The sequence below is a fragment of the Oceanospirillum beijerinckii DSM 7166 genome, assembly GCF_000422425.1.
GTDB classification, from domain to species: domain Bacteria; phylum Pseudomonadota; class Gammaproteobacteria; order Pseudomonadales; family Halomonadaceae; genus Oceanospirillum; species Oceanospirillum beijerinckii.
Window position 1 is genome coordinate 1 of record NZ_AULT01000012.1, and the last position, 57671, is coordinate 57671.

Here is a 57671-nt window from a genome sequence, read left to right on the forward strand (position 1 = left end):
CATAGAGGTAATAAGCCAAGTTTTCATGATAGACACCCGTTGCTTCCATCACGATTAGAATCTCTGATGCCTCTGACTTTGTTTGCCCTTTTAACCAAGCTATCAGAGCTTTGTAATCTGTCGATACATTCTTGAAAACTTTGGTTTTAAACTTGCTTTTGTCGACATCACGCAGCCAGCAGCAGTCAAGTTTAGCTTTACTAATATCAATACCTATATAATGCATCTCTCATTTACCTTGTATATGCAGCATCACTGAAAACAGGTGCTTGGATACCATTCAATGTATGAGAACAATGAGAGTCTGGGCGTTTATCTACATTACAGCGTCAAACACTAAGGTCGGAACCAACATCACCGGACTCTACAGGTCATCAAGGTAGCTAACCCTGATTTCCGGAGAGATACAAGGTTGGATAAGCGGAGCGCCATCCGACGCTTGTATCCTGATACATGATGATTGTCGGAAGGCGCCTACGGCTTTTCCGACCTACTTATAATCAAAGATAACGAAATCTATCGATGAAAAAGCCTAAAAATTTCGGCTAGTTATCAGGGAATAACAAATTTCAGACACAAAAAAACCCGCAGGGCTAACCATACGGGTTTCTTTAAACGCTCTAAGAACAGAGCCGTTTAGCAGATCAAAGCTGAATCTCTAAAAGATTACTCGCCCTGATTACCACGGTTCTCTCTTCTTGGACGTGACTGGCCGTCATTGTTACGAGGACGACGATCACCACCGCGCTCGCCACGTGGGCGGTCACCGCGCGGACGATCTCCACGTGGAGCACCGCGAGGGCGATCACCACGGGGAGCACCGCGAGGGCGATCACCACGGGGACGGCGTGGACGCTCTTCCGGCTCTGGGCCAGTATCCACGGAGATATTCATCTCAGACTGACGTACGCGAGTCTTCTGCAGATGCTTCATTACTTCATCAGGCATACCTTCCGGCAGCTCAACAGTACTGAACTGATCATACAGACGAATATTACCGATATAGCGGCTTTCGATACCCGCTTCATTAGCAATAGCACCGACTACGTCACCCGGCTGCAGACCTTCATTGCGGCCTACCTCAATACGGTAACGTACGAAGTTCACACCTTCTGGACGCTCGCGACGCGGACGACGCTCACCACCACGCTCACCACCACGTTCACCGCCGCGCTCACCACGACGATCATCGCGTTCACGACGTTCACGCTGAGGGCGTACTTCTTCTGGTGGCAGAATCAGAGGACGCTTAACCTGTGCTTTCCAGGCCAGTGTCGCTGCGATATCTTCCAGAGAGATCTCATTCTCTTCTGCCAACTCTTTAACCAGGTTGCGGAAGAAGTCCATGTCAGCACCGACATTGCCTACCATCTCAACCACACCGGTCTTGAACTGCTTAACGCGCTGGTCAGCTACCATTTCACGGGTAGGCAGATCCATACGGGTAATCTGCTGACGGGTTGCACGCTCAATTGCTCGCAACATACCACGCTCACGCGGGGTTACGAACAGAATCGCATCACCAATACGACCAGCACGACCCGTACGGCCAATGCGGTGTACGTAAGCTTCTGTGTCGTAAGGAATATCGTAGTTGATTACGTGAGTGATACGCTCAACATCCAGGCCTCGTGCCGCAACGTCAGTCGCAATTACGATATCCAGTTTACGTTGTTTCAGCTGATTAACCGCACGCTCACGCAGTGCCTGGTTCATATCACCGTTCAATGCAGATGCACTGTAACCACGGGCTTCCAACTTCTCAGCCAGCTCAACGGTTGCCGTTTTGGTACGAACGAAAATAATCGCCGCATCAAAATCTTCCGTTTCCATAATACGGGTTAGCGCGTCCATCTTATGAACACCGCTTACCTGCCAGTAACGCTGGTTGATGGTGTCAACAGTAGAGGTCTTAGCTGCAATACGGATCTCTTGCGCACCGTCCAGGTGACGACGGGCCACCTTACGGATCTCTTCCGGCATCGTCGCAGAGAAGAGTGCAACCTGACGCGGCTGTGGCACTTGCTCCAGGATCCAATCGACGTCATCGATGAAACCCATCTTCAGCATTTCATCTGCTTCATCCAGAACCACCGCCTGCATAGTGCGGGTGTCCAGAGAGTTACGACGCAGGTGATCCATGACACGACCTGGCGTACCCACGATAACCTGCGGGCCACGCTTCAACTGTTTCAGCTGCAGCGTCATGCTGTGACCGCCATAAATCGGCAGTACGTGGAAGCCTTTCATATCACGGGCATAACGCTGGAACGCTTCAGCAACCTGAATCGCCAGCTCACGTGTCGGTGTCAGAACCAGCACCTGAGGGCTGTTCTTCTTCATATCAATACGGGCCAACAACGGTAAAGCAAACGATGCAGTTTTACCGGTACCCGTTTGAGCCTGACCTAGCAGACTCTTACCTTCCAACAGCACAGGAATACTGGCCGCCTGAATTGGGGAAGGAGTTTCATAACCAATTTCTTTTACACTGGAAACCAGTGCTTCGGGAAGACCCAACTCGTCAAAGCTGGGTACAACAGTCTCTTCTGATGACATTCAAGGATTACCTGAGTCGTAATACAAAAAACGGAACCCCTGGCATCTCATCCAAGCATACTGTCGCGGTATCAAAAACGCTCAATATCAAAATCTCGGGTTCCACTCGGCTTAGTTAAAAGCAAGCTTGTGACTAGCTTTAACATCACATATAGGCAGGTGATGCGCTGTGCGCAATCGGGCTGATCATCGACGTGATCAGAATGGAGAAAACAGCAGTCTCACCTTAAGGGGCACGCATTGTGCCTGTAAACACCAGCAAAATCCAATTTTGTTTCGACTTTCTGCTGAAATCCGCCTAAATTTGCCCAAATTTCGCTTTAAGCTTAGTTGAAGCCGACATTTCTCGTGCTCTTTTATATCGTTTTGTCACAGTTTGGCCGCCCTCTTTCTAACATCAGCCTAATAAAATAGGTTTGAAAAAGGAGCTAAAGAAAGAGATAAGTGTGCAAGGTTAAGAGTAAGGGAGTAATGGTAGAGACAAGGGAATGATCAGTTGCAGAGAAATAAGCTATTGGATAGCGGTCAATTGATAAATCAGCTAATAGGATAAAAGGTAAAGGTTATCGCTGTGTACACCGACGCTTTTCAACAACTGGATCAACAGCTCACCGAACTACGCCACTTCTGGCAGTTCCAACCTTTCCACCACAGCGAAATGCCCTGGCAGGACTGCTTTCCCATGGGCAATTACAGCACCTCCAAAGCTTCCCTTTCTTTGGCGCAAGCACTGCAGGAATTAGATCAAAACCAGTTAGAAGAGTTACAGCAGGATGTGCATAACTTAGCACGCTGGCTCACCCCCTGGATTCCACAGGCCGAAGCTCTGATTTCACTCACTGAACAAGGGGTTAACTCTGTTGATAACTTAACCACAAGGCAAATAGAAACTGAGCAGGATCAGTTAGTTCAGAAACAGCAGCCTGTGTTTAACTTATCCACAACAACAAGACAAAATTCTTTCTCCGCTCAAGATGAATTACCAGCAGAATCAGCACAACTCAAACGTTTTGCACAGGGTATCCCCGGTCGAAAATGGCAACAGATGCGCTATTTTGTCCGTCATCTACAGCCTTGGTTAGCTCAAGAGCAGAAACAGTCACAACAAGTAACAACCTCAGATCAATCAGTTAATAATTGCAGCGACAGTGACTGTAAGTGTGAACCAGAAAACACTCGCCATATTCTGGAATGGTGTGCCGGTAAAGGTCATCTGGGACGACTGATCGCCTACCAACAACAAGAAAATCCAGAAGAGACAGCTTCACAAGATCACTATCAAATCACCAGTCTGGAGTGGCAACAGAAGCTCTGTCGGCAAGGTGAGCAGGAAGCTCATAAGTGGCAACTACAGCAAAGCTTTGTTCATGGTGATGCTTTTGATCAACAAGCTGGCGAGTTAATTCAGACCAATACCCACGCTGTTGCGCTGCATGCCTGTGGCGATCTCCACTGCCAGCTCATTCATCATGCCAGTCAAAGACAAGCCAGAAGCCTGTTGATCGCCCCTTGCTGCTATCATCTGATCCGCGCAGACAGCTATAAGCCGCTGTCCCAACAAGCACGACAGTCCCAGATCCAACTCAGCAAGCAGGATTTGAAAATTCCCCTGCAGGAAACCGTGACCGGCGGTCAGCGTATCGGTAATCTGCGTGATACCGAACTGCTGTGGCGAATGGCCTTTGATCAACTGCAAAAACAGCAGCTTAACAGCAACGACTATATGCCACTGCCCACCATTCCCAAGCACCTGCTAACTGGCGAGTTTAAAGACTTTATTGACTGGGCGATCAGCAATCGGAAGTTAGATCAGTGTATAAGTGTGGATATGGATGTAGATGTGAAAGCAGGTGTGGATAAACTCAATCTGGATAGTTATCTGGAGAAGGGCCAACAGCGAGTACAGCAAATCCGTCGTATGGAACTGGTTCAACACCTGTTCCGTCGTCCACTGGAACTCTGGCTGGTACTGGATCGTATGCTGAGACTGCAAGAAGCGGGGTTTCACGTGGAACTTACTGAGTTCTGTCAGAAAAATCTCACGCCCAGGAATTTGTTGATCAAAGCTTATCGCAGCGATTAACTGAATCTGGCTCTTTGTGCATAACATACAGACAGAACCCGACGTTCACGTTCAATAACAGCCAAACCAGCCCAAACCCCGTATTATCGCTTTGAACAACAAAAACAACAAAGTGAGTCAAATATGCAGCCTTTTGCCGAATTTTCACCCAAAAACCCTAACTATCAGCAGGAAGTCGAGCGAGTACTGACTGCAGCTCCCTTTATCCAGTTCCTAGGCCTGCAAGCCGACAAGATCGAACCGGGTTTGTGCTACACCAAACTAAAAGTCCGGGAAGACCTGCAACAGCAGGACGGCTTTGTTCATGCCGGTGTACAAGCCACCATCTGTGACCACACCGCAGGCACTGCCGGAGCCACCCTGATCGCCGAAGGCAAAAAGGTGCTTACTGCCGAATTTAAGATCAACCTGCTCAGACCCGGCGCAGGCAAATATCTGGTGTGTAAATCAGCGGTACTTAAACCCGGTAATACCCTGATTATCGCTGAGTCTATGCTGTTTGCTTTACCAGAAGAGGATAGTGCAGAAGAAAAGTGGAACCTGATTGCTAAAGCGACTGTGACACTGGCTGTGGTTTAAATAGCCATAATTTAACTACCCACCCAGAGATACAGGCAGCATCCCCGATAGCACTTATACTGCTAGCATCACCCTAAGTTTTTTATGGTTTGGAGATGCCTGTATCGAAACGGCTTCGTCTGCCTTACATACTGCTAATCACTTGGCTTAGCCTCTTTACTGCAAGCTCACAGGCTGCTGATAAGTCAGTGGTACTTACTCTGGTAGCTGATCCCTATTGCCCCTATAACTGTGCTTACGACGCCATACAGCCTGGTTATGTAATTGACCTGGCGCGGATGATTTTTGAGCCTGAGGGCTATCAGGTGCAGTATCAGATACTGCCGTGGTCACGGGCAGTCAATGAGGTCAGAGAAGGGAATTTCACAGCAGCCATTGGTGTCAGCCAACAAAATGGCAGGGGACTGATTTTACCGAAGCAATCTATCGGTATCGTAAACGATATCTTTATGGTTCACCGCTCTAGTCACTGGCAGTATCAAGGGGTTCACTCTCTGAAGCAGATCCATTTAGGTTCTGTAGCCAGTTACGACTATGGTGATGAGCTCAATCGTTATCTGAAAGATCCGGCCAATCAACACAGGGGTCAGTCTCTGGTGGGTGATCAGGCGGTTGAGCGTAATCTTAGGATGCTGGCCCGTAAGCGTATTGATGCCTATATCGAAGATGCCAATGTCGGTTTTTATATGGCGGCAACCCTAGGGCTTGCAGGGCAGTTTAAGTCGGCAGGCTCAAAAGGAAAGTCTATGCCCATCTATCTGGGCTTTTCACCAAAACTTGGTCTATCACCGAAGCTCGCTCAGTTGTTTGATCGTCGCTTGCAGCAGCTGAGAGAAGAGGGCAAGTTGAAGCTATTACTGCGTCGCTATCATCTGGATGATTGGATTGAATAGCTCTATTTATTAAATGGAGCTAGTTGAGACTTTTTATTTGCTCAACCAAACGCCTTGCTAGCAGTAGCCATCACATTAGTGACTGAAGCTCTGCTCTGCTGTAACGACAATAATCGGAGCTCTAAAATGCATAAGTTTATCGGTCGCTGGCGTATTACTTGGATGGAGGTCTGGGATCAGGACTACATCGATTGCGAACAACCAGGCTATTTTGAGTTTACCGCTAATAACCAAGGTGAATTTGCTTTTGGCTATGTCGAGGGGCAATTGGATGTTCGCTATTCCAGTAGACAAAAAAGATTAGATTTCACGTGGGCTGGTTGTGATGAAATGGATGAATGTAGTGGCCGAGGTTTTTTTAAATTTTCAGATGACAACACAGGTGAAGGACAGATTTATTTTCACCTAGGGGAGGAGTCTGCGGTAAAAATTGAACGACTTTCCTAAGAGCTATCGATCAAGAATAAGCTCCGACATAGAGCCTTCTCTCCAGCTAAAGAGAAGGCTTTTATCTATATTTTTATACAGTACTGGTTTTACTTACCAATACAGAAAGAACCAAAGATCTTACCCAGCAGATCATCGGCACTTATCTGGCCGGTAATCTCGCCCAGGGCCTGTTGCGCCATACGCAGGTCTTCCGCCAGTAGCTCACCAGCCCCCATCGTCGTTAGCTGATAGTGACCGTTATTCAGGAATTCTTCCGCTTGGTTTAGCGCATCGATATGACGGCGGCGGGCACTGAAACCGCCTTCGGTGGTGCCGGTGTAACCCATCACCTCTTTCAGGTGCTGTTTTAAGTTATCCACACCATCACCGGATTTAGCGCAAAGACGAATCACCGGAGTGTTTGTGGATAAGTCAATTCCGGCGTTTTCGCCGCTCTGATCAATCTTATTGCGGATCACGCTGATACGGGTGCCTTTGGGTAACTGATCAACAAAGTCCGGCCAGATATCGTGAGGCTCGTTAGATTCCGTGCTGGTGCTATCGACCATCAGTAGAATCTTGTCCGCCTTGTTGATCTCATCCCAGGCACGTTGAACACCGATCTGTTCCACCTGATCCGGGGTTTCGCGCAGGCCTGCGGTATCAACAATATGCAGCGGCATACCGTCAATATGGATATGCTCACGCAGTACATCACGGGTGGTACCGGCGATATCGGTCACAATGGCACTATCACGCCCAGATAGAGCATTAAGCAGGCTGGATTTACCCGCATTAGGCCGACCGGCAATTACTACAGTCATGCCTTCCTGCATCAGAGCACCTTGGCTGGCGCTGTCACGTACCAGGCTCAGTTCGCGCTGAATCGCTTCCAGATCGCCCATCACCTTACCGTCGGCCAGGAAGTCGATCTCTTCCTCAGGGAAGTCGATAGCGGCTTCTACGTAGATTCTGAGGTGGGTTAACTTATCCACAAGGCCATGAACCTTACTGGAGAATTCGCCCTGTAGGGAACGGATGGCATTACGGGCCGCTTGCTCGGAGACACTGTCGATCAGATCGGCGATGGCCTCCGCCTGCGCCAGATCCATCTTGTCATTCAGAAAGGCACGCTCGGAAAACTCACCGGGACGGGCCAGACGCACACCGCACTCCAAAACCCGTTTCAGTAGCAGGTCAATGATGACGGGGCCACCGTGGCCCTGCAGCTCCAGTACATCTTCACCGGTAAAGGAGTTCGGACCGGGAAAGTAAAGCGCGATACCTTCATCCAGTACCGCACCACAAGCCTGGCTACCCTGATCGTAAAACGGGCCGTAGTGAGCGTAGCGGGGCTGAGGTACCAGACCTAACAATTCCTGTGCCACAGCAGCGGCCTGAGGCCCAGAGACACGAACAATCCCCACACCACCTCGACCGGGCGGGGTGGCTTGTGCGGCTATGGTATCCAGATCGGCAGTGGCCATGGCATCGTCCTCTCACAAATATCTAAAACAAACAGGGTGTGGATAAGTTATCAGGCAAGTGGCTGAGTCTGCTCACTTGCAAAACGCTTGTCTTCTATAAAAACGCAAAAAGCCCCCGAAGGGGCTTTCTGTTAACAGTCAGTGAAGTCAGGCTTTTTTGCCTGAATTTCCACCGCCGTTTTCGATCTGCTTGGTGATCACGTACTGCTGTGCAATGGACAGAATGTTGTTCACTACCCAGTACAGTACCAGACCCGCCGGGAACCACAGGAAGAACACAGTGAATACCACTGGCAGTGCCTTCATCAGTTTCGCCTGCATTGGATCTGGAGGCGTTGGGTTCAGCAGCTGCTGGATAAACATGGAAGCACCCATGATGATCGGCAGTACAAAGTAAGGATCTTTCACCGACAGATCGGTGATCCACAGCATAAATGGCGCGTGGCGCAGTTCCACACTTTCCATCAGCATCCAGTACAGGGCGATAAACACCGGCATCTGTACCAGAATCGGCAGACAGCCACCGATTGGATTGATCTTCTCTTTCTTGTACATCTCCATCATCGCCTGAGACATCTTCTGGCGATCATCGCCATGTTTCTCTTTCAGGCGCTGTAGCTCAGGACCGATACGGCGCATATTCGCCATGGAGCGGTACGCAGAAGCCGACAGGTGGAAGAAGGCCGCTTTAACCATCACTGTCAGGATAATGATCGACCAACCCCAGTTACCCAGGAAGCCATGCAGCACATTCAGCATCCAGAACAGTGGTTGTGCGATAAACCACAGCCAACCGAAGTCGACTGTCAGCTCCAGGTTAGGTGCTGCTGCTTCCATGCGTTCCTGGATCTTAGGACCCACAAACAGGTTAGCGCTGATCTCAGCCTGAGTTCCCGGTTGAACCAGAGTCTCAGGGCTGGTGAAGCCAACAATGTTCTGATTACGGGAGTTAGTACGGGTGCTGTAGATCTGCTTTTCGTTCTGGTTTGGAATCCAGGCACTGACAAAGTAGTGCTGAATCATCGCAGCCCAACCACCGACAGTCTCACGACGGAAGTTCTTCTCTTGAATATCATCAAAAGTGATCTTCTCGTAAGGTTCTTCAGTACTGGATACTGCAGTGCCCAGATAAGACTGCATACCCATACCTTCGCCTTGAGAAGGATCAGGCGTGTTATCACGCTTCAGCTGAGCAAAGAAGTAACCCTGCCAAACATCAGCACTGGCGTTATTAATCAGGTAACTGACTTTAACGTTGTAGCTGTCACGAGTGAAGGTGAAACGCTTGGTGATGCCAACGCCGTTGTCCTGGGTGTACACCAGATCCACATTCAGCTCGCTGCTGCCGTCTGCCAGTTGGTACAGGTTCTTCTCAACACGGTACAAAGGACGACCGTCTTTAGAAGCATCAGGACCATTGGCACCGGCCAGACCACTCTGCGCCACGTAAGTACGGTTTTTGTTCTGCTCTAACAGGACAAAAGGGACTTCTGGAGTATCCACGCGGAACGTGTGCTGTAGTAACGCAGCGTAAACGATATCACCGCCTTTCGGATCAATACGCAGATCCAGTACGTCGGTTTTTACTTCGATCAGGCTTTTGCTGACTACCGTGTTATCGGTTGGATCAACTTTGGCGCTGTTGCTTTGAGGAATATCATCACTGCTGGTGCCTGCTGTTGGTGCAGAGGAAGGCAACACATTCTGCGCGACAGGCGCAGCTTGCGTTTGTGGACCGTAGTCCTGATTCCACTGAACCACCATCAGATAGGAGACCAGTGCCAGTGAGACGATCAAAAATAAACGTTTCACGTCCATGGGTATGCTCTTACCGGATTCGTGTTAAAAAAGAACGGCTATTTTGAGCGTAGGCAGGTCTTGTGGCAACCCGTACCTTGGCTAAATAACCGATAAATACCCTTTTTTATCGCTTATATATTCAGTCCATATTCCTGTAGCCAGCAAAATGAACATAAAGAATGCATTAGGAGAAGAAAAAGGTATCGCGTTAGACTTCTTATTTAGACTGAGATGACCGCGGTTTAGACTGTTTTTGGTCTGCTTTTTTGCGACTTAACTTCTCTAAACGCTTCCAGGCCAGAGCCAATTGTTCAGCGTATTCTTCAGAGCTGAGCTCGCTTAAGCCTTTTTGAGTCAACAGCACTACATCCATATCAGGCAATTTATGTTGATTCAGTCTGAAAGATTCACGGGTAAGACGGCGGATACGATTCCGATCCACAGCTCGACGAAGATTTTTTTTCGCCAGGATCTGACCCAATCGAGGGTGATGCAGAGAATTAGGGCGGGCAAGAAGCAGAAAACGACGGCCGAAGACCTTGGTCTGGACGTCATCAAAAACGGAGCGGTAATCCCCAGCGGTCAGTAACCTAACCTGCCGGGGAAAGCCATAACTGGTCATTCAGCGAATGTTAACCAGAAATTAGGCACTCAGACGAACACGACCACGAGCACGGCGACGCTGAATTACTTTGCGACCGTTCTTAGTAGCCATACGTGCACGGAAGCCGTGAGTACGCTTGCGTTTCAGAACGCTTGGTTGAAAAGTTCTTTTCATGACTGTTTTCCCACACTTTCACTTACAGAATTGGCGCAGAAAGTGCGCCTAGTCTTCGATCAGGGCGGGAATTCTAGTGAATTACGCGCCAGACTTCAAACCCTTCTTACAAAAAAACCTCCTGTGAATAAGTTTTTTGTATTTTTTGTCGCTCATAAGCAGGCTGTGGATGAAACACATTCACGTTTGTCTGGATTTGCGGTTGTCAGATTTATGCAGACGGTATGTCGTTTATCATCGAGGGCTGTGGGTAAATCCAGCCATCAGAGCTTACCCGGAATTGAATCATAAGAGTGGCCAGTTATACACAGGCCAGATCCCTGATTTGAATTGGAATCAGGCTGTAAACATATTGTTTAGCACAGTGACGACAGATATTAAACAAGCGTTAAACATTCCAAATATTGCTGTTTTCCAACCCGATTCACTGATTCAGTGTGGGTTTGCATAAGCAGATCGTTTGAACAGAGATCAGACCTTTCGCACCCTGTCACTTTTTCTTAATCAGAAAGAGAGCAACCAAAGTTATCACCACCGCCGTGATCAAAATCCACATAGTCCCTCCAATGAGTTATCCAAACAGAAGAATAAAAATAATAGGATATATATAAATAGAAAAGAGATAATTGATGTTATGTTATTTAGTGACGACTATTTCAGTGGATAACTGACTCTACCCCTTGGTATTACTGAGCTTTAGTACTGTATAAGTGCAGCGCTTTTTTGCGGGTATACTGTATTTCACCTGGTAGGCAGCTGTGGATAAAAAAGGTACTTGTCCACATGCCAATTTATCCCTTAATTTACTCCCCGTGCTCTTCAGGGGAAGGAGATGGTGTTATCCACAGGCAAATAATCATCTTTCTTGCTAAGAAAACCACTGTGGATGTGGATAACCCCGCCACTAATCGATAAAATACGTCTTTGATTTTTTTCGGGGATACGCCGTGTCACTAACACTTTGGCAAAAATGCTTGGGTTTTTTGCAGGATGAGCTGCCTTCGCAGCAATTCAATACCTGGATCCGGCCATTACAGGCTGAGGTGGAAGGACAGAGCCTGAAGCTACTGGCTCCAAACCGTTTTGTGCTGCAGTGGGTGTCCGATAAATATGTTGCACGTATCTCTGAACTGTTAACCGAGCTAAGCAATGGACAACCGCCACAGTTGATTCTGGAGATCGGTAGCAAAAGAACCGTATCCAACCCTCAGGTGATGTCTCGTCCTGCTCAAATGCCCCCAAATGTCATTGTGCGTACAACACCGCCCCGACCAGACTTTATTTCTGAACCTGCTGCAGAAGAGCATGGATTTGGGGGGGAGCCATCACGCAGCCATTCGGCTCAAGCAATGCAGCAACCAATGACAGGTTTTGCAGAATCGGATAGTTCTCAGCCTGCTATTATTGAAGCACCTGCGGTGATTACCTCATCCAAACACAGCGGTAAGCCTGAGCGTATGGTGCAGGTGGATGGGGCGCTGAAACATCAGAGTTCACTGAATCCCAACTTTACCTTTGAAACCTTTGTTGAGGGTAAATCGAACCAATTAGCCCGTGCTGCCTCGCGCCAGGTATCGGAAAACCCCGGTGGTGCTTATAACCCTCTGTTCCTTTATGGTGGTGTGGGTCTGGGTAAAACTCACCTGATGCATGCGGTGGGTAACTTCCTGGTCCAGCAGAACCCAAACGCTAAGGTGATGTATCTGCACTCCGAGCGTTTTGTTGCCGATATGGTGAAAGCGCTGCAACTGAATGCCATCAATGACTTTAAACGTCTGTATCGCAGTGTGGATGCACTGCTGATCGATGATATTCAGTTTTTTGCCGGTAAAGAGCGTTCTCAGGAAGAGTTCTTCCATACCTTTAATGCTTTATTAGAGGGTGGGCAGCAGATGATCCTGACCAGTGACCGTTATCCAAAAGAGATCAGCGGGATGGAAGAGCGCCTGAAATCACGCTTTGGCTGGGGCCTGACGGTGGCCATTGATCCACCGGAGCTGGAAACCCGTGTGGCGATTTTGAAGAAGAAAGCAGATCAGGCCCGTGTGGCACTGCCTGATGATGCAGCATTCTTTATTGCCCAGAAGATCCGTTCCAATGTGCGGGAACTGGAAGGGGCGCTGAAAAAAGTGATTGCGGATTCTCATTTCCGTGGTCAACCAATTACTACTGATTTTATTCGTGAGTCCCTGCGTGATCTGTTTGCGGTGCAGGACAAACAAGTGGGCATAGATAATATCCAGCGCACCGTTGCTGAGTATTACAGCATCAAGGTGCCGGATCTGTTATCCAAGCGCCGCAGCCGTTCTGTTGCCCGGCCACGTCAGGTAGCCATGGCGTTAGCGAAGGAATTAACCAACCATAGCTTGCCGGAAATTGGCGATGCTTTTGGTGGCCGGGATCACACGACAGTCTTACATGCCTGCCGTAAGGTAAAAGAGCTGCAGGAAGAGAATGCGGAAATCCGTGAAGATTATAAAAATCTGCTGCGCGCATTAACCAGCTGATTAATTAAAATATACTTTTATATCAAAGGGTTATATTTATTTCTGAGGCAATTAAAGCCTGAAGCCCGATATAAACGCTTTAATGGAAACAACTACCAATGAAATTTTCTATCTCTCGGGAAGCCTTGCTGCGTCCTTTGCAATTGCTAAACGGTGTGGTTGAACGTCGTCAAACTCTGCCGGTTCTGTCGAATGTTTTGGTAGTGGCGGATCAACAGGGACTGTCATTAACCGGTACCGATCTGGAAGTGGAGATCGTTAGCCAGTTGTCGCTGGAGCCCGCTCAGGTTGAACAGCAGGGTTCCATTACGGTTCCGGCGAAAAAGCTGTTTGATATCTGTAAGTCATTGCCGGATCAAAGTCAGATTGATTTCACTATACAGGATCATAAAGTCAGTATCCGTGCTGGCCGCAGTCGTTTCTCACTGGCGACTCTGCCTGCCGCTGAATTCCCGAAAGTGGAAGAGAGCCAACAGGATCTGAGCTTTGAGTTGACCCAAGGTCAGTTTAAACGTTTGATTGAGCGTACCGCCTTTGCCATGGCGCAACAGGATGTACGCTACTACCTGAACGGTATGCTGCTGGAACTCAGTCCCGGTATGTTGCGTAGCGTTGCAACGGATGGCCACCGCCTGGCAACTTGTGCCCTGGCATTGGATCATGGTGCGAACAGTAATATCCGTGCTATCGTGCCGCACAAGGGTATTCAGGGTCTGGCACGTCTGTTTGATGACAGTGACACACCCGTTCAAGTGGTGCTGGGCAGCAATCATATCCGTATCAAAACCGGTGATTATATTTTCACCTCCAAACTGGTGGATGGTAAGTTCCCGGATTACGAGCGTGTGATTCCACGCAACGGTAATAAGATTATTGTGGCGGATCGTCAGGAGTTACGTGAAGTCCTCCACCGTGCATCAATTTTGTCGAATGAAAAATACCGTGGTGTACGTTTGATTCTGAGTGATGGCAATCTGCAGGTAACCGCCAATAACCCAGAGCAGGAAGAAGCGGAAGAAAATATCGCGGTGAACTACAGCGGCGATTCTTTGGAAGTGGGCTTCAACGTCACTTATCTGTTAGATGTGTTGGATGTACTGAATAATGAACTGATTCAGGTAACCGCATCCGATGCCAACAGCAGTGCTCTGGTGCAGGAGCACAGTACAGAAGGGGAGGATGATTCCCTGTACGTCGTTATGCCGATGCGTCTCTGATTACTGTTTGAGCATTAATATATAGAACACCCGGTTTAACCTTTGCATGCCGACTAGTTACTCAATAGTCATCGCTGCATGTCAAAGGTTGGCCGGGTGTTTTGCGTTTTAGTCCCGGGGAAACAATTTAACCGTTATGACCATTCGCCGCCTCGACGTAAGTCGTTTCCGTAATCTGACTGGAGTCAGCCTTGAACCTGGGCCTGGAGTGAATCTATTAATTGGTGATAACGGTGCGGGTAAAACTTCCTTACTCGAAGCGATCTCTGTACTGTCTTCAGGGCGCTCCTTTCGGGCCAGTCGTACCCCAACCATTATTCAGTTTGAGCAAAATGCTTATACCCTGTTTGCGGAAGTCTTTAATCCACTGGCTCAGTTCCAACCCATTGTACCCATAGGGATCTCTCGCAATCGGGATAGCGAGCAGCAGATTCGTATCTCAGGTCAGCAGGCCCGGTCGGCGGCACAGTTAGCTGAGTTATTACCTGTACAGGTGATCAACTCCGACTCTTTTCAGCTGTTGGAAGGCTCCCCCAAGGTACGCCGCCAGTTTATGGATTGGGGCGTGTTTCACGTGGAACATCGATTCTTCCCTGCGTGGCAGGCAGCGCAAAAGGCCTTGAAACAACGCAATAAGTTGCTGAAATATGGTAAAATATCTGCTTGTCAACAGCTGGATATCTGGGATCAGGCCCTCGCACGTTACGCAGAGGAGATCGATTACTATCGTGCTGATTATGTCTCCCAGCTGATACCTGAGTTTGAGTATATGCTGGCAGAGTTGAAATTCACCCTGCCAATATCACTCAGTTACTATCGGGGTTGGGATCGGCAGACCGATTGCCTGAGGCTGTTACAGGATAGTCGGGTCAAAGATTTGGCTCAGGGATTTACCCAATCGGGGCCCCACAGGGCGGACCTGAGAATCAGAGTGAATAAACTGATGGCGGTGGATGTATTGTCCCGCGGTCAGCAGAAACTTGTGGTATGCGCGCTGTTACTGGCTCAGGGCAGACTGCTGCAGAGGTTAACTGGCAAGCAGTGTGTTTACCTGGTAGATGATCTACCGGCTGAGTTAGACAGTGAGCACCGCCAGTCTTTATGCCGGGTGCTGGAACAGATGCAGTGCCAGGTTTTTATTACCAGTGTGGAGCCAGATGCCTTGGCCAGCAATTGGTCGGCAGAAACGGAGCTTACGATGTTTCACGTGAAACATGGTGATATCCAGCAACAATAATTAAGCCCACGGGTTGTGATGACAGGAACAGGATATGAGTGAACAATCATACGATTCATCCAGTATTAAGGTGTTAAAAGGTCTGGATGCGGTTCGTAAGCGTCCGGGGATGTATATCGGTGACACGGATGACGGTACGGGCCTGCACCATATGGTGTTTGAGCTGGTGGATAACTCCATTGACGAAGCCTTGGCCGGTTACTGTTCCGATATCAAAGTGATCATCCATCCTGATGAATCTATCACGGTATCCGATGATGGTCGTGGTATCCCGGTTGATATGCACGAAGAGGAAGGCGTATCGGCAGCAGAGGTGATCATGACCGTACTGCACGCCGGTGGTAAATTTGACGATAATACCTATAAGGTATCGGGTGGCCTGCATGGGGTAGGGGTATCGGTCGTAAACGCCCTGTCTGAAAAGCTTACTCTGACCGTATGGCGTTCTGGTAAGGTGCACGAGCAGGTTTATATTCATGGTGTGCCTCAAGAGCCGCTGAGGGTGATCGGTGAGACAACCAAAACAGGTACTGAAACCCGTTTCCACCCATCTGCCGAGACCTTTTCTAATATCGAATTCCACTACGATATTCTGGCCAAGCGTCTGCGTGAACTGTCCTTTCTGAACTCTGGCGTCAGCATTATCTTGATTGATGAGCGCACCGGTAAGAGCGATAACTTCAAATATGAAGGCGGTCTGAGCGCTTTTGTGGAGTACCTGAATCAGAATAAAACGGCACTGAACAGCGTGTTCCATTTCTCATCCGAACGTGAAGACGGTGTGGGCGTTGAAGTGGCGCTGCAGTGGAATGACTCCTATCAGGAAAATATCTACTGTTTTACCAATAATATTCCTCAGCGTGATGGCGGTACTCACTTGGCCGGTTTTCGTGCGGCTCTGACTCGTACGCTAAACAGCTATATGGAACAAGATCCTAAAATCAAAAAGGATAAGGTGAACACCTCCGGTGATGATGCCCGTGAAGGTTTGACCGCGATTGTTTCCGTAAAAGTACCAGACCCTAAGTTCTCCTCCCAGACCAAAGATAAACTGGTTTCTTCTGAAGTGAAGACTGCCGTTGAGCAGGAGATGGGCCGTCTGCTGTCCGACTACCTGCAGGAAAACCCAAACGAAGCCAAGTCCATCGTTAACAAAATGCTGGAAGCGGCTCGTGCCCGTGAAGCGGCGCGTAAAGCCCGAGAGATGACACGCCGTAAAGGTGCACTGGATATTGCCGGTCTGCCGGGCAAACTGGCGGATTGTCAGGAGAAAGATCCAGCGCTGTCTGAACTGTACCTGGTGGAGGGTGACTCGGCGGGTGGTTCCGCCAAGCAAGGTCGGGATCGTAAAACTCAGGCGATCCTGCCGCTGAAAGGTAAGATCCTGAACGTAGAAAAAGCCCGCTTTGACAAGATGCTGTCTTCTGCAGAAGTGGGCACCCTGATCACAGCAATGGGTTGTGGTATCGGGCGTGAGGAGTTTAACCCGGATAAACTGCGCTACCACTCCATCATCATCATGACCGATGCGGACGTGGATGGTTCACACATCCGTACCCTGCTGCTGACCTTCTTCTTCCGTCAGATGCCAGAGCTGATCGAGCGTGGTCATATCTTCATCGCTCAGCCACCACTGTATAAAATCAAGCGTGGTAAGCAAGAGCAGTACATCAAAGATGAGCTGGCGCTGGAGAAATACCTGACACAAACAGCACTGGATAATGCGGCATTGTATGTCAATGAAGGTGCTCCGGGAATCTCTGGTGAAAGCCTGCAGAAACTGGTGTCAGACTTCCAGGATGTGATACGCCGTATCACCCGACTGTATCGCGCTTATCCTCAACCCGTGATGGATCTGATTCTGGATTTGCCAGTTCTGGATGAAGCGGCTTTGAATGATCAGGCCCAGGTACAGGCTTGGATTGATACCGCGAGGAACACACTGGAAGATAGTGGCGGCCGTCACCCATCCATGACCTTTGAGTGGAACGTGTTCCATGACCAGGAGCGCAGTGTTTATCTGCCAGAGGTGATCATTACTGCGCACGGAGTACCAACGGAATACCGTTTTGGTTTGGACTTCTTTAAGTCACAGGACTACAGCAAAATCAGTACGCTGACTAAAGAGCTGGATGGCCTGTTGCAGGAGGGGGCTTATGTACAGCGCGGTGAGCGTAAGAAAGAAGTAACACGTTTTGCTGATGCACTAGAATGGTTACTGGGTGAAGCCCGCCGTGGTTTTAGCCTTCAGCGCTATAAAGGTCTGGGTGAGATGAACCCTGAGCAGCTGTGGGAAACCACCATGGATCCTGAAACCCGTCGTATGTTACGCGTGACGATTGAGGATGCGGTAGCGGCTGATCAGATCTTTACCACCCTGATGGGTGATGAAGTAGGGCCACGCCGTGACTTTATCGAGACCAATGCGCTGACGGTAGAAAATCTGGATGTGTAGTTGCCACTGCATTGGTGACTAAAAAAGCGCTAAACAGCTCAAGCGAGCCATAAAAAAGCAGCCCATCGAGGCTGCTTTTTTGTTTCTACTCTTTGAATGCGGCTTCTTTCTGAGAGCTGGTTTGAGCCTATAAATTCTACATCGAGCAGGATCCAAGAGGGAGGAAAAGAGACTAATACCGATCCAGATAAGTTGTTGTAGGTCGGAAAAGCCGCAAGGCGCCTTCCGACAATTATCGGGTATCGGAGTCAGTGTCGGATGGCGCTTCGCTTATCCAACCTACTCGATATCAAGAAACTTATCGAGAGTGGTATAAGTTTTGGGCAAGGTTAGCCTTGTTTATCCTGCTCTAGTAACCAATCGACAAACTCGGCCAGCTCAGAAACGATCATCGCATTTTCCAGCCCTTCATTGGCTGCCAGGGTTTTCTCACCCTTACCGGTTCGGACCAGTACGGCTTTACAACCCCGGGCTTCACCAGCCTGTAGATCACGCAAGCTATCACCGACCATATAAGCGCCGGACAGGTCTTCTAACTGGAGTTCCTGTTTGATCTGATCAATGAGTCCAGGTAGTGGCTTACGGCAGTCACAACCGGCATCAGGACGGTGAGGGCAGTGTTTGATGGTGGCAAAGCGACCGCCTTCAGCTTCAACCAGTTGCACCATTTTATTGTGCATATCATCCAGATCTTGCTGGCTGAAATAGCCGCGACCTAAGCCGGATTGGTTGGTTGCGACCGCGATCTGATAACCCGCTTTATACAGGCGGGCAATGGCGGTGATGCTGTTGGTGATAGGAATCCACTCATCGGCGTTTTTTACAAAGGCATCGGAGTCCAGGTTGATAACGCCATCACGATCTAAAATGACCAGTTTATTCATTGGGCTGCTAAGGAGTTGTTGGGGGTGATAAGTATTGGGTTCAGGTATAAAAAAAGAGCCGTAAAAATACGGCTCTTTTATGCATACAGCAAGTACTAATTGTAGCCTTGCTGAGACTTTATGGTGACAGTCTGTAATCGAGGATTACTGCTGCAGTTGGGCGATATCCGCCACTTCCATAAAGAGGTTGCTCAGCGAGGCTAGCAGAGACAGACGGTTGTTTTTAACCGCTTCATCATCGGCCATTACCATGACGTGATCGAAGAAGTTATCCACCGCTTCACGCAGGCTTGCCAGGCTGTTCAGTGCTGCTTGGTAGCCTGCTGCTGCAAACAGAGGTGCCAGTTCAGCTTGCTTCGCCGCAACCTGTTCTGCCAGTACCTTCTCAGCCTCTTCAGACAGCAGTGCGCTATCAACCTGAGCATCACCCTGGTAGTTCTGCTTCGCCAGGATATTGCTGACACGTTTGTTCGCTGCGGCCAGTGCTTCTGCTTCAGCCAGCTTGCTGAAGTTGGCTACTGCCTGAACACGGCGATCAAAGTCATAAGCGTTGCTAACCGGACGGGCACGTACCGACAGGAAAACTTCTGCTGCGATACCTTCCGCCTGGTACCAGGCACGGAAACGATCCAGCATATAGTTCAGGACATCATCAGCCAGGCCTTCCGCTTTAGGCAGATCACCGTGCTGTGCGATGCTCAGTTCGATCAGATCTTTCAGGTCCACATCCAGCTGTTTGTGTACCAGAATGCTCAGGATACCGATGGTGGCACGACGCAGGGCAAACGGGTCTTTATCACCAGTGGGACGTTGGCCAATACCGAAGATACCCACCAGGGTATCCAGACGATCAGCAATCGCCAGCGCCATACCGGTTTGAGTTTGCGGCAGTTCATCACCGGCGAAACGAGGCATATACTGCTCGTTCAGAGACTGAGCTACTTCGCTGTCTTCGCCATCATTCTGGGCGTAGTGTGCTCCCATAATGCCTTGCAGATCGGTGAACTCCAGTACCATTTCGGAGACCAGATCACATTTGGACAGATCCGCTGCGCGAGCCGCTTTAGTTTTATCGCCACCAATCTGGTCGGCAATAAACTGAGCGATCTGACTGACACGTTGTGATTTGTCGTAGATGCTGCCCAGCTGTTTCTGGAAGGTGACGGTTTTCAGTGCTTCGATACGATCCGCCAAAGGCTTCTTCTTATCGGTTTCAAAAAAGAATGCCGCATCGGCCAGACGTGGACGAATCACTTTTTCATTACCGTAAATCACCTGGCTTGGGTCTTTACTGATAATGTTGCAGATGGTGATAAAGTTCGGCTTCAGGTTGCCGTCTTTGTCCACCAGGTGGAAATACTTCTGGTGCTCTTTCATGGACGAGATCAGACACGCAGACGGTACTTCCAGGAAGCGCTCCTCAAAGGAACCGGTCAGAGCCACAGGCCACTCAACCAGACCGTTTACTTCGTCCAGCAGGTCTTCGTCGATCTCTGCGATAGCACCCAGTTTCTCTGCTTCTGCTTCAACCTGGGCACGAATGGTTTCGCGACGCTGTTCCATATCCACCAGTACGTAGGCACTTTCCAGCGCAGAGACGTAATCGGCACTGGAGGCCAGTTCGATCGCTTCGTTGTGGTGGAAACGGTGACCCATAGTGGTACGGCCGGACTTCAGTCCCAGCACTTCTGCTTCAACCACTTCGTTGCCAAACAGCATCACCAGCCACTGTACCGGGCGGGAGAATTCGATACGGCTCGCACCCCAACGCATACGCTTAGGCACAGGCAGCTGACTGATGGACTTGTTTACCAGTTCCGGCAGCAGCTCAGCGGTTTGAGTACCCTTCTGTACACTGTTAAATACCAGCCAGGTACCCTTAGGGGTTTCCATCTTTTCCAGCTCATCGAAGGCGATACCACAAGAGCGGGCAAAACCTTCAGCGGCTTTGGTTGGCTTACCGTCGGCATCCAGTGCCGCTTGCAATGCCGGACCTCGGCGTTGTACTTCACGATCCGGTTGAGCAACGGCCAGGTCTTTTACCTGTACTGCCAAACGACGAGGAGAGGCCAGGGCTTTGACTTCGCCAAAAGGTACATCCGCTTTTTCCAGACCGGCGCGAATACCTTCAGCAAAGGCATCAGACAGGCGCTTCAGTGCGGTGGGTGGCAGCTCTTCGGTACCCAGTTCAACTAAAAAATCACGTACTTCAGACATCTTATGCCTCTTCCTCTTTGAACTGAGCCATGACTTCTTCCCGGATGGAGTCTTCTGCCAGCGGGAAGCCCAGAGCCATACGGGCGTTAAAGTAAGCGTGTGCCACATCTCGGGCCATGGTACGAACGCGCAGAATATAGCGCTGACGTTCGGTCACCGAGATAGCATGGCGGGCATCCAGCAGGTTAAAGGTGTGGGATGCTTTCAGTACCTGCTCATAGGCAGGCAGTGGCAGTGGGGTTTCCAGAGCCAGTAACTTCTGACACTCCGACTCGTGATGGTCGAAGTTTTTGAACAGCATAGGGACGTCAGCGTGTTCAAAGTTATAGGTCGATTGCTCCACCTCGTTCTGGTGGAATACATCACGGTAGGTGACCGGTTTACCATCAGGACCAATAGTCCAAACCAGATCGTACACACTGTCTACACCCTGGATGTACATGGCGATACGCTCCAGGCCGTAAGTGATCTCACCAGTTACTGGGTAGCATTCAATACCACCGGCTTGCTGGAAGTAGGTGAACTGAGTCACTTCCATACCGTTCAGCCATACTTCCCAACCCAAACCCCAGGCACCCAGCGTTGGGGATTCCCAGTTGTCTTCTACAAAGCGGACGTCATGCTCCAGAGTATCGATACCCATGGCGTGCAGAGAGCCCAGGTACAGCTCCTGCAGGTTCGACGGGGAAGGCTTCATTACGACCTGGAACTGGTAGTAGTGTTGCAGGCGGTTCGGGTTTTCACCGTAACGACCGTCGGTCGGTCGACGGGAAGGCTGCACATAAGCGGCATTCCAGGTCTCAGGGCCAATGGAACGCAGGAAGGTGGCGGTGTGGAAAGTACCTGCGCCCACTTCCATATCCAGTGGCTGCAGGACTACACAGCCCTGATCCGCCCAGTATTGTTGAAGGGCCAGAATCAGGCCCTGAAAAGTTTTTACATCGGGTGTCGATTGGTTCATCTCAGTTAGCCACCATCATGAGCTAATGAATTCGTATAGCAGCCAAAAAAAGTTGTTCTGATCCAGTCAACGAATGATTGAAACGCTGACTGAAACAGACCGAAAGACTTTTGTTTCGCTGTGGATAAACGAACAAGTATACCCGCTGGATAGGGCAGTATGTAGGGGGCTAAAGCGGGAAATTTGTCTTTTTTGTCAGGAAATTAACTAAAGTGGAAGATATCTGGCAGGGAAGACGCTATCTGGAAATTAAATTGATAAATGCCGGGTTGCCGAAAGGGGGAATAAGATCGTGAAACAGGATCTGCTCCCCTGGCTACTGTTTTGCCCCATGGACTCAGGCTCAGAACATTAAAAAGGGTTATCCGGGCAAGTTAGGTTTTGAATACCCTCGCGTTCTATTTCAGTCGCTTTCTGTTTTGGATAAAAGAAGATGATAGCTCTGGTAGAGCTGTTGCCACAGTGTGAGTAATTGTCCGGATAGCTGTTCCTGTCTGATGAGCTTTAGAATAGAACGTTGCAGGCGTTGGATATTGTTTTGTTGCCACTGGGTTTGTTTTGGGTCATCCAGTTGGCAACGATCAAAATCGATTACCCATACCTGACCGGTAGTACCGATCAGAATATTATTGGCATTAAGATCACTATGATTCAGGCCAAAGCGGTGGAAGCATGCCAGAGTGTGCCCCACGTTTTGCCAAACTACAGTCAGGTCGGCATCCTTATCATGCTTCCCAGGAGATAGATAGTTGGCAAACGGCTGGCTATTGGGCAAGCGTTCGGTAATCAGATCTGCTTGATAAAACAGGCCCTGTTGCTGAATATGAGCGGCAATTGGACGAGGCACAGGTAACCCTTGCTCAAACAGGGTACAGGTCAGTTTAAACTCCTGCCATGGACGGGAGTTTTCAAGGCCCGTAAAAAGATAGCGATCCTTAATTAATCGAGCGATTAGTCCGCCGCGACGATAATGGCGCAACACCAGCTCAGGGACTGTAGCGACAGTTGTGCAAAAATCGCCCCTGGGTTGAATAAAAATGGCTTGGCCCCGGCCGCCGGAGGGCTCACTAATCTGCCCTTTATCCTGCCACCAGGTTTGTTCAAACCAGTGTTCATTGATTTGTGGGATCTGCTGCGCATCATATAGAATATGGTGCCTATTTTTGGAATAAAGCTGAATTTCCATGACACTGCCTCTGACTGCCCCACCAAAACATATCTGTCTGTTACGGTTATCCGCTTTGGGTGACGTCAGTAATGTGGTTCCTGTTGTGCTGGCTATACAAAAAGCCTGGCCTGAGACACGCATTACCTGGATTACCGGTAAGGCAGAGCATAGTCTACTGAAGGGGCTGTCTGGGGTCGAGTTTGTCGTGTATGACAAAAAAACAGGCCTTAAAGGCATGCGGGAATTATGGCAATCCTTAAAAGACACTGAGTTTGATCTGTTGCTGCATATGCAAGCCGCTTTGCGGGCTTCGCTGCTGTCGATAGGGATTAAAGCCAAAATCAAATTAGGCTTTGATCGTGATCGGGCAAAGGATTGGCAATGGCTGTTTACCAGCCATAAGATCACTGCGCGAAAAAACAGTCATGTCGTGGAAGGTTTTTACGATTTTCTGCACGCTTTAGGGATTGCGCCCGAAAGCCCGCAGCAGTTGCAGTGGCTGCTTCCGGTATCCGAGCAAGCGCGGCAGGAAGCGACAGAGAAATGTGACTTTGAGCGTTATGTACTGATCTCTCCCTGTTCCAGTCAGCGGGCACGAAACTTTCGTAACTGGACCGTTGAGGGGTATGTCGCTGTGGTGCGTCACCTGTATCAGCACTATGGCATTAAGGCGGTCATTACGGGTGGCAATCGTGATATTGAGCATCAGTACGCTCGGGATATTGCTGAACAGGCAGGTACACCTGTACTGAATTTGGTGGCTAATACCTCATTACAGGGACTGATCGTGTTGATTGAGCGGGCTCAGTTGGTCATCGCACCAGACTCAGGCCCTGTGCATTTTGCTAATGCCGTGAATACACCGGTGATTGGCCTCTTTGCCACATCCAATGTGCATCGAACCGGTCCCTATTTATGGCAGGACTGGGTAGTAAACAAATATCCTCAGGCAACGGCTCAGTTTATGAACAAAACAGTAGCTGAGCTGAGTTGGGGGCAACGGGTGCGCCATCCCCATGCGATGGATGTGATCAAAACTGAAGAGGTATTGGCTCAGATTGATCGACTGTTACAACACAGTGCCTTTACCGATACAGGACGAAAAGTTACTGTGTCCTGATCACGCTTTTAACAGTTTTAATGAGATATTCATGAAGTTGAATCGAGGTTTATATAGCACCTTACTGACATTGTTCTCGCCCTACTTTTTATGGAAAGTCAGTAAGGAAACGACTGAACAGAACTCTTTCTCCGAGCGCCTGGGTTATACCCCTAATCTGCCGATTAAGCCGGTGATTTGGCTGCATGCTGCTTCTGTTGGGGAGGTGATTGCGGCAACGCCTCTGATTCGTAAGTTACAGAAAGAGTATGAAAGTCATCTGATATTAGTGACAACCATGACTGCGACTGGTGCGCGCCAGGCTCGTAAGGTGTTACAGGGTAATGGTGCTCATTTGCTGTTACCTCTGGATCTACCCTGGGTCGCTTCTCGTTTTCTGGACAGAATCAAGCCGGAAGTGGTGATTTTTATGGAAACCGAGTTGTGGCCTAACCTGATCCATGGTTGTCACCAGCGTGAAATTCCTTTTGTGATTGCCAATGGTCGTTTGTCAGATAAGTCGCTACGCAGTTATCGCAAGTTAAGCAAGGTAACACAGGAAGTGTTGAAAGACGTATCTGTCATTGCCGCCAAATCGGATAAGGATGCCCATGGCTTTGTTGAGTTGGGTGCACCGGCGGATAAGGTGGTGGTTACCGGCAGTATTAAGTTTGATGTGGTCCCTGAGGTGGGTTTGCAGAGTAAAGCTGATTTCTTCCGGGAGGAGAGCTTTGCCTCACGCCCTGTTTGGGTTGCAGGCAGCACCCATCCCGGTGAAGACGAACGTTTACTGGCCGCTCATAAAGAGGTACTGGAACAACTGCCTGATGCGGTTTTAATTCTGGTTCCCCGTCACCCTCAACGTTTTGATGCTGTTGCACAATTGTTGGACGACCAGGGCTGGGAGTATGTGCGTCGCACCAGTAACGATGAGTTTGGTGAAGAGCACAGTGTTTACCTGGCAGATACCATGGGTGAACTGATGCTGATGTATGCTACTTCTGATGTGGCCTTTGTTGCAGGTAGTATTAAGCCGGTAGGCGGTCATAACCTACTGGAGCCAGCATGCTTGAAAAAGCCTGTATTATCAGGTGGTTATCTGTTTAATTTTAATGATGTCGCGGAGATGTTCGATCAGAACAACGCCTTGTCCCGATGCACAGAGGTAAATGAAATTTCTACCAAAGTCATCGAGCTGTTACAAGACCCCGAATATCGTAAAGAGATGGGGCAGAAAGCGTACCAGGTGGTTGAAAAGAATCGTGGTGCACTGGAACGTCAGTTCCGCTTGATTGAGAAAAGCTTACAGGAATCCAAGCAGGCGAAAGATGAGCAAACTGTCGGCGAGCACTAAATTTAAAAACTGGGCCATCGTACGCCTGTTAACGTTTTGCAGTCGTCAACCACTGCCGAGATTACATCGCTGGGGGCGTTGGTTAGGGTGGGCGATCTACAAAAGTAATGGCCGCAATGTGGCAGTGACACGCACTAATATCGGCCTGTGTTACCCTCATTTATCAGCCGAACAGCAAGAGCAGCAAGTTAAAGCGAGTATCTGCCAGACCGCAACGATGGCACTGGAGCTGGGTTGGAGTTGGATGATTCCTTTTGAAGACCTGATTGCATCCACCCGTGAAGTACATGGTCAGGAGTACCTGGAAAGCGCTAAGTCGGAAGGCAAGGGCGTGATTATCCTGGGACCGCATCTGGGTAACTGGGAAGTGTTTGGTCTTTTTTTAAGCCATCACTACGAGATGACCGCCATGTATGCTGTACCTAAGCTGGAAGTGATGGATCAGATTATCACTAATGGTCGTAGCCGTTCCGGTATGCTCATGGTGCCTGCGAACATGAAAGGTGTTGCTAAGCTACTGAAGCAGCTACAGAAAGGTGAATTGGTTGGTAATTTGCCAGACCAGGAACCAGATGAGCTATCCGGTGGTGTTTTTGCTCCCTTTATGGGAATCGATGCTTTTTCACCTAAGCTGGTGACACGTTTGATCAGTAAAACCGGCGCCAGAGTTGTTGCTGGCTTTGCCCGCCGGTTACCCGATGGACAGGGTTTTGATATTCACTTTATTCCAGCCGATGAGGCTGTTTATGACAGTGATGATATAACGGCGGTAGCCGGTGTGAACCGCATGGTTGAGGCTTTGGTTGAAATTGCTCCAGAGCAGTACCAGTGGGAGTATAAGCGCTTTAAGCGTCGTCCTGAGGGGCAGCCGAAGATCTATAAGAAAGGGGGCGGATAGCCAGCTGATCTCTTGCCAGCATGGGGGGCATAGTGTCTTAAAAAGCAGAAAGCCAAAATAAATGGGGAAGGATCAGCTTGCCCGTTTCTTCTGTATTTTGCTTACTATTCATGAACTCCGCCGGAGGACTGGCCATGATGTAACATATAGCAGCAGTTACGGCCGTTATTTTTTGCCCGGTACAAGGCGTCATCTGCCACCTGAATCACATCATCCAGAGTCAGGTCTGAGTTTAACTGGGACTGGGCAATACCTGCCGAAATAGTAATCGCCGATAGCTTTTCATTGGTGCGTCGGTTGATCCAACATACATTACTGATGGCACAACGAATTTTTTCTGCGATTTGATAGGCACTCTGCAGATCCGTGTCTGGAAGAACGACAATAAATTCTTCACCACCAAAACGCACTGCTAAATCGGTGCCTCGAATATGTTTGGTGATAACGGATCCGGTGTTACTTAGAACCCGGTCACCAAAGGGGTGGCCATAGGTATCGTTAATCGATTTAAACTTATCCAGATCAAAAACGATAATCGAGTACAGGCTCTCTTCCAGTGGAACACCGGATGCGTTGGCGTATTCTTCCAGTTTTGTGCGTAGGCCTGCCCGGTTCAGTAATCCTGTCAGATCGTCAAACATAGCAGCCTTAGCGACCTGGTGTAGTTGTCGCTGAAGTTGCTCTGACTCCTGCTCCGCTTTTTGTAAGCGTTGGGACAGCTTTTCCTGAGAGTTCCGCATGGAATCGGTGGACTTTTTCAACAGCCCCACCAGCATCTGAATATTAGTCTCCTGCTGAGAGTCATCCAGTTTCATTGAAGCGGCATTCAGCGTTTTAATATAAGAGACGTTATCTAAGTGGGATTTTTCTACAACCGAATACACTTCTGTGAGCAGAGTCTGCAGAGCGGGGTAGATGGTTTCGTTGTTATAATCAGGCTGCTGAATAAACTCACTGAAAATCTGCTGGGTAAAGGTTTCGTTCAGTTTGCCATGCTTTTTCAGATGGCTATTGATCGCTGAACTGAGCTTTGCTGAGTGTTTCTGCAGATGAGCAAAAGCGACCGAATAATTGGTCGGATTAGGAGACAGGTTATTCTCTGTCAGAAAGTGTTCAATTTTTCTATAAATCGCGTGTGTTTGCTCAGACATACCAATCAGTTCGGATTATTCAGCTTCGTTATTATAGTGGCTGTGGGTTTACAGGGGCGTCCATCCCTGTTAGTTGTCTCGGCCAGCGACTGCAGTGGAAAATAACTTACGTATTACTTTGGCATTATAGAGGAGCTGACCCAAGTCGCCACCCGGTGCGTATTATGAGAAGGGTAAGAAAGTTAGCCAAGTACTATTTTGGCTAAGGGGCTACTTTTATATTGCTGTAAATAATCCATAGCTTAACTGATTGAAAATAAAGGTCGCTGTGGCTTTACGCGACGCTTTATAACTTTGTGTCAGGCTGAATACTTTTAATAAAAAAGAGGCAAAAGATTTGCCCCTTTCTTGCCCTTGCTTACATTTAAACGGTGGTTCAGGGTATTAGCGCCGCCAGAACATAGGCGTAAACAATACCAGTAGGGTAAAGATCTCCAAACGACCCAGCAGCATGGCGATAATCAAAATCCACTTGGCGACATCGGGGATATTACCGTAGTGAGAAGCCACCTCTCCCAAGCCAGGTCCCAGGTTATTCAGTGCCGAGCCTACGGCTGACCAAGCGGTAACCTGGTCCAGGCCGGTCGCCAGCAGGCCAATCAACATGACAACAAACAGCATCAGATAGACTGAGAAGAACCCCCAGACAGCCTCAATAACCCGATCCGGTACACTGCGACCGCCCAGCTTGACCGGAATAATAGCGCTAGGGTGGACCAGACGTTTAATCTCACGAATACCCTGTTTCAGAATTAACAGGATACGCACCACCTTCATACCACCACCGGTGGAACCGGCACAGCCACCGACAAAGGCGGCCAGGAACAGAGTGAAGGGCAGTACGCTGGGCCATTGGGAAAAGTCAGCGACCCCAAAGCCTGTCGTAGTGGCGACCGAAACGACTTCAAACAGGCCGTGACGCAGTGACTGATCAGCAGAGTAGGTTTCAGTTGCCCACAAGACAATAAAGGTCGTCAGGACGGTGATGCCCAGCAGGAAAAAGAAAAAGCGGAACTCAGGATCAAACAGATAATGTTTCAGTGAGCGTTCACGCCAGGCGATAAAGTGCAGGGAGTAGTTCACCGCTGAGATCAGCATAAAGACGATACAGATGCCTTCAATCACTGCGCTATCAAAGTAGCCCATACTGGCATCGTGGGTGGAGAAGCCACCAATAGCTACCGTCGCAAAGCTATGGCTGATGGCATCAAACAGCGTCATACCCGCCAGCCAGTATGCACCGGCACAGGCTACGGTCAGACTCAGATAGATATACCAAAGCGCCTTGGCGGTCTCGGTAATCCGTGGGGTGAGCTTATTGTCTTTGACCGGTCCCGGTGTTTCGGCACGATAGAGCTGCATACCACCAATGCCGAGCATTGGCAGAATGGCTACTGCCAATACGATGATACCCATCCCCCCCAGCCACTGGAGTAACTGACGGTAGAAGAGTACGGACTCCGGCAGGAAATCGAGCCCGGTAATCACAGTAGCCCCTGTAGTACTCAGGCCGGATACCGACTCAAATACCGCATCGGTGAAGCTCAGTCCTGGGTGTTCGGCCAGGTACAGGGGCACAGCTCCGAAGAGGCCCAGTACGGTCCAGAAGAGTACCACCACCAGGAAACCATCCCGGGTTCTCAACTCCTTGCGCACGTTACGCACGGGAAGCCAGGCAAAAAAGCCGGTGAAAAAGGTAATGGCCATACCGCTGACAAAAGCGTTATGGGCGCCATCCTTGTAGAGCGCTGAAATGAGCATCGAGGGCATCATGGTGATACTGAACAGCATCAGCAGAATCCCCAGAATCCTCATCGTCGTGACTATATTCATATCGGTTTGATTCTGAATTCAGGGTTAGAAGAAGGTCAGACCCACCTGGAACAGGCGCTCCACTTCACGAATCTTGCGTTTGTCCACCAGGAACATAATAACGTGGTCATCTTGCTGCACCACGACATCATCGTGGGCGATGATCACCTCGCCATTACGTACGATGGCACCAATGGTGGTACCGTCAGGCAGATCAATCTCTTCAATGGCTTTCCCTACCACTTTTGAGCTGCGTTCATCACCGTGGGCGATAGCCTCAATGGCTTCCGCCGCACCGCGACGCAGGGAGTGTACGTTAACAATATCACCGCGACGTACGTGGGTGAGCAGGCTGCCGATGGTAGCCATCTGTGGGGAAACCGCGATATCGATTTCGCCACCCTGCACCAGATCCACATAAGCGGCGTTATTGATCAGGGTAAGCACTTTGTTAGCCCCCAGACGTTTGGCCAGCATGGAGGACATGATGTTGACTTCATCATCGTTGGTCAGGGCACAGAAGATATCCACTTCGTCGATATTTTCTTCTACCAACAGATCTTTATTGGTGGCGCTGCCGTGTAGCACTATGGTGCGGTCCAGCTTTTCGGACAGGTTCTGGCAGCGGGGCAGGCCGTATTCGATAATCTTGACCTGGTACTCATGTTCGAGCGCTTCTGCCAAACGCTCACCGATATTACCGCCACCGGCGATCATAATGCGTTTGTATTGGTGATCGACCTTACGCAGTTCACTCATCACCGCCTTAATATTGTGGCGGGCAGCGATAAAGAACACCTCATCATCGGCTTCAATCACCGTATCCCCTTGTGGAATGATGGGGCGATTGCGACGGTAAATAGCGGCAACTCGGGTGTCGACATTGGGCATATGCTGGCGCAGATAGCCCAGTTCCTGACCCACTAAAGGACCGCCGTAATAAGCCCGAACCGCCACCAGCTGAGCAGCACCTCCGGCAAAATCCATCACCTGGAGTGCGCCTGGGTATTGAATCAGGCGTTTAACGTGATTGGTGACGACCTGTTCCGGACTGATAATCACATCAATAGGAATCGCTTCGGCACCAAACAGACCTTTACGGCCTGAGTAAGCGTTGGAACGTACACGGGCGATCTTAGTCGGGGTGCGGAACATGGTGAAGGCGATCTGACAGGCGATCATATTGACTTCATCACTGTTGGTGACGGCGATCAGCATATCGCAGTCCTCGCCACCAGCCTGGCGCAGTACATTGGGGTAGGAGCCTTTTCCCTGCACCGTTCGGATATCAAAACGGTTTTGGAGCTCCCTTAACCGAGCACCATTGGTGTCAACGACGGTGATGTCGTTCTCTTCAATGGCCAGATTCTCGGCCAGGGTGCCGCCTACCTGGCCTGCACCCAGAATAATAATTTTCATCGCTTACTCTCAGTCCGCTGTTTAATGGCGTTACTCAGGTTTTTGCTTTGTTATTCAAGCTATTGCGCGGTATTAGATGGGCTTATTCTTTACGCCGGTTTTTCCAATACGGCGTAAAAGAAGCCATCGTGGCCCTGGGGCTGTGGCAATAACTGCTGGCCAAAACCGGTATCCAGCCCATAAGGGGCATTCACCGGGCCAATCAAACGTGCGTCCGATTGTGTCAGGAAGGTTTCAATATTCCTTGCATTTTCCATGGCTAAAACCGAGCAGGTAGCATAAACCAAGATTCCACCGGGTTTAAGCGTTTTCCATAGCAGTTGCAGCATAGATTGCTGTAGCTCAGCCAAAGCCGGAATATCGGTTTTACGGCGTAGCCATTTGATATCGGGGTGACGACGGATGACTCCTGTGGCCGAGCAGGGCGCATCCAGCAGAATACGATCAAACTGCTGACCATCCCACCAGTTGTCCAGTTGGGTGATATCGGAGCAGTGCAGCTCGGCACTTAACTGCAGGCGCTGGAAGTTTTCTTCCACCCGTTTCAGGCGATTGGCTTCACTGTCGACGGCAACCACGGACAGGCTGGGCTCACGCTCCAGCATATGGGCGGTCTTTCCGCCCGGTGCAGCACAGGCATCCAGTACCCGTTGGCCCGGTTGCAGCTGTAGCAGATCGGCGGCTAACTGAGCCGCTTCGTCCTGCACGCTGATCATGCCCTGGTCAAAACCCGGCAGACGAGTGACGTCGGTGGCTTTTTCCAGACGAATACCATCAGGGGCAAAGTCGCAGGCGACGGCTGCGATCTCTGCCTCAGCCAGTTTTGTCAGATAGTCATCACGACGGCTTTGACTGTGATTCACCCGTAGGATCATCGGCGGATGTTGGTTATTGGCCTCAACGGCGGCTTGCCACTGCTCCGGCCAATCCTGCTGCAGCTGTTGCAGTAACCAGTTAGGGTGAGCCAGGCAAGCGGCTTCAGAGCGTTGCAGTTGTGCGATCAGCGCCTCTTCTTCCCGCTGGAAGCGACGCAAACAACCGTTGATCAGCCCCTTAGCCCAATCTTTTTTCAGCAGCTTAGCGCCCGCCACGGTTTCATTGATTGCTGCATGGGTAGGAATACGGGTATAGATCAGCTGGTACAGTCCCAGTAACAGCAGCAGATCAACATCTCTGTCTTTGGCTTTAAAAGGTTTGCTGACCAGTTGATTACGAATACCTTCCAAACGGGTCAGCCAGCGTAGGGTGCCAAAACACAGCTCCTGCAGTAAACCACGATCTTTTTCTGCCACCTGTTCCTGTTGAAAGGGCAGGGCTCCGGACAGGGATTCCTGCTGCTTGACCACAGGTAGCAGGGCTTTTACTGCGGCGACTCGCACATTGGGACGTGCCATATCTGCTGTATACTCCTATTGACCCAGCTGGGTTTCACCAGGCACAAACAGCTGCTTGCCTGAGTTCAGAATATCGGTGATGGATAGGGCTTTTTTGCCCGGCAGTTGAAGAGTGGATATACGCAGTGCGCCCTCACCACAGGCGATCAAAAGGCCGGTTTTATCGGCGCTGATCACAGTACCTGGTGCCAGGTTGTGCTCAGTGGCTTCTGCTTTGGCATGCCAGATACGCAGCGTCGCGTCATCCAGCAGCGTCCAGGCGACAGGCCAGGGGTTAAAGGCACGCACGGTACGATCCAGCTCAATGGCGGGTTTGGACCAATCCAGTTCGCCTTCCGCTTTGCTCAGTTTTTCGGCGTAGTTGGCCATGCTATCGTCCTGCACCTCTGCCGTCAGTGTACCTGCGGCCAGACCGTCCACCGCTTCTTTCAAGGCATCGCCGCCCTGCTGGGCCAGCTTATCGTGCAGACTTTGCGCAGTATCATCCGCTTCAATGGGCAGATAGGTTTTCAGCAGCATAGGACCGGTATCCAGGCCTGCTTCCATCTGCATAATGGTAACGCCGGTTTCCTGATCACCCAGGTGAATAGCCCTTTGAATCGGTGCCGCACCACGCCAACGTGGCAGCAGAGAGCCGTGCACATTGATACAGCCCAGGCGTGGGGTGTCCAGCACTATCTGAGGCAGAATCAGGCCGTAAGCCACTACCACCATCAGATCGGCATTTAGTGCCGCCAGCTCTTTCTGCGCGTCTTCATCACGCAGGGTCAGCGGCTGATAGACAGGGATATCCTGTTCCAGCGCCAGGGATTTCACCGGACTCGGGGTCAGTTTGCGGCCACGGCCCGCTGGGCGATCCGGTTGAGTATAAACGGCAATCACTTCATGGGAGGTATCGAGCAGGGCTTGCAGGGAGTGGACGGCAAAATCCGGCGTACCGGCAAAGATAATACGCAGAGGCTGGGCAGACATAAGGGCTCCAAAACGAGTTCAGGCCAGCACGGGCTGGCCTGAAAAATAACTTATAACGAACAATCAGGCCTGACGGGCCTGTTCACGCTGACGTTTTTCCATCAGCTTGCGCACGCGATTACGCTTCATGGTCGACAGATAATCCACAAACAGCTTGCCATCCAGGTGATCACATTCGTGCTGAATACAGTGGGCCAGCAGACCATCGGCTTCCAGTTCATACGGGTTGCCGTCACGATCCAGTGCTGTCAGTTGTACACGCAGGTGGCGTTTCACATCGGCGTAGTATTCCGGCACAGACAGGCAGCCTTCCTGCATCATCTCGGAGTCATCATCCAGCGGTGTGTATTCCGGATTGATCATCACGTACGGTTGATCATTATTTTCGGACACATCCATCACAATAATACGTTGATGAATATTCACCTGAGTGGCGGCCAGACCAATTCCTTTGGCGTGATACATGGTTTCAAGCATGTTCTCAACGATGTTACGGATTTCGTCGTTCACCTCTTCTACGGGTTTGGCAACCGTGCGTAGACGAGCATCAGGAAATTCAAGGATTTGATACAGTGCCATGCTAAGCCTTTCAAGTGATATAAACTGAGGATTGAACCCAGAATACTGTGTTCTGATCAATTTGACTGATATTGTAGGGGGCTGGTTCCCCTTGGGCAATCCTAATCGCCCCTATCATCAGCCTTTCAGCCCGACTACTTACAGGGGAGTTTGTCGTTATGGGTCTTTTCCGGCGTGGTGTGATCGTTAAATGCCTCTCGTGGCGGTCATTGTGGCGGTCATTTTTTACTACTCTTTGCATCACTGTAACTGCCCAGGCTTCAGAGCCTATTCAACAGGCTGAAGCTGGTGCTGTAATTAAACTTTCACCCAGTATACGTATTAAAAACTATCGACAGGCGGTGCCTGGTTTGCCTATGCAGAGAATAGCCTCTTTTATTGAGCGCCATCAGGTTTTTACCGAGGAGCAACTGGAAAACAGTGGCTATATTTTAAGCTTGGAAGATAACCGCATTGTGGCAGGTCTGAATGACCGGGTGTATGTGCGTGGTGCAGGTTATTCCGCTGTGGGTAGCCGCTATCTGCTCTATCGGCAGGAAAAGGCTTATCAGTCCAGGCTATTTCATCCGAATCAGCCTAATCGGATGCTGGGTTATGAGATGCGCTATATCGGTACTCTGGAGCTGGAAAGCCAGGATAACGATATAGCGACTATGCGGGTGGTCAAGAGTAAGGAAGAGGTGAGAGCAAAGGATATTGTTACCTTGCAAGATCTGGGGGTAACCCCGGCTATTTTCTACCCTAATGCACCGAGTCGACGGGTTCAGGGTGAGATTATCTCCATGCTGGAGGGGATTGGTTTTGGTGGTTTGTATTCTGTCGTCGCGATCAACCTGGGAGAGGATCACCTGCTCTCGCCGGGTAATGTGCTGACGATCTCAACTCAGCGTGAACAAGCCAAAGATGCCCGCAATAGTGAGCAAGTCGCACTGCCACTGGAAGAAACTGGATATCTGATGGTTTTCAGAACGTTTCCACAAGTGAGTTATGCCCTGGTTATGGAAGCAAGTAAGCCGATTAAAGTAGGGGATTTATTGACCGTGCCGGATTTATAGTCGTTCTATATTGATAATATTACGTAATTACTTTTATTCGAATCGATACGAAACTCACCTTATTTAACTGAAGTAAGTTTCAGATAGGTCGATACCAAGGGATAAAATAAATGCAAATGGAGCAATAAACACCAAGGAGTTGAGGTTATGTCTGACAGGGATATGCATCATGCGCTGGCTTTTCTGGCGTTATCGCAATTAAAGGGCTTTGGTCCGGCACGCTTAAATCTTTTGCTGCAACAGTGTGAACCGGACGGTGATGATTTCTATGCCGACTGCTTGCGCTATCTACCGCAGATCCCTGGCTTAAATGCTCAACAGGTGCAGTTGTGCTGTCAGCGTATCCATAACCCTTTTCATGGGGAGTGGAAAGAAAGAGATCAACTGCTACATTGGTTGGCTTATGATCAACATCAGGTTTTAACTCTAGGGCATGCAGATTATCCTGAGTTACTACAGCAGATCGCTGATCCTCCCTTGATGCTTTATCTGGCCGGTAATGCTGAGTTATTACATCAGCCTCAACTCGCGATTGTGGGTAGCCGCAAGCCTACTATCGAGGGTTTTAATGATGCCCGTCGTTTTGCCGGGGCTTTATCGGAACTGGGCTGGTGTATTACCAGTGGTCTGGCCGAAGGCATTGATGCCGCCGCTCATCAGGGCTGTTTACAGGCCAATGGTAAAACGTTGGCGGTATTGGGTACGGGTATCGATAGAGTTTATCCTCGCAGTAATCAGCCGTTGTATGAACAGATCTACCATCGGGGATTGCTGATCAGTGAGTTTCCTCTGGGGACAGCACCCAGAGGCCACAACTTCCCTAAACGTAATCGTATTGTGGCCGGATTAAGCGTCGGCGTTTTGGTGGTGGAAGCAGCCCTAAAAAGCGGTTCTCTGATCAGTGCCCGCCTGGCCTGTGAATCGGGACGAGAGGTGTTTGCCATACCGGGCTCTATCCATCAGGCGCAATATAAAGGCTGTCATCAGTTGATCAAACAGGGAGCCAAACTGACGGAAACGATTCAGGATATTCACGAAGAGCTGGCACACTGGTTACAGCTGCCGGAGAGTTATTCATCATCTTCGTTTGGATTGACTACCGATAGCAGCCATTTCTCCTCTAACGGTCTTCTATCTGCTAAGGACTCTTTACCCGCTGTAGGCGCTTTTTCCACAGCTAAGAACCAACAAGCAGTGGCCTCAAACCAAAGCCTGGAACTATTTACTGGGCATTCACACTCTGCTGATCCGTCGTCGAGCAATATGGCTTCGACCCCTGACGCTTATAATCCTAATCTCACTGCAGTGGCTATAAAGCAGAAAGCTCCGTCAGTGCCTAAATTTGATAACCCTCAGCAGGAACAGCTCTGGCAGGCGATAGCACAGGGGGCAGGTAATTTGGATGCTTTAGTAATGGCGACAGGGTTTAATACCGGTGAGATCTCACAAAACTTACTGATGCTTGAGCTATCGGGTCGCGTGGTGCAAGAAGCCGGTATCTATCGAGTGAATCTATCGGTTTGATTATTCTATGATTGGTAATCATAGTTCCATCATTGATTGGCCTTGCTTAAAACACAGTACGCAATCAAACCGTTTAGCTATCAGAGTGATGCTGGGGAACCTTTTTAGTTCCACCTTATCTTACCCAAGCCCAACACACGGTTTGAGCCTGGACGTTCTATAAGATTGGCAGTGCTTGCATCTTAATGACGGCTTAGCTAGTGTGCCGGGGCGAAACTACTCTACCAGTATGCATGGGAACGTATGCTGATTAGTCGGGTCAGGATGGTGTGAAGCTGTACAAGTTTTAAGTGAGTCATCAAGATGTCTGCAAGTTCCAATACTGTTATTTCTACTAACGTAAACGAGGCCGTTGAGGTATTACAGCAAGGGGGCGTGATTGCATACCCCACGGAAGCGGTTTGGGGTGTGGGTTGTGATCCAACCAATACCGCAGCGTTAGAGAAGTTGATGGCTCTGAAGGCCCGGGACCCTAATAAAGGTGTGATTCTAATTGCGGCCAGTGTGGCGCAGGTGCAGCCGCTGATGGAAGCGATTACTCCAGAACAGCAGGCGATGCTGGATGAAACCTGGCCGGGACCCAACACCTGGTTAGTGCCTCCTTCAGAACAGGTACATCCCTTGGTAAAAGGCCAGCACCCGTTGGTAGCCGTGCGAGTGACCGATCACCCCTTGGTTAAACAACTGTGTCAGGCATTTGGCGGTGCGATAGTATCCACTTCGGCCAATCCTGCAGGTGAACCACCTGCGATGTCAGAGCAGGATATTGTGAGTTATTTCCCCGCTCAATTGGATTTTGTGTTGTCCGGTGAACTGGGCGGTGCCAAGCAGCCCAGCCGTATTCGTAACTTGTTGACCGGTGAAACCCTAAGATAAATATTACCGTCCTATTTCTTATCGTCAGTCCCTTGCTCCATTTAACCCATCTTGCGTAATCCAGCCCGATAATCTGCCCTGTTAAAATAACGGGGCATTGTCAGCATCCGGCAGACCCCCTAGTATTGCCTCAATTATTTATTACAGGGGATCTCCTTTATGAGTGCTGTCGATTTTGACGCGGTAAAAAGCTATCTGATGGATCTGCAGGATCGCATCTGTGCCGGTTTGGCGGAAGAAGACGGTCAGGTGGGTTTTATGGAAGACAACTGGCAGCGCGAGCAAGGTGGCGGTGGTCGCACCCGTCTGATCACCAAAGGCGGTGTGTTTGAAAAAGGTGGTGTGAATTTCTCCCATGTATTTGGTGGTCAGCTGCCGCCGAGCGCCTCTGCTGTGCGTCCTGAATTAGCCGGTCGTAGCTTCCAGGCTGCGGGCGTTTCTCTGGTGATGCATCCGGAAAACCCTTATGTACCCACCTCTCATATGAATGTACGCATCTTTGTCGCTGAAAAAGAAGGCGAAGAGCCGGTATGGTGGTTTGGTGGTGGTTACGATCTGACCCCTTACTATGGTTTTGAAGAAGATTGTGTCCATTGGCATAAAACTGCAAAGGCGGCGTGCGATCCTTTTGGTGCCGAGGTTTATGGCAAGTATAAGAAATGGTGTGATGACTATTTCTTCCTGAAGCACAGAGATGAAGCCCGTGGTGTCGGTGGTCTGTTCTTTGATGATCTGAATGAAGGCAGCTTCGAGCAGTGTTTTGAATTTACCCGTGCCATCGGTGATAGCTATCTGGATGCTTATCGTCCGATTGTGGCTCGTCGTAAAGAGACGGAGTTTGGCGAGCGTGAGCGTAAGTTCCAATGCTACCGCCGTGGTCGCTATGTGGAATTTAACCTGGTATTTGACCGGGGCACGCTGTTTGGCCTGCAGTCCGGTGGTCGTACGGAATCCATTCTGATGTCTCTGCCGCCAGAGGTGCACTGGGATTACGGTTATGAGCCGGAAGCGGGTAGCGCAGAAGCCGAGTTGTACGAAAAATTCCTGCCACACCGCGAGTGGATTTAATCGGGTTACTTTAAGAGAACGCTTTAATAAACAACGGGAGCAAATGCTGACATGGCTCGACTACAAATCGCCTATATTATGGACCCGCTGTGTGGCTGGTGTTATGCCGCAGCGCCGATTATCGATCAGCTACGTGCCGAGCACGGCGATCAGTTGCAGTGGCAGGTGTATCTGGGCGGCTTAATGCCGGAATCCCGTATTCTGGGGCCGCGTTTTCGTGATCATATCCTGACCGCATGCCATCGTATTGAGACGCTGACCGGTCAGCCGTTTGGTGCGGGTTTTACCGCTCTTATCCAAGACCCGGATAGCGCGTTGGACTCCCGTCCTGCCAGTATTGCCATTCGTGAGCTGATTCTGCAGGGCGATATGGAAAAGACCCTGGACTATATCAAGCGTTTGCAGAGCCACCATTATCGTGACGGTTTAACCCTGACCGAGCCGGATATTCTATTGGGTGCGGCAGAAGGTCTGCTGGGTGATACCGAGAATCTGAAGTTCCTGCTGGAAACACCGGCCACCTGGGATAAAGAAACCGAAGCCCTGTTCCTGCAGGGACGTAATATGCTGACGGCAGCGGAAGGACAAGGTTTCCCAACACTGGCGATCAAGTACCGTGGTCGTTATCAGAAACTGGGTCATGAGATGTATTACGATCACCCGGATCAGCTGGTTACCGAACTGGCCGCTGTGGTTGCTGAAGTGGCTGCTCAGCCTGAGCCTAAAGAAGGGCCTGAGTTGAAAGAGCCGGTAGAAGCGAAAGCACAGCCCGCGCAATAATCGCCAGCAGTCAGAGTAAACAGATAATAATTAAGCTGCCCGGCAAGCGTAAATAACAGAACCAGATAACAGGATAAAAACAGGACACCCTATGACTGACCGTTACGCTGTCTTTGGCAATCCTATTGCCCACAGTAAATCACCTCAGATCCATACGGCATTTGCTCAGCAGACCGAGCAGGATCTAAGTTACGAAGCGCTATTGGCTCCGGTGGATGCTTTTTCCGAAAGCTTTAATGAATTTCTGCAACGGCAGGGCAAAGGAGCCAATATTACCGTACCTTTTAAGCAGGATGCCTATGAACGTGCGGAGTCGTTAACCCCTCGTGCGCAGCGTGCCGGTGCGGTCAATACCCTTTGGCAGGATGAACAGGGTGTGGTTCATGGTGATACCACAGATGGCGTCGGTTTAGTGCGTGACCTGACGCAAAATCAGCAGTTGGATCTCAAGGGTAAACGTATCCTGATTCTGGGTGCTGGTGGCGCGGTACGGGGTGTCATTGAACCGATTCTGGCGGAGCAACCGGCACAGTTAGTGATCGCCAATCGTACCGTGAGCAAAGCGGAACAGCTGGCCGAACTATTTGCAGACTTTGGCGCGATTTCCAGCTGTGGTTTTGCCGATCTGGCAGGTCAGCAGTTTGATGTGGTAGTGAATGGCACTGCAGCCAGTCTGGCAGGTGATTTACCACCGCTGCCTGATGATCTGCTGGCAGAAGGTGCGGCTTGCTACGATATGATGTACAGCAAAGAGATCACCGTCTTTAACCAGTGGGCACTGGATCATGGTGCGGTCAAAGCCATTGATGGTTTAGGTATGTTGGTGGAACAGGCGGCAGAATCTTTTAATATCTGGCGTGGTGTGCAACCAAAAACCGATCAGGTGATGGCTCAGCTGCGTGAGGCATTGAATCAGAGCTGATTGCTTGCTGATATTGGTTCTAATACCACTCCTGATAAATTTATTGATACCAGAGTAAGTAGGTTGATAAGCGAAGCGCCATCCGATATTGGCTCTGGAAGACTGTCGGAAGGCGCCTGGCGGCTTTTCCAACCTACAACAACTTATCGGGTTTGGTATGAGTATAAAATATCGCTGATTAAGACAAACAAAAACGCCGAAGAGGGATATAAAGCCCTCTTCGGCGTTTTTGTGGCTATCAGGTTTGAGTGTAGTTTTGCCATCTACTGGCTGCGTTTATACAGTCCTACCATACAAACCAGTAGACCGAGCATCGATAAGATCATACCCGAGTTCACCAGCAGCGGATGGCGCTCAGAGAAGGCAACAAAGATGGTTTTGCCTTCAATACATTCACCTGTGCGGTAATCAAAGCCCAGACTTTGTGTCATACAGGCCTGAGCTGCACTGATTTCAGACCAATAGGCGGACATCATTGCCAGAGAAGGAATGATCATTAAAGCCAGGCCCGCCAATACCCAGGGATTACGAATAGAAAAATTCAACACGACTAATCTCTATCCTCCTACCCTTAGGCTTTACAGTTTGGTTTGCGGCCTTCGGCCTGAGCCTGTTGATACATAGGCATCGCTTTCGAAAAGCGTTTTTGCAGATCTTTGATCCGGCGTTCGTTGGATGGGTGTGTCGACATGAACTCTGGTGGCGCTTTGCCACCACTGGCTTTGGCCATATTCTGCCACAGAGACACGGATTCCTGTGGATCAAAACCGGCTTTAGCCATCAGATCCAGTCCCATAATATCGGCTTCACTTTCCTGTATACGGCCAAAAGGCATTACTACGCCATACTGAGCCCCAATGCCTAGCAGACCGAAGATCTGTTGCTTGTGTTCAATATCGCCACTGACCTGATAAGCCGCAGCCAGGGCCGCTTGGGTAAGAGAGGAGGTCGAGATACGTTCATTGCCGTGTTCTGCCAGTACGTGGGCCAGTTCGTGACCAATCACTGCCGCCAGTTGGTGTTGGTTTTCGGCTACGTTCAGCAGGCCAGTATAAACCCCCACCTTACCACCGGGCAGTGCAAAGGCATTGACCTGTTCCGAGTCGAAGACTACGACTTCCCAGGCATCAATACCGTATTTTTCCGGGACCTGAGCAATCACCTTATCGGCTACACAGGTAACATAACTGTTTGTTACTTTATTCTTACTGATTGGCGTGTCATCTTTCATCTGTGTAAAAGATGCGACACCCATCTGATTGATCTCATCACTGGGGAACAGTTTCAGCTGGCTCCGTCCCGTGGGAGAAGTGCTACAACCCGCAATCACTACAGCCGTCAGGCCAATCAGCAAAGTTGCTTTGATCCGTTTTTTCTGTGCTGCTGCCAACATAAGCAAAACCTGTGTTAACTGATATAAAGTGTCCAATACAGTTATTATCGCCAATCGGAGTATAAAGTTCAGCCTCTTCAGGGAGATTTGCAGGTTAAGACGGATGATATCTGGCAATTTGTACAAAAAAGCACCGCCGTGAGCGGTGCCGAAAGTAAGGTGAATAGCCTTACAGGTAGGAATGATCCTGAGAATGTCTGGCTGGATAACCCTGGTCGTTTATTGCAGACGCTGACGCAGCTTATTTTTCTGTTCATCGGTCAGCACCTGTATCACTTCCTGCAATGCGGGCAATTTGTCTTTAAAGCCCTGCTGCATATTGTTGATGTTTTGATCAACCAAAGTACTCAGTTCATCGGTGTTAGCGCCATCTAATAGAGCAAGCATAAATTGTGCCCTGTTCTCTTCCATATGCTCACGATGACCGGACTTATCGCCACGGTATTTTTCCATAATGTCGCGGATTTTATTGCGTTGGCTGCGGCTCAGATCCAGACCTTTAAACAACTCCCTGTCCATCATCATACCGCCAGGGTGACCATGACCCTGCTGCATATGAGCAGGTTTATTCTTCCAGCCACCGTGTTCGCCGTCACAGGCCAGGGCCCATGCTGAGCCCGTCATCAGGATTGCTGTAATACCACTGGCTAACAATTTTTTCTTCAGGCTCATGATATTTACTCCCGTTGTTCGTTTGATGAGACCAGTATAGGAATTGGCCTGCAAAGTGTGTGTCAGCGGGGTGTAAAGGGAGTGTAAAGCAGCCTCCAGCCTAATTAATAATCTTCAGTGATATGTTGGTCTTTCAGTTTGACGTAGTTACCAGCGGTATAGGTAAAGAAGCTCAGCTCTTTTTCAGTTAGCTTACGTTTCTGTTCCACTGGACGACCGACATACAAATAACCTGCTTCCAGGGTTTTACCCGGTGGCACCAGGCTACCGGCACCGATAATGATATCGTCTTCAACGACAGCACCGTCCATGACCATAGTGCCCATACCCACTAAAACACGGCTGCCAATGGTACAGCCATGCAGCATCGCCTGATGGCCGATGGTGACATCATCACCAATCGTCAGTGGGAAGCCGTCCGGGTTAAAAGGCCCCGCATGAGTGATATGCAGCACAGAGCCATCCTGTACGCTGGTACGGGCACCGATACGAATACGGTGCATATCGCCACGAATCACCGTGAGCGGCCATACAGAGCAATCATCACCCATAACCACATCACCCAGCACGACGGCAGAAGGGTCGACAAACACCCGCTCACCCAGTTGTGGTTCCATACCCTGAAAACTACGGATGGCGTTTTTATTACCAGACAACGGTTGTTTCGATGATGATTGTTCTGACATAGCTTCCTCGGTGACTTCTCTGCTGTAACGGCTAACTTGATCTTATACCTTAACGTTAATGTCAGGATTATAGCGGGCAAAAACTGGAATTTCTGCGCAACAGCCCCATATTAAAAAGCAATTGGAATAAAAACTTACGTTAAAGACAGCAAAAGGGCCGTTCAATGAGTAACCCATTACTGGAAAGTCATACCCTGCCACCTTTCAGCCAGATTAAACCAGAGATGATCGAACCCGCTCTGGATCAGCTTCTGGCCGAAAACCGCGCCAGCATTGAGCAGCTCCAGCAGCAGGATCAACCGACCTGGGATTCTCTGGTGCAGGCATTAAGCGAGCAGGAAGATCGCCTGTCTCAGATGTGGTCACCTGTGAGTCATATGAACTCAGTAGTCAACAGCGACGCGCTGCGTGAAGCCTATAATGCGTGTCTGCCTAAGTTGTCTCAATACGGTACTGAGATCGGTCAGAACGAAGCTCTGTGCAACAGCTACAAGGCACTGAAAGATAGCCCGGCCTTTGCGGAACTGAATACGGCACAGCAGAAAGCGATCACTAATACGCTACGTGATTTCCACCTGTCTGGTATTGATCTGCCCGCAGAGAAAAAAGCCCGTTACGGTGAGTTAAAACAGCGTCTGTCTGAGATCTGTAATAAGTTTGCAGAAAACGTGATGGACGCCACTCAGGGCTGGCACAAACATATTACAGATGAAGCTGAGCTGGCGGGCCTGCCAGATAGTGCTAAAGGCCTGCTGAAACAGTTAGCGGCGCAGAAAGAGCTGGATGGTTGGGTGATTACTCTGGACTTCCCATCCTTCCACCCGGTGATGACCTACGCTGAAAAACGTGAGCTGCGTGAAGAGATCTATACCGCGTTTGTTACTCGTGCTTCTGATCAGGGTCCTAATGCCGGTGAGTGGGACAACACCCCGGTCATGGATGAGATTTTGGCACTGCGTTATGAGCTGGCCCAACTGTTGGGTTTTAGTAGTTATGCGCAATATTCTATCGAAACCAAAATGGCTTCCAGCACGGATGAGGTACTGGGCTTTTTAAATGATCTGGCGGATCGTTCTGTTGCTCAGGCCAGAGAAGAGTTTGCCGAGCTGCAAGCCTATGCCAAAAAAGAGTTTGGTGCGGAAGATCTGAAAGCCTGGGATGTGGGTTACTACAGCGAAAAACTGCGTCAGCAGCGTTACGCTATCTCTCAGGAAGAGCTGCGCCCTTACTTCCCGGCCCCTAAAGTGATTGCCGGTATGTTTGAGGTGGTCAATCGCCTGTACGGCATCACCTTTGAAGAGGTAACTGATCAGGTTGATCGCTGGCATCCTGATGCGAAATATTTCCTGGTCAAGCGTGACGGTGAACAGATCGCCGGTTTCTATCTGGATCTGTACGCCCGTGAAAATAAACGTGGCGGAGCCTGGATGGATGATTGCCGCGTGCGTCGTCGTAAGGCCGATGGCGAACTGCAACTGCCTGTCGCTTATCTGGTATGTAACTTCTCTGCACCAGTGGGTGATCAACCGGCACTGCTGACCCACGATGAAGTGACTACACTGTTCCACGAGTTTGGCCATGGTCTGCACCATATGATGACTAAGGTGGAAGTAGCAGATGTGTCCGGTATCAATGGTGTTGCCTGGGATGCGGTTGAGCTGCCAAGCCAGTTTATGGAGAACTTCTGTTACGAGAAGGAAGGCCTGGATCTGATCGCCTCTCATGTGGATTCTGGCGAAGGCCTGCCACAGGAGATGCTGGAAAAACTGCAAGCAGCGAAAAACTTCCAATCCGCCATGATGATGGTGCGTCAGCTGGAGTTTGCGCTGTTTGATTTCCGTCTGCACCACGAATACACCCCGGATTGGGATTCCAGTGTGCAGGGTATCCTGAACGAAGTCCGTGCTCAGGTTGCAGTACTGCCACCTGTTGAGTTTAACCGCTTCCAGCATAGCTTCAGTCATATTTTTGCCGGTGGTTATGCGGCGGGTTACTACAGCTACAAGTGGGCCGAAGTGCTGTCCGCAGATGCCTTCTCCCGTTTTGAGGAAGAGGGGATCTTCAACGCTGATACGGGTCGTGCCTTCCTGGAGAATATTCTGGAGATGGGTGGTTCCAAGGAGCCCGCTGAGCTGTTTAAAGCGTTCCGTGGCCGTGAACCTCAGGTGGACGCACTGCTGCGCCATAGTGGCATTAAAGGTTAATGAAAGGAAAGGTTATACCAAACAAGATAAGTTGTTGTAGGTTGGAAAAGCCGCAAGGCGCCTTCCGACAATCATCAGATACCGGAGTCAATGTCGGATGGCGCTTCGCTTATCCAACCGACTCAGATATCAAGAAACTTATCGTGAATGGTATTAGTGAAAGGCTGGTGCGTTAGCATACTTAGTTAACACCTACTTGCCTTACGACCTATCCCTAACTGACAGTATCCGGTTTTTACCGGATACTGTCGTTTTAATGCTTGTCTAATTTATGGACAAGCCAAAGAAGACAGATAAGCAGGCTTCAAGCCTGACCGAGATAACCATGACTGTGATTAAGCGCTTTATCGCCGGAGCGGTATGCCCCCGCTGTGGTGAGATGGACAAACTGAAAGCCTGGACGGAAGACGAAACTCAATACCGTGAATGTGTCGCCTGTGACTTTACCGATGAGATGTCACTGGTGATTGAACCAGAAGTGGATGAATTGGCCACACGGGTGAATCAGACTCAACCTGATCCAAGAGACGAGATTCAGGTGGTTAAGCTGATGGATCCAAAGGCTTAATCCTTGAGAGTGGATTGATTAGCGCTGCTAGACACTTGATGACTAATGGCGCTTGTAAATCTCTTTTCGATGACCAGCCTTTAAGACAAGAATAGTCATAACATTATCTTGTAGTTCGCAGATCACACGAAAATCTCCAATGCGATAACGCCATAGCTCGGATAGATTTCCCTTTAGCGCTTTTCCTGTTTTTCTTGGGTTATCGCCCTCTGCGGCTCGTGATTTTAGATAAGAGATAATACGCTTAGCATCCTCTTTGCCCATTTTTTTGAGCTGTTTTTTTTGCGGTATCGGATATTTCAATCGTCCAGGCCAAGCTCATGTTCAACATCCTTGAGTGAATGAGTCTTTTCTTCACCTCTACGAATCCGTTGTAGAGTTTCTTCAGCCAGATAAATTTCTTCTAACTCATCAAAGTGGTCTTCGATTAGTTTTCTTAAATAGAATGATTTAGAGCGCCCGGTGATCTCAGCTAAATGAGTCAGTCTATTCTCAATATCGTTATTCAGGCGGATGCTAGTTGGCATGTTGTGGACCTTTGCGGTACTTTTGTATTCACTGTATGCAGTGTATTACAGCGAGCGATGCTAACCAAGTTCGAAAGTAATTGGCATGTGATCACTGCTATCTATCCAGTGGTCATATTGTCCTACAGCCAAGGAGCTAACTTTCTCTTCAAGACGACGTGATAGAAACACGTAATCAATGTGATAGGGTTTCTCTGCTTTTCTTTGCAGAAATAAGGTTGGCCGGGTTTCCTGGCTCTGTTGTTCTTGGAACCAGTCATGGTACAGGCTGTTAATTCCAAGTGAGGCTAATTGGTTTACGACATCCGAGTGATTCCACCAGCGATCCCATTCATCCCACCTTGAGTTACTATTGAAATCACCAGCAATTATCACTGGCTCCCGTGCCATTTTTGGCCAGTGTTCCTGCAAGAACTTCCAGAACTGACCAATATAACGAAAGTTGGGTGAGTTGGCCTGCCGTGTCCAAACGGCGACTAGATTAAAGCTGTCGTTGATGCGGACAGGAAGGAAGAGTTCCAGGGTACCTGATGGCCAGGAAAGGTATTGGATTTCAATATCTTCTTGGGCGAAAATTGCTATCCCTTTATTTTTGGTTGGTCCTTTCCAAATATAGTTTGCAGCCCACTGTTGGTAGGCTGAGTGTTTTGTTCGTTCAGGATCTTCACATTCTTGAATGATATAAATATCAGCGTTTAGCTCGTTAAGTTTATCGAGTTTCTTCCTGAGTGCGCCATTACAGTTCCATGTAACTATCTTCATATATCATCTATCATCCGTTTATAGGCTTACCAACCGGCTTGCTTCACTCGATTCAGCAGAATCAATTTATAGTGTTCCGGGTCTTTAAAACCGTGATCATGCTCTTCCTCTTCGGCCAGGTGTTTGGCTATCAGACGGGAGATCCAGTAACGCAGGGCGCAGGCTCGCAGATAACTCGGCAGGGCATGACGTTCATCAGCGGTCAGTGGGCGTACGGACTCATAAGCTTCCAGTAGCGCTTGCTGCAGTTCCATATCTGGCTCGTGGCCGTCTTGGCAGCTCCAATCATTCAGTACCACAGACAGGTCATACAGCAGGTGCCCGTTACAACCGTTGTAGAAGTCGATTACACCGCTTAGTTTATCGCCCTGATAGAAGGTGTTATCGCGAAACAGGTCGCCATGCAGAATGCCTTCTGGCAGATTCGGGCACTCTTCCAACAGATCGGCAAAGTGGCTGATCTCCCGCTGCATTAGTTGCTGATCCATTTCGTCCAGCAGAGGTAACAGATCTGGAGCGACACGCTTCATCCAATCAATGGTGCGCAGATTGGGTTTATGCAGATCAAAGTTCTGGGCCGTAACATGCATCTGCGCCAGCCAGTTACCGATCGCTTTAGCCTGTTCAATATTGGGTTGTTCAGGATGAGTACCGATCAGGCAGGGAAACAGCAGGGCGGGTTTATCAGATAGAGTATGTAGATATTCGCCCTGATTATTCGCTATCGGTGCGGCAACGGTACAGAAGCCTTTATCTCGCAATTGTGTCAGCAGAGCAACAAAGTAACCGAGATCACTGTGATCACCCTGTTCAAACAGCGTCAGGATATAGTTTTCACTATCGGCACCGTTTTGCCCTGTATAGCTAATGCGATAGGTGGTGTTTTCGGTACCACCCATCAAACCCTGCAGCTGGTAGTCTGTTCCCAGATTGTAGCCTTGCAAAAAAGAATTTAATTCAGTTTCAGAAACCTTGGTATAAACGGCCATAAATCACCTGAGGAACGGACAAAAAATATAACAACTGTTGAACTGGCAGAATATATGACTTATAGCTTCCGAGGAAGTGGTTGGTTCGACAAATCTGCCTATACAGTAAGGTTATCTAAGTGTGGTGTGTTAGTGATAAGGGTTCCTCTGTTACCAACGCAGTAGCACCCATTCAGGAATTAGAAAGGATTTTCGTTTGCTGTCGTGACGAACATAGTTACCATCGCCGTTCACATCGACCAGATAGTATTCCGGGCCCACCTTGGGTTTGACTTTAATGGCGTACAGGATGCCATTTACCCGATACTCGTACAGCGTCCGGTCACCGCCATCGCGAATGGTGATTTCCGGTTCCGGCTGCTGTCCCTCTGCATGAGCTTGTACTGTCGGCAGTGCCAATAACAGGCTGAAAAAAACTGCGCGTAACATGGTTTAAATCCTTGTCAGACCTTTGGTCTGAATGCCGTGTGTGTTTTATCATGAAGCCAAAAGAAGATAACAGCAGACAGATCAAGCATTAACGGCTGTTATTTCCTCTCTATTATAACCGAATTGAGTTGATATCCTGCTATGAATGACACTGCCCAAGCTCCCTTGGTTCTGGTCGATGGTTCTTCTTACCTCTACCGTGCTTTTCATGCCCTGCCACCACTGGTGACCTCCAAGGGGCAACCCAGTGGTGCGATTAAGGGTGTACTGAATATGCTGAAAAGCTTGCTGAAACAGTATCCTGAAGCACCGGTTGTGGTGGTGTTTGATGCCAAGGGTAAAACTTTCCGTGATGATATGTTTCCTGAGTACAAGGCTCAGCGTCCACCGATGCCAGATGACCTGCGTGCTCAAATCGAGCCTTTGCATCAGGCGATCCGGGCAATGGGACTGCCATTGCTATGCGTAGAAGGTGTGGAAGCCGATGATGTGATTGGTACTCTGGCACAACAGGGTGAAGCGGCGGGGCGCTCGGTGGTGGTGTCCACCGGTGATAAAGATATGGCCCAGCTGGTGACAGAGAAAGTCACGTTGGTGAATACCATGACCGATACCGTGATGGATATCCCTGGTGTTAAGGATAAGTTTGGTATCGGCCCTGAGTTGATTATCGACTTCCTGGCCCTGATGGGGGATAAGGTGGATAACATACCGGGTGTTCCAGGTGTGGGTGAAAAGACGGCACTGGCACTGTTGCAGGGTATCGGTGGTCTGGATGCTATCTATGCGGATCTGGATCAGATCGCACCGCTGGGTTTCCGGGGCTCTAAAACCCTGGATAAGAAGATGGCCGAGCACAAAGAGATGGCTTACCTCTCCTATGAGCTGGCCACCATCAAGTGTGATGTTGAGCTGGATGTAACCATCGACGATCTGGTGCTGGCGCCTCAGGATACCGATACGCTGAAAGCGATGTATGCCGAGCTGGAGTTTAAAACCTGGCTGAATGCCCTGAATCGTGCGGAAAGCCAGTCCGATAAGGTGGCCGAGGACAGCGCCACGGCCGCAGAGGTTGAACAGATTGCGGAAGAGGCTTCAGAGGAACCTGTGATTGCCGGTGAGTATGATACGGTACTGACCGAAGCTGAATTTAATGCCTGGCTGGAGCAGCTTAAAGCCGCTGATCAGTTTGCCTTTGATACCGAAACCACCAGTCTGGACTATATGCAGGCGGAGATTGTGGGGGTGTCCTTTGCCGTTGAAGCCGGTAAAGCGGCCTATGTACCGGTCGCCCACGATTATATGGGCGCGCCGGAGCAGCTGGATCGGGATTGGGTGCTGGCACAACTGAAACCGCTATTGGAAGATCCGGCAAAAGGCAAGATCGGTCAGCATCTGAAATACGATATCAATGTACTGGCTAACTACGGTATCGAACTGCAAGGCGTGGCCAGCGATACCATGCTGGCATCTTATGTGCTGAACTCGACAGCCACCCGTCACGATATGGACAGCCTGTCCAGTAAGTATCTGGGCCATACTACGATCAGTTTTGAACAGATTGCGGGTAAGGGTGCTAAGCAGTTGACCTTTAACCAGATCGAAATGGAACAAGCATCGCCTTATGCTGCAGAAGATGCGGATATCACCCTGCGTCTGCATCAAAAGCTATTGCCTATGGTGGCAAAAGAGGGACGCTTACCTGAGTTGTTGAGCGATATTGAACTGCCTTTAGTGCCGGTGCTGTCCCGTATTGAGCGCAATGGTGCCAAGGTGGATGTGAACAAGCTGGGCGCACAAAGTCAGCAGATGAGCGAACGTCTGGTGGAGCTGGAACGTGATGCCTTTGAGCTGGCCGGTAAAGAGTTTAACCTGAGTTCTACTAAACAGCTGGGTGAGATTCTGTACGACCAGATGCAGCTGCCGGTACTGAAGAAAACCCCTAAGGGCAAACCGTCGACTGCGGAAGCTGTGTTGCAGGAGTTGGCGTTGGATTACCCGTTGCCTAAGCTGATTATGGAGCACCGCAGTTTAAGCAAGCTGAAGTCCACCTATACCGATAAACTGCCGCAGATGATCAATCCGAAAACCGGGCGTATTCATACCTCTTATCATCAGGCGGTAACAGCGACAGGTCGTTTGTCGTCCAGTGATCCTAACCTGCAGAATATTCCGATTCGTACCGAAGAGGGCCGTCGTATCCGTCAGGCCTTTGTGGCAGAAGAGGGCTTCAGCATCGTTGCGGCGGATTATTCCCAGATTGAGCTGCGCATTATGGCGCACCTATCTGGCGATAAAGGCTTATTGGAGGCTTTCCAGAATGATCAGGATGTACACAGAGCAACTGCTGCAGAAGTTTTTGGTTGCTCGCCAGAAGATGTCACATCTGATCAGCGTCGTAGCGCCAAGGCGATTAACTTTGGTTTGATCTACGGTATGTCCGCCTTTGGTCTGGCCAAGCAGCTGCATATTGAGAATAAACAGGCCCAGATCTACATCGAGCGTTATTTTGAGCGCTACCCTGGAGTGGCCCGTTATATGGACTCCATTCGGGAAAGTGCAAAAGAACAGGGTTATGTGGAAACCCTGTTTGGCCGCCGTCTTTATCTGCCGGAAATTAATGCCCGTAACGGCGCTATGCGCAAGGCTGCTGAGCGTACCGCCATTAATGCTCCGATGCAGGGGGCTGCAGCGGATATTATCAAGCGCGCCATGATTGCTGTGGATCAATGGCTGCAGGCTGGTGAAGATGAAGCCTGCAAAAATGTCCGTATGATTATGCAGGTACACGATGAACTGGTGTTTGAAGTGCCGACCGGGCAGGTTGAAGCCTTTAAAGCGGCACTGAAGCCTTATATGGAGCATGCTGCTGAGCTGGATGTACCGTTACTGGTAGAAGCGGATTCTGGTGAAAACTGGGACCAAGCGCACTAAGTTTTCCGTACTAAGTTTTCCGTACTAAGTTTTCCGTACAAAGTCTTCCGCACTAAGTCTTCAAAGGTGACTGAAATCATCGGTGATTAAACTTGTTGATTGAGGTTTTTCTTTCTAGCCTCATTGATAGGGTTCAGGCCTGTAATGCTATCGTGTTACGGGCTTTTTTGTGCCCGATAAAGCCGGATTAAGACTAGGGGCATTCATTTATAGCGGCAGAGTGTGTTAAAACATTCACAGTAATAATAATCATAAGAATAGAAAGCGTACCTGCGGATTGAAAAATATCAGACGCTATTTATCGCGCAGGGACGCTAAGGCTCCGATATGTTAAACAGACTGTCTTTACGTAAAAAACTGTTAGTCATTCCCGCACTGGGATTTCTACTGACAGGACTGGTCATTATCCTGATGTTAAGTCTGCTGAATCGTCAGCATCAGTTCACCGGGCAAGTGGTTAAATATGACCTGGGCAATATTCAGCATTACACCTCATTGTTATCCGATCTTTCCCGCAATCATGTGGCGATCCATGATCTTCTGGCGCGTAAACAGCAGCTCTCAGCCGTTGATCTGCAAGAGCTGGGTAGAGCCCGTATAGCGGTCGTACAGCAGATCTACTCCAGCCTCAGCGATCAATTTGATCAAAACAGAGCGTACAGTGATTTAACCATTGATGAACCGCTGGAACAGTTAAAAGGCAGTCTGAGTCGCTATATTAATGCACTGGAGCAGGCTTTCCTGCCCGATTTACTGCGACAAAGTGATACGCAACGACTGCAGGAGGCCAATCAGCATTTGGCGGTCAGTCATAAACACTTTATTGGCTTATTGGAACAGATGGGGCGTCTGATCCAGGATGAGAGTGACCAACAGCTGAAAGGACTGGAGGAGCATATCCGCCTGGTGACACTATCTGTTGCTATCCTGTTGATTTTTCTGATTGCTTACAGCTTTCGCCAGTCCAGTGATCTGTCTAAACAGTTGCATGACATGATCGATGTGATGAACCAGCTGGCGCGGGGTGAGCTTAAACTGCGCAGAAAGCGTGAGGACTATGGCAGCCATGAGCTGGAGCAGATGTCGGAAGCGATTGATAGCTTTCACGCCAGTCTGCGCTCATTGGAACGTACGCAAAATAAGGTAGAAGAGAAGAATCAGCAGTTGAATCAGGAAGTGCGTCATAAAGAAGCGGCTGAAGCTGAGCTGACCCATGCACTGGATGCTCTGCAGATCGCCAATGATGAGCTGGAACATAGGGTCGCAGAGCGAACAGAAGAGTTAGCGCAGCGTAACAGTGAGCTGGTGCAGGAAGTGGAGCAGAGAAAGCATGCACAGCAGCAACTGCAGCTGTTTAAGATGGCGGTACACAATACCAGTGAGGCGGTGATCATTACCGATGCTCAGGCCAAAATTCTGGAAGTAAACCCAGCGTATTGCCAGATCACCGGTTTTCAACGAGAGGAAGTGCTGGGTAAAAATCCTAATATTACCCGTTCGAATCGCCATGATGCTCGTTTCTATCAAACCATGTGGCGCAGTCTGTCCAGCAAAGGGCACTGGAGTGGTGAGATATGGGACCGGCGAAAAAGTGGCGAAGTGTTCCCCAAATGGTTAACCATTAATGCTGTCTACGGTTCTCAGGATGAGCATACCTATTATATTGGTGTGTTTATGGATATCAGTGATATGAAGCAGACGGAGCGACAGCTGGAGCAGTTGGCTTACTATGATGTGCTCACGCAGTTACCTAATCGCATTCTGTTCCAGGATCGTCTGGAGCAGGAAGTGAAAACCTGTGCCAGTGAAAACAGTCGTTTTGGTGTGCTTTATATCGATCTGGATCGCTTCAAATACGTTAATGATACCTTGGGACATGCGATTGGTGATCAGCTACTGGTTGAAGTGGCCCAGCGGATTAAACTGTGTTTGCGGGAACCCGATACGGTGGCCCGTATCAGTGGTGATGAATTTACCGCGATTATTCGTAGTGTGCATGAACCTCAGGATCTGGAAGTCGTTGCCGGTAAGATTATCCATGCCATTGAACAGCCCGTAGTGATTGATGAGCGTGAAATCTATGTGGGCTGTAGTATCGGCATCAGCCTATACCCGGAACATGGTGCCACTAGTGAAACCCTGAAAAAGCATGCGGATATAGCGATGTACCGGGCTAAGGAGTCCGGACGAGGGCGCTATCAGCTGTTTGATTATCAGATGAGTGCCGTCAATGTGGATCGTATGGCATTGACCGGCCAGTTAAAGCAGGCCATTGCCCAGCGGGAATTTATTCTGCACTTCCAACCTATTGTTGATATTCCAACGCGCACAATTGCTGCAGTGGAAGCCTTAATACGCTGGCAGCCTGAGCCGGATCGCATTGTTTATCCCGGTGATTTTATAGAACATGCAGAAGAAACCGGCTTAATCCATGAGATCGGTGATTGGGTGCTGGAGTCGGCTTGCCAGCAGGGAGCAGAATGGAATCGTCAGTTGGAACATCCGGTGGCGATTGCTGTGAATCTGTCTGCGGTTCAGTTTGAAAACCCTGATCTGGCTCAGCATATTGATCGGGTGTTACAACACAGCGGTTTAAAGCCAGAGTTGCTGCATGTGGAGATTACTGAAACGACGGTAATGAAACACCCTGAACTAACCGAGCGGCTTTTGCATGAGATCTCTGCCCTGGGGGTGGGTATCTCCATTGATGATTTTGGTGCTGGCTATTCTTCTCTGAGTTATCTGATGCGTTTTACTGCCAATAAACTCAAGATTGATCGTGCTTTTACCCAGCAACTGACCGAGCGCCGTAGCGATCAGATTATCCCCACGGCAATTATCAATTTGGGTCATAGTTTAAATCTGCAGACCGTTGCGGAAGGCGTCGAAACGGCGTTTCAGCTGAAAATGTTAGAAGACAAGGGGTGTCACTATGCCCAGGGCTATCTGTTCAGTAAACCGGTTGCCGTACCGCAGGCATTTGAGATGCTTCAGCAGCATACTTTAATTGAACAGACCGCTGCCATTGAATGAGGCCAGGGTAGACAGTCTTCGATATTTAAGGCGAGGGAATGGAATTTTTTCCCCACAATAAGAGTCATAACGACAGAGCAGAGTATACTCTGCCGGTCACTATCAGAGGATCATCTGATAGAACCTGTGACGAATCAGTTTCACGGGAAGGTGTGCAATCGTGGGTAACAGAAGCAGGTAATACGATGCTAAAGAAAATGATGTGTTTGCTATTTGTAGGTTTATTCAGTGTGCAGGCACAGGCTGTGGATGGTGCCGCAGTGAAAGAAAAAGCGGAAGCGCTACTGGATGAATCGGCTGAAGTGGTGTCGGAGGCTGCCAGTGAAGTCGGTGCTTCGGTATCGGAAGCCGCAGGGCAGTTGGGAGAGAAAGCCTCTGAAGCCATGGGTGGTGTCGGTGATGATCTGAAACAACTGGGCAGCAAATTATGGTCTGCGGGTAAGGATGCGGCAGAAGTGGCGAAAGATGAGCTACAAAATGCGAAAGAGTATCTGGAAAAGAAAGCTGAAGAACGCGAGCAGCAGAGTGAAGAGCAGCAGAAGCAGCAAGAGAAAGCCAGTAGCAACACAGTGGCTATCTAAGCTGACACTCAATATTTAATACCGTTTGCAGGGCATAAGTGAGTTACCACTTATGCCCTTTTATAACATTCCCGATAAGTTTCTTGATATCAGAGTAGGTTGGATAAGCGAAGCGCCATCCGACATTTGCTTCGATCTGGTTATTGCCGGAAGGTGCCTTGCGGCTTGTTCGACCTGCAACAACTTATCTTGTTTGGTGTTAGCGTTGAGCTTTATCTTTTTGCCAAGGTGCGCAAGGGGCTACCTTTTAGCCTCCAGCCTCCAGCCCTTATTCTTCCAGATAGGTATAACCGGCCAGGCCCGCTTCCAGCTCTTGAATAAAGGCCGCTTGCTCCTCTTCGCTCAGATCACTGGCGGCCAACTGTTTCTGGTAGCCTTGCAGCAGTTTATCCTGATCATAGTTCACGTATTCCAGTACCTTGGCAACCGTGTCACCCTTGATGATCTGATTGATCTGCACCTGGCCGGATTCATCCAGTGTGATATCGACAGAGTCAGTATCGCCAAACAGGTTATGCAGGTCGCCCAGAATCTCCTGATAGGCTCCGACCAGGAAAACACCCAGCAGACGCTGTTCACCTTCCGGCCAGGCTGGCAGCGGCAGGGTTGTTTCCAGGCCCTGTCCATCAACATAGCGGTCAATACGGCCATCGGAGTCACAGGTGATATCCTGAATCACGCCGCGGCGCAGCGGTGGCTGATGCAGTTGGGACAGCGGCAGAATCGGGAAGATCTGTTCAATACCCCATACATCCGGGATCGACTGGAACAGGGAGAAGTTGGCAAACAGCTTATCGGCCAGCTTCTCGTTCAGCTCATCCAGAATCTCCCGGTGCGCCCGGTTACGGGTGTTCAGTTGGTTACGCAGTTGGGCACAGGTTGATGTATACAGACGCTCTGCCAGGGAGCGCTGACTCAGATTCAGAATACCCAGGGTATACATATCCTGCGCTTCCGACATGCACTGCACCACATCGTGATAACTTTCCACCAATGAGCGCTCATCTGCGCCTTGTTTAACCAGCTGATGGACGCGCCACAGCTCCTGAATAACGGACGCTTCATCATCATCGATCTGATCCGGTGCTGACGTATCCGGGGATTCGATATCGATAATATCGGTAATCAGTACCGCATGGTGGGCGGTGATGGCCCGGCCAGACTCTGTAATCAGATGCGGATGGGGCAGATCATGGTTCAGACAGACTTCATTCAGCGCTTGCACAACGTTCTTGGCGTACTCTTCCATACTGTAGTTAATGGAACAGATGCTGCGTGAGCGGGTGCCTTCGTAATCCACTCCCAGTCCACCACCCACATCTACAAAGCGCACATTCGCACCCAGTTGACACAGTTCATGATAGAAACGACCACACTCTTTCAGGCCGCGCTGAATGTCACGGATATTGGCGATCTGAGAGCCCAGGTGGAAATGCAGCAGCTGTAGGCTATCCAGCGCATTCGCCTGCTCCAGTTTCTCTACCAGCCACAGGATCTGAGTGGCCGACAGACCAAACTTAGACTTCTCGCCCCCGGTGTTCTGCCAGTTGCCCTTACCGATAGAGGACAGACGCGCACGCACGCCCAGGCGTGGTTTCACACCGATTTTCTGACTCTCTTCCAGTACCAGGTTCAGCTCGTTCATCTTTTCAATCACGATAAAGACACGGTGCCCCAGTTTCTCTCCCATCAGAGCCAGACGGACGTATTCACGGTCCTTATAGCCATTGCAGACAATCACGGAGTCCCGTTGGCCGACCTGAGCCAATACGGCCAGCAGTTCGGGCTTACTACCCGCTTCCAGACCGACTCGGTTTTTGGAACGGGCCGAGGTGTTCAGAATCTCTTCCACCACGCGGCGCTGCTGGTTCACCTTAATGGGATAAACCGCAGTATAGCCACCCTGATAGTCCTGCTCCTGCATGGCGTGATCAAAGGCATGGCACAACCGATTCACCCTGTGATGCAGAATGTCGGTAAAACGTACCAATACCGGCAACGACAGGCCTTGTTGCTGTTGTAACATCTGACACAGTTCGGTCAGATCAACGGCAGACGCCGGTTGTGCAGGGCTTGGACGTACGGTTACCCGGCCTCTTGGGTTCACACCAAAGTAATCACTGCCCCAGTGGCCAATGTTGTAGGTGCGGAACGCATCATCAAGGCTCCAATCGGTCATTTTTATCATCCCCAATTCAGTAAGGCATAAAACGCGCATTATGTATTCATCAGACAGCGATGAAAAGCATTCTGCTCAATCTGTGCCCAATTCAGAAAAATTCATGATTATCGCTAATCACTTGACCATACTTTAACTATCCATGCCATATAGCCACTGTCTGTTCAGTACAGTTTAGTCAGGGAAATGGGGTCTTATTGAGCACTAGAGACGTTTAATCGGTGACTTGCGGATAGAGCTAACGGTATTCGGGAGGATAAATTATGCGTTCTTTAATGATAGCCGTTGCTGTATTTACACTGACAGCCTGTGCGTCCCGCTATGAACAGGCGCAGTTACCACCAGAGCCTGAGTCTACCGAACTGGAGAAAGCCGAAGTGCGCTCCAGCCAGAATATGAAAGACCTGATCGGTTTGGCCGAGTCCGGTAATCGTCAGGCGATGATGAGCCTGGCGCAGTTTTATGATCAGCGGATGAAACAGAAAGGCGGTGAAGCCCTCTCCCTGATGTGGCTGCGTAAAGCCGCAGATTCCGGTTTGGCGGATGCCATGTATGAG

At 49.7% G+C, this 57671-nt stretch carries 49 protein-coding genes (1 of these 49 running past the window's edge); 23 read left to right on the top strand and 26 right to left on the bottom strand.

What is annotated here, in order from left to right; genetic code table 11:
• Positions 1-226: IS110 family transposase (locus H579_RS24380; RefSeq protein ID WP_036565496.1), on the bottom strand; the 226-nt coding region annotated here is incomplete at its 3' end.
• 440 nt (positions 227-666) lie between these two features.
• Positions 667-2559 (bottom strand): DEAD/DEAH box helicase, encoded by a 1893-nt coding sequence (locus H579_RS0105535; RefSeq protein WP_028299853.1) that lies wholly within the window; start codon positions 2557-2559, stop codon positions 667-669.
• A gap of 571 nt (positions 2560-3130) precedes the next feature.
• Between H579_RS0105535 and H579_RS0105540 the strand changes: the two genes are divergently transcribed.
• The 4 genes from H579_RS0105540 (at position 3131) to H579_RS0105555 (ending at position 6561) form a co-directional block, all read left to right on the top strand.
• Positions 3131-4642: a methyltransferase gene (locus H579_RS0105540; RefSeq protein ID WP_028299854.1), complete on the top strand. Its 1512-nt coding sequence runs from the start codon at positions 3131-3133 to the stop codon at positions 4640-4642.
• 123 nt (positions 4643-4765) lie between these two features.
• On the top strand, positions 4766-5221 hold the full coding sequence (locus tag H579_RS0105545) for a PaaI family thioesterase (RefSeq protein ID WP_028299855.1): 456 nt from the start codon (positions 4766-4768) through the stop codon (positions 5219-5221).
• A gap of 95 nt (positions 5222-5316) precedes the next feature.
• Positions 5317-6114, top strand: a complete 798-nt coding sequence (locus tag H579_RS0105550; RefSeq protein ID WP_028299856.1) for a substrate-binding periplasmic protein — start codon at positions 5317-5319, stop codon at positions 6112-6114.
• 126 nt (positions 6115-6240) lie between these two features.
• Positions 6241-6561, top strand: a complete 321-nt coding sequence (locus H579_RS0105555) for a hypothetical protein (protein ID WP_028299857.1) — start codon at positions 6241-6243, stop codon at positions 6559-6561.
• Between the two features lie 89 nt (positions 6562-6650).
• Here H579_RS0105555 and mnmE read toward each other — a convergent pair whose 3' ends face one another.
• The 4 genes from mnmE to rpmH form a co-directional block, all read right to left on the bottom strand.
• Positions 6651-8030: a tRNA uridine-5-carboxymethylaminomethyl(34) synthesis GTPase MnmE gene (gene mnmE / locus H579_RS0105560; protein ID WP_028299858.1), complete on the bottom strand. Its 1380-nt coding sequence runs from the start codon at positions 8028-8030 to the stop codon at positions 6651-6653.
• A 147-nt stretch (positions 8031-8177) separates the two neighbouring features.
• Positions 8178-9848 (bottom strand): membrane protein insertase YidC, encoded by a 1671-nt coding sequence (yidC, locus tag H579_RS0105565; RefSeq protein WP_028299859.1) that lies wholly within the window; start codon positions 9846-9848, stop codon positions 8178-8180.
• A gap of 199 nt (positions 9849-10047) precedes the next feature.
• Entirely contained in the window at positions 10048-10452 is a 405-nt protein-coding gene (gene rnpA, locus H579_RS0105570; protein WP_028299860.1) for a ribonuclease P protein component, read from the bottom strand.
• Between the two features lie 21 nt (positions 10453-10473).
• Positions 10474-10608: a 50S ribosomal protein L34 gene (gene rpmH / locus H579_RS0105575; RefSeq protein ID WP_028299861.1), complete on the bottom strand. Its 135-nt coding sequence runs from the start codon at positions 10606-10608 to the stop codon at positions 10474-10476.
• A 947-nt stretch (positions 10609-11555) separates the two neighbouring features.
• Between rpmH and dnaA the strand changes: the two genes are divergently transcribed.
• From dnaA to gyrB, 4 genes are all read left to right on the top strand, one after another.
• On the top strand, positions 11556-13115 hold the full coding sequence (dnaA, locus tag H579_RS0105580; protein ID WP_028299862.1) for a chromosomal replication initiator protein DnaA: 1560 nt from the start codon (positions 11556-11558) through the stop codon (positions 13113-13115).
• Between the two features lie 98 nt (positions 13116-13213).
• Positions 13214-14332, top strand: a complete 1119-nt coding sequence (gene dnaN / locus H579_RS0105585) for a DNA polymerase III subunit beta (RefSeq protein WP_028299863.1) — start codon at positions 13214-13216, stop codon at positions 14330-14332.
• 136 nt (positions 14333-14468) lie between these two features.
• Positions 14469-15569: a DNA replication/repair protein RecF gene (gene recF / locus H579_RS0105590; RefSeq protein WP_028299864.1), complete on the top strand. Its 1101-nt coding sequence runs from the start codon at positions 14469-14471 to the stop codon at positions 15567-15569.
• Between the two features lie 34 nt (positions 15570-15603).
• Positions 15604-18024: a DNA topoisomerase (ATP-hydrolyzing) subunit B gene (gyrB, locus tag H579_RS0105595; protein WP_028299865.1), complete on the top strand. Its 2421-nt coding sequence runs from the start codon at positions 15604-15606 to the stop codon at positions 18022-18024.
• Between the two features lie 329 nt (positions 18025-18353).
• On the opposite strand, the gene gmhB is transcribed toward gyrB, so the two are convergent.
• The 4 genes from gmhB to H579_RS24385 form a co-directional block, all read right to left on the bottom strand.
• A complete protein-coding gene (gmhB, locus tag H579_RS0105600; protein ID WP_036565498.1) occupies positions 18354-18908 on the bottom strand; it encodes a D-glycero-beta-D-manno-heptose 1,7-bisphosphate 7-phosphatase in 555 nt (184 codons plus the stop codon).
• Positions 18909-19052: 144 nt separating this feature from the next.
• The gene (gene glyS, locus H579_RS0105605) at positions 19053-21125 is read right to left on the bottom strand and encodes a glycine--tRNA ligase subunit beta (protein WP_028299867.1); all 2073 of its coding nucleotides are present in this window, start codon (positions 21123-21125) and stop codon (positions 19053-19055) included.
• 1 nt (position 21126) lies between these two features.
• Complete coding sequence (gene glyQ, locus H579_RS0105610) at positions 21127-22086, bottom strand: glycine--tRNA ligase subunit alpha (RefSeq protein ID WP_028299868.1); 960 nt, start codon at positions 22084-22086, stop codon at positions 21127-21129.
• Positions 22087-22489: 403 nt separating this feature from the next.
• Positions 22490-23272 carry a 3-deoxy-D-manno-octulosonic acid kinase gene (locus H579_RS24385; protein WP_051227342.1) on the bottom strand — a complete coding sequence of 261 codons (783 nt, stop codon included), beginning with the start codon at positions 23270-23272 and terminating at the stop codon, positions 22490-22492.
• On the opposite strand from H579_RS24385, the gene H579_RS0105620 reads away from it, so the two are divergent.
• Genes H579_RS0105620 through H579_RS0105630 form a run of 3 tightly spaced genes read left to right on the top strand, consistent with a single transcriptional unit; the run spans position 23271 to position 26605 of the window.
• Positions 23271-24374: a glycosyltransferase family 9 protein gene (locus H579_RS0105620; protein ID WP_028299869.1), complete on the top strand. Its 1104-nt coding sequence runs from the start codon at positions 23271-23273 to the stop codon at positions 24372-24374. The two genes, H579_RS24385 and H579_RS0105620, sit on opposite strands and share 2 nt — an antisense overlap.
• A 31-nt stretch (positions 24375-24405) precedes the next feature.
• Positions 24406-25707 (top strand): lipid IV(A) 3-deoxy-D-manno-octulosonic acid transferase, encoded by a 1302-nt coding sequence (gene waaA, locus H579_RS24390; RefSeq protein ID WP_051227343.1) that lies wholly within the window; start codon positions 24406-24408, stop codon positions 25705-25707.
• Positions 25682-26605: a lysophospholipid acyltransferase family protein gene (locus H579_RS0105630; protein ID WP_028299870.1), complete on the top strand. Its 924-nt coding sequence runs from the start codon at positions 25682-25684 to the stop codon at positions 26603-26605. The genes waaA and H579_RS0105630 overlap by 26 nt, the downstream gene beginning before the upstream one ends.
• Positions 26606-26709: 104 nt before the next feature.
• Here H579_RS0105630 and H579_RS27640 read toward each other — a convergent pair whose 3' ends face one another.
• The 6 genes from H579_RS27640 to def all read right to left on the bottom strand — a co-directional run bounded on the left by H579_RS27640 (position 26710) and on the right by def (position 33932).
• Entirely contained in the window at positions 26710-27756 is a 1047-nt protein-coding gene (locus tag H579_RS27640; RefSeq protein ID WP_051227344.1) for a GGDEF domain-containing protein, read from the bottom strand.
• A gap of 384 nt (positions 27757-28140) precedes the next feature.
• The gene (locus H579_RS0105640; protein WP_028299871.1) at positions 28141-29589 is read right to left on the bottom strand and encodes a TrkH family potassium uptake protein; all 1449 of its coding nucleotides are present in this window, start codon (positions 29587-29589) and stop codon (positions 28141-28143) included.
• 24 nt (positions 29590-29613) lie between these two features.
• A complete protein-coding gene (gene trkA / locus H579_RS0105645) occupies positions 29614-30987 on the bottom strand; it encodes a Trk system potassium transporter TrkA (RefSeq protein WP_028299872.1) in 1374 nt (457 codons plus the stop codon).
• Between the two features lie 89 nt (positions 30988-31076).
• Entirely contained in the window at positions 31077-32381 is a 1305-nt protein-coding gene (rsmB, locus tag H579_RS0105650; RefSeq protein WP_028299873.1) for a 16S rRNA (cytosine(967)-C(5))-methyltransferase RsmB, read from the bottom strand.
• Positions 32382-32396: 15 nt separating this feature from the next.
• On the bottom strand, positions 32397-33353 hold the full coding sequence (gene fmt / locus H579_RS0105655) for a methionyl-tRNA formyltransferase (protein ID WP_036565499.1): 957 nt from the start codon (positions 33351-33353) through the stop codon (positions 32397-32399).
• A gap of 63 nt (positions 33354-33416) precedes the next feature.
• Positions 33417-33932, bottom strand: coding sequence for a peptide deformylase (gene def / locus H579_RS0105660; protein WP_028299875.1), 516 nt, complete (start codon positions 33930-33932; stop codon positions 33417-33419).
• A gap of 356 nt (positions 33933-34288) precedes the next feature.
• Here def and H579_RS0105665 point away from each other — a divergent pair, with 356 nt between their 5' ends.
• The 6 genes from H579_RS0105665 (at position 34289) to aroE (ending at position 40157) form a co-directional block, all read left to right on the top strand.
• Positions 34289-34987: a hypothetical protein gene (locus H579_RS0105665; protein WP_028299876.1), complete on the top strand. Its 699-nt coding sequence runs from the start codon at positions 34289-34291 to the stop codon at positions 34985-34987.
• A 147-nt stretch (positions 34988-35134) separates the two neighbouring features.
• Positions 35135-36511, top strand: a complete 1377-nt coding sequence (gene dprA / locus H579_RS27645) for a DNA-processing protein DprA (protein WP_051227345.1) — start codon at positions 35135-35137, stop codon at positions 36509-36511.
• 303 nt (positions 36512-36814) lie between these two features.
• Complete coding sequence (gene tsaC, locus H579_RS0105675; protein ID WP_036565500.1) at positions 36815-37387, top strand: L-threonylcarbamoyladenylate synthase type 1 TsaC; 573 nt, start codon at positions 36815-36817, stop codon at positions 37385-37387.
• 159 nt (positions 37388-37546) lie between these two features.
• Complete coding sequence (gene hemF, locus H579_RS0105680) at positions 37547-38455, top strand: oxygen-dependent coproporphyrinogen oxidase (RefSeq protein ID WP_028299878.1); 909 nt, start codon at positions 37547-37549, stop codon at positions 38453-38455.
• A gap of 51 nt (positions 38456-38506) precedes the next feature.
• Entirely contained in the window at positions 38507-39235 is a 729-nt protein-coding gene (locus tag H579_RS27650; RefSeq protein WP_051227346.1) for a DsbA family protein, read from the top strand.
• A 91-nt stretch (positions 39236-39326) separates the two neighbouring features.
• On the top strand, positions 39327-40157 hold the full coding sequence (aroE, locus tag H579_RS0105690; RefSeq protein WP_028299879.1) for a shikimate dehydrogenase: 831 nt from the start codon (positions 39327-39329) through the stop codon (positions 40155-40157).
• 263 nt (positions 40158-40420) lie between these two features.
• Here aroE and H579_RS0105695 read toward each other — a convergent pair whose 3' ends face one another.
• The 4 genes from H579_RS0105695 to H579_RS0105710 all read right to left on the bottom strand — a co-directional run bounded on the left by H579_RS0105695 (position 40421) and on the right by H579_RS0105710 (position 42908).
• A complete protein-coding gene (locus tag H579_RS0105695) occupies positions 40421-40705 on the bottom strand; it encodes a hypothetical protein (protein ID WP_051227347.1) in 285 nt (94 codons plus the stop codon).
• 23 nt (positions 40706-40728) lie between these two features.
• Positions 40729-41550 carry a M48 family metallopeptidase gene (locus H579_RS0105700; protein WP_051227348.1) on the bottom strand — a complete coding sequence of 274 codons (822 nt, stop codon included), beginning with the start codon at positions 41548-41550 and terminating at the stop codon, positions 40729-40731.
• Positions 41551-41769: 219 nt separating this feature from the next.
• Positions 41770-42222, bottom strand: a complete 453-nt coding sequence (locus tag H579_RS0105705; RefSeq protein WP_028299882.1) for a Spy/CpxP family protein refolding chaperone — start codon at positions 42220-42222, stop codon at positions 41770-41772.
• Positions 42223-42326: 104 nt separating this feature from the next.
• Entirely contained in the window at positions 42327-42908 is a 582-nt protein-coding gene (locus tag H579_RS0105710) for a gamma carbonic anhydrase family protein (protein WP_051227349.1), read from the bottom strand.
• A gap of 164 nt (positions 42909-43072) precedes the next feature.
• Between H579_RS0105710 and prlC the strand changes: the two genes are divergently transcribed.
• Complete coding sequence (prlC, locus tag H579_RS0105715; RefSeq protein ID WP_028299884.1) at positions 43073-45112, top strand: oligopeptidase A; 2040 nt, start codon at positions 43073-43075, stop codon at positions 45110-45112.
• A gap of 271 nt (positions 45113-45383) precedes the next feature.
• A complete protein-coding gene (locus H579_RS0105720; RefSeq protein WP_342662780.1) occupies positions 45384-45680 on the top strand; it encodes a YheV family putative zinc ribbon protein in 297 nt (98 codons plus the stop codon).
• A gap of 42 nt (positions 45681-45722) precedes the next feature.
• On the opposite strand, the gene H579_RS0105725 is transcribed toward H579_RS0105720, so the two are convergent.
• From H579_RS0105725 to H579_RS0105745, 5 genes are all read right to left on the bottom strand, one after another.
• Entirely contained in the window at positions 45723-45983 is a 261-nt protein-coding gene (locus tag H579_RS0105725) for a type II toxin-antitoxin system RelE family toxin (protein WP_028299886.1), read from the bottom strand.
• A complete protein-coding gene (relB, locus tag H579_RS0105730) occupies positions 45980-46207 on the bottom strand; it encodes a type II toxin-antitoxin system RelB family antitoxin (RefSeq protein WP_028299887.1) in 228 nt (75 codons plus the stop codon). Before relB ends, H579_RS0105725 begins: the two co-directional genes overlap by 4 nt.
• Before the next feature lie 60 nt (positions 46208-46267).
• Positions 46268-46969 (bottom strand): endonuclease/exonuclease/phosphatase family protein, encoded by a 702-nt coding sequence (locus H579_RS0105735; RefSeq protein WP_028299888.1) that lies wholly within the window; start codon positions 46967-46969, stop codon positions 46268-46270.
• A 26-nt stretch (positions 46970-46995) separates the two neighbouring features.
• The gene (locus tag H579_RS0105740) at positions 46996-47958 is read right to left on the bottom strand and encodes a homoserine kinase (RefSeq protein WP_028299889.1); all 963 of its coding nucleotides are present in this window, start codon (positions 47956-47958) and stop codon (positions 46996-46998) included.
• A 150-nt stretch (positions 47959-48108) separates the two neighbouring features.
• The gene (locus H579_RS0105745; RefSeq protein WP_028299890.1) at positions 48109-48387 is read right to left on the bottom strand and encodes a DUF2782 domain-containing protein; all 279 of its coding nucleotides are present in this window, start codon (positions 48385-48387) and stop codon (positions 48109-48111) included.
• Positions 48388-48528: 141 nt separating this feature from the next.
• Between H579_RS0105745 and polA the strand changes: the two genes are divergently transcribed.
• From polA to H579_RS0105760, 3 genes are all read left to right on the top strand, one after another.
• Positions 48529-51321 carry a DNA polymerase I gene (gene polA, locus H579_RS0105750; RefSeq protein ID WP_028299891.1) on the top strand — a complete coding sequence of 931 codons (2793 nt, stop codon included), beginning with the start codon at positions 48529-48531 and terminating at the stop codon, positions 51319-51321.
• Between the two features lie 327 nt (positions 51322-51648).
• Complete coding sequence (locus H579_RS27655; RefSeq protein WP_051227350.1) at positions 51649-54354, top strand: bifunctional diguanylate cyclase/phosphodiesterase; 2706 nt, start codon at positions 51649-51651, stop codon at positions 54352-54354.
• Between the two features lie 38 nt (positions 54355-54392).
• Positions 54393-54935: a hypothetical protein gene (locus tag H579_RS0105760; RefSeq protein ID WP_157834561.1), complete on the top strand. Its 543-nt coding sequence runs from the start codon at positions 54393-54395 to the stop codon at positions 54933-54935.
• Positions 54936-55203: 268 nt separating this feature from the next.
• Here H579_RS0105760 and speA read toward each other — a convergent pair whose 3' ends face one another.
• A complete protein-coding gene (speA, locus tag H579_RS0105765) occupies positions 55204-57114 on the bottom strand; it encodes a biosynthetic arginine decarboxylase (RefSeq protein WP_028299893.1) in 1911 nt (636 codons plus the stop codon).
• Between the two features lie 263 nt (positions 57115-57377).
• Between speA and H579_RS24415 the strand changes: the two genes are divergently transcribed.
• A protein-coding gene (locus tag H579_RS24415; protein ID WP_051227351.1) for an SEL1-like repeat protein crosses the window boundary here: on the top strand, positions 57378-57671 show its 5' end (the start). It continues 804 nt past the right edge of the window; 294 of the gene's 1098 nt are visible here — the first part of the coding sequence; it begins with the start codon at positions 57378-57380; its stop codon lies off the right edge, out of view.

What these genes read in the sequence shown, in the direction of transcription:
- H579_RS0105535 (WP_028299853.1), bottom strand. Translation starts at nt 2,559, where the DNA reads ATGTCATCAGAAGAGACTGTTGTACCCAGCTTTGACGAGTTGGGTCTT.
- H579_RS0105545 (WP_028299855.1), top strand. Translation starts at nt 4,766, where the DNA reads ATGCAGCCTTTTGCCGAATTTTCACCCAAAAACCCTAACTATCAGCAG.
- H579_RS0105550 (WP_028299856.1), top strand. Translation starts at nt 5,317, where the DNA reads ATGCCTGTATCGAAACGGCTTCGTCTGCCTTACATACTGCTAATCACT.
- H579_RS0105555 (WP_028299857.1), top strand. Translation starts at nt 6,241, where the DNA reads ATGCATAAGTTTATCGGTCGCTGGCGTATTACTTGGATGGAGGTCTGG.
- mnmE (WP_028299858.1), bottom strand. Translation starts at nt 8,030, where the DNA reads ATGGCCACTGCCGATCTGGATACCATAGCCGCACAAGCCACCCCGCCC.
- yidC (WP_028299859.1), bottom strand. Translation starts at nt 9,848, where the DNA reads ATGGACGTGAAACGTTTATTTTTGATCGTCTCACTGGCACTGGTCTCC.
- rnpA (WP_028299860.1), bottom strand. Translation starts at nt 10,452, where the DNA reads ATGACCAGTTATGGCTTTCCCCGGCAGGTTAGGTTACTGACCGCTGGG.
- rpmH (WP_028299861.1), bottom strand. Translation starts at nt 10,608, where the DNA reads ATGAAAAGAACTTTTCAACCAAGCGTTCTGAAACGCAAGCGTACTCAC.
- dnaN (WP_028299863.1), top strand. Translation starts at nt 13,214, where the DNA reads ATGAAATTTTCTATCTCTCGGGAAGCCTTGCTGCGTCCTTTGCAATTG.
- recF (WP_028299864.1), top strand. Translation starts at nt 14,469, where the DNA reads ATGACCATTCGCCGCCTCGACGTAAGTCGTTTCCGTAATCTGACTGGA.
- gyrB (WP_028299865.1), top strand. Translation starts at nt 15,604, where the DNA reads ATGAGTGAACAATCATACGATTCATCCAGTATTAAGGTGTTAAAAGGT.
- gmhB (WP_036565498.1), bottom strand. Translation starts at nt 18,908, where the DNA reads ATGAATAAACTGGTCATTTTAGATCGTGATGGCGTTATCAACCTGGAC.
- glyS (WP_028299867.1), bottom strand. Translation starts at nt 21,125, where the DNA reads ATGTCTGAAGTACGTGATTTTTTAGTTGAACTGGGTACCGAAGAGCTG.
- glyQ (WP_028299868.1), bottom strand. Translation starts at nt 22,086, where the DNA reads ATGAACCAATCGACACCCGATGTAAAAACTTTTCAGGGCCTGATTCTG.
- H579_RS0105620 (WP_028299869.1), top strand. Translation starts at nt 23,271, where the DNA reads ATGACACTGCCTCTGACTGCCCCACCAAAACATATCTGTCTGTTACGG.
- H579_RS24385 (WP_051227342.1), bottom strand. Translation starts at nt 23,272, where the DNA reads ATGGAAATTCAGCTTTATTCCAAAAATAGGCACCATATTCTATATGAT.
- waaA (WP_051227343.1), top strand. Translation starts at nt 24,406, where the DNA reads ATGAAGTTGAATCGAGGTTTATATAGCACCTTACTGACATTGTTCTCG.
- H579_RS0105630 (WP_028299870.1), top strand. Translation starts at nt 25,682, where the DNA reads ATGAGCAAACTGTCGGCGAGCACTAAATTTAAAAACTGGGCCATCGTA.
- H579_RS27640 (WP_051227344.1), bottom strand. Translation starts at nt 27,756, where the DNA reads ATGTCTGAGCAAACACACGCGATTTATAGAAAAATTGAACACTTTCTG.
- H579_RS0105640 (WP_028299871.1), bottom strand. Translation starts at nt 29,589, where the DNA reads ATGAATATAGTCACGACGATGAGGATTCTGGGGATTCTGCTGATGCTG.
- trkA (WP_028299872.1), bottom strand. Translation starts at nt 30,987, where the DNA reads ATGAAAATTATTATTCTGGGTGCAGGCCAGGTAGGCGGCACCCTGGCC.
- rsmB (WP_028299873.1), bottom strand. Translation starts at nt 32,381, where the DNA reads ATGGCACGTCCCAATGTGCGAGTCGCCGCAGTAAAAGCCCTGCTACCT.
- fmt (WP_036565499.1), bottom strand. Translation starts at nt 33,353, where the DNA reads ATGTCTGCCCAGCCTCTGCGTATTATCTTTGCCGGTACGCCGGATTTT.
- def (WP_028299875.1), bottom strand. Translation starts at nt 33,932, where the DNA reads ATGGCACTGTATCAAATCCTTGAATTTCCTGATGCTCGTCTACGCACG.
- H579_RS0105665 (WP_028299876.1), top strand. Translation starts at nt 34,289, where the DNA reads ATGCAGAGAATAGCCTCTTTTATTGAGCGCCATCAGGTTTTTACCGAG.
- dprA (WP_051227345.1), top strand. Translation starts at nt 35,135, where the DNA reads ATGTCTGACAGGGATATGCATCATGCGCTGGCTTTTCTGGCGTTATCG.
- tsaC (WP_036565500.1), top strand. Translation starts at nt 36,815, where the DNA reads ATGTCTGCAAGTTCCAATACTGTTATTTCTACTAACGTAAACGAGGCC.
- hemF (WP_028299878.1), top strand. Translation starts at nt 37,547, where the DNA reads ATGAGTGCTGTCGATTTTGACGCGGTAAAAAGCTATCTGATGGATCTG.
- H579_RS27650 (WP_051227346.1), top strand. Translation starts at nt 38,507, where the DNA reads ATGGCTCGACTACAAATCGCCTATATTATGGACCCGCTGTGTGGCTGG.
- aroE (WP_028299879.1), top strand. Translation starts at nt 39,327, where the DNA reads ATGACTGACCGTTACGCTGTCTTTGGCAATCCTATTGCCCACAGTAAA.
- H579_RS0105700 (WP_051227348.1), bottom strand. Translation starts at nt 41,550, where the DNA reads ATGTTGGCAGCAGCACAGAAAAAACGGATCAAAGCAACTTTGCTGATT.
- H579_RS0105705 (WP_028299882.1), bottom strand. Translation starts at nt 42,222, where the DNA reads ATGAGCCTGAAGAAAAAATTGTTAGCCAGTGGTATTACAGCAATCCTG.
- H579_RS0105710 (WP_051227349.1), bottom strand. Translation starts at nt 42,908, where the DNA reads ATGTCAGAACAATCATCATCGAAACAACCGTTGTCTGGTAATAAAAAC.
- prlC (WP_028299884.1), top strand. Translation starts at nt 43,073, where the DNA reads ATGAGTAACCCATTACTGGAAAGTCATACCCTGCCACCTTTCAGCCAG.
- H579_RS0105720 (WP_342662780.1), top strand. Translation starts at nt 45,384, where the DNA reads ATGGACAAGCCAAAGAAGACAGATAAGCAGGCTTCAAGCCTGACCGAG.
- relB (WP_028299887.1), bottom strand. Translation starts at nt 46,207, where the DNA reads ATGCCAACTAGCATCCGCCTGAATAACGATATTGAGAATAGACTGACT.
- H579_RS0105735 (WP_028299888.1), bottom strand. Translation starts at nt 46,969, where the DNA reads ATGAAGATAGTTACATGGAACTGTAATGGCGCACTCAGGAAGAAACTC.
- H579_RS0105740 (WP_028299889.1), bottom strand. Translation starts at nt 47,958, where the DNA reads ATGGCCGTTTATACCAAGGTTTCTGAAACTGAATTAAATTCTTTTTTG.
- H579_RS0105745 (WP_028299890.1), bottom strand. Translation starts at nt 48,387, where the DNA reads ATGTTACGCGCAGTTTTTTTCAGCCTGTTATTGGCACTGCCGACAGTA.
- polA (WP_028299891.1), top strand. Translation starts at nt 48,529, where the DNA reads ATGAATGACACTGCCCAAGCTCCCTTGGTTCTGGTCGATGGTTCTTCT.
- H579_RS27655 (WP_051227350.1), top strand. Translation starts at nt 51,649, where the DNA reads ATGTTAAACAGACTGTCTTTACGTAAAAAACTGTTAGTCATTCCCGCA.
- H579_RS0105760 (WP_157834561.1), top strand. Translation starts at nt 54,393, where the DNA reads ATGGAATTTTTTCCCCACAATAAGAGTCATAACGACAGAGCAGAGTAT.
- speA (WP_028299893.1), bottom strand. Translation starts at nt 57,114, where the DNA reads ATGACCGATTGGAGCCTTGATGATGCGTTCCGCACCTACAACATTGGC.